The sequence below is a fragment of the Bradyrhizobium sp. USDA 3315 genome (assembly GCF_054056795.1).
Genome location: NZ_JBSRYP010000001.1, coordinates 8,776,970 through 8,834,111, shown reverse-complemented (window position 1 = coordinate 8,834,111; position 57,142 = coordinate 8,776,970). Strand labels below are relative to the sequence as shown.

49 protein-coding genes (2 of these 49 cut by a window edge) are annotated in these 57,142 nt (G+C 65.0%); 24 read left to right on the top strand and 25 right to left on the bottom strand.

Features of this window, described 5'->3' with window-relative positions; all coding sequences use genetic code 11:
• Positions 1-1,096, bottom strand: the 5' portion of a protein-coding gene (locus ACVIYL_RS41275) for an amidohydrolase family protein (RefSeq protein WP_076827077.1). It extends 101 nt beyond the left edge of the window; only the first 1,096 of its 1,197 coding nucleotides appear in the window; it begins with the start codon at positions 1,094-1,096; the stop codon falls past the left edge of the window.
• Positions 1,097-1,242: 146 nt separating this feature from the next.
• Between ACVIYL_RS41275 and ACVIYL_RS41270 the strand changes: the two genes are divergently transcribed.
• Positions 1,243-2,016, top strand: a complete 774-nt coding sequence (locus ACVIYL_RS41270; protein ID WP_456781295.1) for a ferredoxin--NADP reductase — start codon at positions 1,243-1,245, stop codon at positions 2,014-2,016.
• A gap of 123 nt (positions 2,017-2,139) precedes the next feature.
• Here ACVIYL_RS41270 and soxA read toward each other — a convergent pair whose 3' ends face one another.
• The 9 genes from soxA to ACVIYL_RS41225 all read right to left on the bottom strand — a co-directional run bounded on the left by soxA (position 2,140) and on the right by ACVIYL_RS41225 (position 10,401).
• A complete protein-coding gene (gene soxA / locus ACVIYL_RS41265) occupies positions 2,140-2,913 on the bottom strand; it encodes a sulfur oxidation c-type cytochrome SoxA (protein ID WP_456781294.1) in 774 nt (257 codons plus the stop codon).
• Positions 2,910-3,230, bottom strand: coding sequence for a thiosulfate oxidation carrier complex protein SoxZ (gene soxZ / locus ACVIYL_RS41260; protein WP_076827071.1), 321 nt, complete (start codon positions 3,228-3,230; stop codon positions 2,910-2,912). Before soxZ ends, soxA begins: the two co-directional genes overlap by 4 nt.
• Positions 3,230-3,694, bottom strand: a complete 465-nt coding sequence (locus ACVIYL_RS41255; RefSeq protein ID WP_456781293.1) for a SoxY-related AACIE arm protein — start codon at positions 3,692-3,694, stop codon at positions 3,230-3,232. The genes soxZ and ACVIYL_RS41255 overlap by 1 nt, the downstream gene beginning before the upstream one ends.
• 13 nt (positions 3,695-3,707) lie before the next feature.
• Positions 3,708-4,136: a sulfur oxidation c-type cytochrome SoxX gene (gene soxX / locus ACVIYL_RS41250; protein ID WP_253610073.1), complete on the bottom strand. Its 429-nt coding sequence runs from the start codon at positions 4,134-4,136 to the stop codon at positions 3,708-3,710.
• Positions 4,137-4,149: 13 nt separating this feature from the next.
• Positions 4,150-5,421, bottom strand: coding sequence for an FAD-dependent oxidoreductase (locus ACVIYL_RS41245; protein WP_456781292.1), 1,272 nt, complete (start codon positions 5,419-5,421; stop codon positions 4,150-4,152).
• Between the two features lie 57 nt (positions 5,422-5,478).
• On the bottom strand, positions 5,479-7,665 hold the full coding sequence (locus tag ACVIYL_RS41240) for a molybdopterin cofactor-binding domain-containing protein (RefSeq protein WP_456781291.1): 2,187 nt from the start codon (positions 7,663-7,665) through the stop codon (positions 5,479-5,481).
• Between the two features lie 10 nt (positions 7,666-7,675).
• Positions 7,676-8,125 carry a (2Fe-2S)-binding protein gene (locus tag ACVIYL_RS41235; RefSeq protein WP_016846497.1) on the bottom strand — a complete coding sequence of 150 codons (450 nt, stop codon included), beginning with the start codon at positions 8,123-8,125 and terminating at the stop codon, positions 7,676-7,678.
• A 155-nt stretch (positions 8,126-8,280) separates the two neighbouring features.
• A complete protein-coding gene (locus ACVIYL_RS41230; RefSeq protein ID WP_076827063.1) occupies positions 8,281-9,678 on the bottom strand; it encodes an MFS transporter in 1,398 nt (465 codons plus the stop codon).
• A gap of 99 nt (positions 9,679-9,777) precedes the next feature.
• Entirely contained in the window at positions 9,778-10,401 is a 624-nt protein-coding gene (locus tag ACVIYL_RS41225; RefSeq protein WP_456781290.1) for a TetR/AcrR family transcriptional regulator, read from the bottom strand.
• Positions 10,402-10,478: 77 nt separating this feature from the next.
• Between ACVIYL_RS41225 and ACVIYL_RS41220 the strand changes: the two genes are divergently transcribed.
• From ACVIYL_RS41220 to ACVIYL_RS41205, 4 genes are all read left to right on the top strand, one after another.
• A complete protein-coding gene (locus ACVIYL_RS41220; RefSeq protein WP_456781289.1) occupies positions 10,479-10,841 on the top strand; it encodes a darcynin family protein in 363 nt (120 codons plus the stop codon).
• A 614-nt stretch (positions 10,842-11,455) separates the two neighbouring features.
• On the top strand, positions 11,456-13,198 hold the full coding sequence (locus tag ACVIYL_RS41215; protein WP_050385128.1) for an ABC transporter permease: 1,743 nt from the start codon (positions 11,456-11,458) through the stop codon (positions 13,196-13,198).
• Positions 13,199-13,221: 23 nt separating this feature from the next.
• Positions 13,222-14,247 carry an ABC transporter substrate-binding protein gene (locus tag ACVIYL_RS41210; RefSeq protein WP_456781288.1) on the top strand — a complete coding sequence of 342 codons (1,026 nt, stop codon included), beginning with the start codon at positions 13,222-13,224 and terminating at the stop codon, positions 14,245-14,247.
• Positions 14,248-14,262: 15 nt separating this feature from the next.
• On the top strand, positions 14,263-15,366 hold the full coding sequence (locus ACVIYL_RS41205; RefSeq protein ID WP_310882137.1) for an ABC transporter ATP-binding protein: 1,104 nt from the start codon (positions 14,263-14,265) through the stop codon (positions 15,364-15,366).
• A 194-nt stretch (positions 15,367-15,560) separates the two neighbouring features.
• Here the strand turns inward: ACVIYL_RS41205 and ACVIYL_RS41200 are convergent, their stop codons facing one another.
• Both ACVIYL_RS41200 and ACVIYL_RS41195 read right to left on the bottom strand, forming a co-directional pair.
• Positions 15,561-16,724, bottom strand: coding sequence for an IS4 family transposase (locus ACVIYL_RS41200; protein WP_057015126.1), 1,164 nt, complete (start codon positions 16,722-16,724; stop codon positions 15,561-15,563).
• Between the two features lie 142 nt (positions 16,725-16,866).
• On the bottom strand, positions 16,867-17,655 hold the full coding sequence (locus tag ACVIYL_RS41195; protein WP_225163568.1) for an IclR family transcriptional regulator: 789 nt from the start codon (positions 17,653-17,655) through the stop codon (positions 16,867-16,869).
• 122 nt (positions 17,656-17,777) lie between these two features.
• Here ACVIYL_RS41195 and ACVIYL_RS41190 point away from each other — a divergent pair, with 122 nt between their 5' ends.
• Positions 17,778-19,598 (top strand): flavin-containing monooxygenase, encoded by a 1,821-nt coding sequence (locus tag ACVIYL_RS41190; protein ID WP_456781287.1) that lies wholly within the window; start codon positions 17,778-17,780, stop codon positions 19,596-19,598.
• Between the two features lie 49 nt (positions 19,599-19,647).
• The gene (locus ACVIYL_RS41185) at positions 19,648-21,591 is read left to right on the top strand and encodes an alkyl/aryl-sulfatase (RefSeq protein WP_456781286.1); all 1,944 of its coding nucleotides are present in this window, start codon (positions 19,648-19,650) and stop codon (positions 21,589-21,591) included.
• A 145-nt stretch (positions 21,592-21,736) separates the two neighbouring features.
• Here ACVIYL_RS41185 and ACVIYL_RS41180 read toward each other — a convergent pair whose 3' ends face one another.
• The 6 genes from ACVIYL_RS41180 to ACVIYL_RS41155 all read right to left on the bottom strand — a co-directional run bounded on the left by ACVIYL_RS41180 (position 21,737) and on the right by ACVIYL_RS41155 (position 27,691).
• Positions 21,737-22,441, bottom strand: a complete 705-nt coding sequence (locus ACVIYL_RS41180) for an ABC transporter ATP-binding protein (protein WP_210189588.1) — start codon at positions 22,439-22,441, stop codon at positions 21,737-21,739.
• Positions 22,434-23,183, bottom strand: coding sequence for an ABC transporter ATP-binding protein (locus ACVIYL_RS41175; RefSeq protein ID WP_456781285.1), 750 nt, complete (start codon positions 23,181-23,183; stop codon positions 22,434-22,436). Before ACVIYL_RS41175 ends, ACVIYL_RS41180 begins: the two co-directional genes overlap by 8 nt.
• Before the next feature lie 10 nt (positions 23,184-23,193).
• Complete coding sequence (locus ACVIYL_RS41170) at positions 23,194-24,180, bottom strand: branched-chain amino acid ABC transporter permease (RefSeq protein ID WP_456781284.1); 987 nt, start codon at positions 24,178-24,180, stop codon at positions 23,194-23,196.
• Positions 24,180-25,049, bottom strand: coding sequence for a branched-chain amino acid ABC transporter permease (locus ACVIYL_RS41165; RefSeq protein WP_456781283.1), 870 nt, complete (start codon positions 25,047-25,049; stop codon positions 24,180-24,182). The genes ACVIYL_RS41170 and ACVIYL_RS41165 overlap by 1 nt, the downstream gene beginning before the upstream one ends.
• A 16-nt stretch (positions 25,050-25,065) precedes the next feature.
• The gene (locus tag ACVIYL_RS41160; protein ID WP_456781282.1) at positions 25,066-26,217 is read right to left on the bottom strand and encodes an ABC transporter substrate-binding protein; all 1,152 of its coding nucleotides are present in this window, start codon (positions 26,215-26,217) and stop codon (positions 25,066-25,068) included.
• Between the two features lie 406 nt (positions 26,218-26,623).
• The gene (locus ACVIYL_RS41155) at positions 26,624-27,691 is read right to left on the bottom strand and encodes a glycosyltransferase family 4 protein (RefSeq protein WP_092082663.1); all 1,068 of its coding nucleotides are present in this window, start codon (positions 27,689-27,691) and stop codon (positions 26,624-26,626) included.
• Between the two features lie 313 nt (positions 27,692-28,004).
• Between ACVIYL_RS41155 and ACVIYL_RS41150 the strand changes: the two genes are divergently transcribed.
• The 5 genes from ACVIYL_RS41150 (at position 28,005) to ACVIYL_RS41130 (ending at position 35,884) form a co-directional block, all read left to right on the top strand.
• Positions 28,005-29,768: an ABC transporter ATP-binding protein gene (locus tag ACVIYL_RS41150; protein ID WP_076827043.1), complete on the top strand. Its 1,764-nt coding sequence runs from the start codon at positions 28,005-28,007 to the stop codon at positions 29,766-29,768.
• Positions 29,769-29,852: 84 nt separating this feature from the next.
• Positions 29,853-32,054 (top strand): amylo-alpha-1,6-glucosidase, encoded by a 2,202-nt coding sequence (locus tag ACVIYL_RS41145; RefSeq protein WP_092082668.1) that lies wholly within the window; start codon positions 29,853-29,855, stop codon positions 32,052-32,054.
• 60 nt (positions 32,055-32,114) lie between these two features.
• Positions 32,115-32,678: a PRC-barrel domain-containing protein gene (locus ACVIYL_RS41140; RefSeq protein ID WP_456781948.1), complete on the top strand. Its 564-nt coding sequence runs from the start codon at positions 32,115-32,117 to the stop codon at positions 32,676-32,678.
• 88 nt (positions 32,679-32,766) lie between these two features.
• Entirely contained in the window at positions 32,767-34,005 is a 1,239-nt protein-coding gene (locus tag ACVIYL_RS41135) for an MFS transporter (protein WP_456781281.1), read from the top strand.
• Between the two features lie 262 nt (positions 34,006-34,267).
• Complete coding sequence (locus ACVIYL_RS41130; protein ID WP_456781280.1) at positions 34,268-35,884, top strand: L,D-transpeptidase family protein; 1,617 nt, start codon at positions 34,268-34,270, stop codon at positions 35,882-35,884.
• Positions 35,885-35,995: 111 nt separating this feature from the next.
• Here ACVIYL_RS41130 and ACVIYL_RS41125 read toward each other — a convergent pair whose 3' ends face one another.
• Together ACVIYL_RS41125 and glgA are read right to left on the bottom strand one after the other, a co-directional pair.
• Positions 35,996-37,054 carry a class I SAM-dependent methyltransferase gene (locus ACVIYL_RS41125; RefSeq protein WP_456781279.1) on the bottom strand — a complete coding sequence of 353 codons (1,059 nt, stop codon included), beginning with the start codon at positions 37,052-37,054 and terminating at the stop codon, positions 35,996-35,998.
• Between the two features lie 180 nt (positions 37,055-37,234).
• The gene (glgA, locus tag ACVIYL_RS41120) at positions 37,235-38,662 is read right to left on the bottom strand and encodes a glycogen synthase GlgA (protein ID WP_057017576.1); all 1,428 of its coding nucleotides are present in this window, start codon (positions 38,660-38,662) and stop codon (positions 37,235-37,237) included.
• 153 nt (positions 38,663-38,815) lie between these two features.
• Here glgA and ACVIYL_RS41115 point away from each other — a divergent pair, with 153 nt between their 5' ends.
• The 9 genes from ACVIYL_RS41115 to ACVIYL_RS41075 all read left to right on the top strand — a co-directional run bounded on the left by ACVIYL_RS41115 (position 38,816) and on the right by ACVIYL_RS41075 (position 48,653).
• Positions 38,816-40,048 (top strand): CaiB/BaiF CoA transferase family protein, encoded by a 1,233-nt coding sequence (locus tag ACVIYL_RS41115; RefSeq protein WP_456781278.1) that lies wholly within the window; start codon positions 38,816-38,818, stop codon positions 40,046-40,048.
• Between the two features lie 117 nt (positions 40,049-40,165).
• Positions 40,166-41,707, top strand: coding sequence for an ABC transporter substrate-binding protein (locus tag ACVIYL_RS41110; protein ID WP_456781277.1), 1,542 nt, complete (start codon positions 40,166-40,168; stop codon positions 41,705-41,707).
• A gap of 6 nt (positions 41,708-41,713) precedes the next feature.
• Entirely contained in the window at positions 41,714-42,664 is a 951-nt protein-coding gene (locus tag ACVIYL_RS41105) for an ABC transporter permease (RefSeq protein ID WP_456781276.1), read from the top strand.
• Positions 42,651-43,523 carry an ABC transporter permease gene (locus tag ACVIYL_RS41100; RefSeq protein ID WP_092082680.1) on the top strand — a complete coding sequence of 291 codons (873 nt, stop codon included), beginning with the start codon at positions 42,651-42,653 and terminating at the stop codon, positions 43,521-43,523. The genes ACVIYL_RS41105 and ACVIYL_RS41100 overlap by 14 nt, the downstream gene beginning before the upstream one ends.
• The gene (locus tag ACVIYL_RS41095) at positions 43,520-44,506 is read left to right on the top strand and encodes an ABC transporter ATP-binding protein (RefSeq protein WP_057017524.1); all 987 of its coding nucleotides are present in this window, start codon (positions 43,520-43,522) and stop codon (positions 44,504-44,506) included. The genes ACVIYL_RS41100 and ACVIYL_RS41095 overlap by 4 nt, the downstream gene beginning before the upstream one ends.
• Complete coding sequence (locus tag ACVIYL_RS41090) at positions 44,503-45,471, top strand: ABC transporter ATP-binding protein (protein WP_057017523.1); 969 nt, start codon at positions 44,503-44,505, stop codon at positions 45,469-45,471. The genes ACVIYL_RS41095 and ACVIYL_RS41090 overlap by 4 nt, the downstream gene beginning before the upstream one ends.
• 84 nt (positions 45,472-45,555) lie before the next feature.
• Entirely contained in the window at positions 45,556-46,626 is a 1,071-nt protein-coding gene (locus ACVIYL_RS41085) for an alcohol dehydrogenase (RefSeq protein WP_028334327.1), read from the top strand.
• Positions 46,627-46,738: 112 nt separating this feature from the next.
• Entirely contained in the window at positions 46,739-47,821 is a 1,083-nt protein-coding gene (locus ACVIYL_RS41080) for an isocitrate/isopropylmalate dehydrogenase family protein (protein ID WP_456781275.1), read from the top strand.
• Between the two features lie 68 nt (positions 47,822-47,889).
• A protein-coding gene (locus tag ACVIYL_RS41075; RefSeq protein ID WP_092083899.1) for an IS5 family transposase occupies positions 47,890-48,653 on the top strand; the annotation gives its coding sequence in 2 pieces (ribosomal slippage) (positions 47,890-48,225 and positions 48,228-48,653; 762 coding nt in all).
• Positions 48,654-48,709: 56 nt separating this feature from the next.
• Here ACVIYL_RS41075 and ACVIYL_RS41070 read toward each other — a convergent pair.
• Together ACVIYL_RS41070 and ACVIYL_RS41065 are read right to left on the bottom strand one after the other, a co-directional pair.
• Positions 48,710-49,027: a hypothetical protein gene (locus tag ACVIYL_RS41070; RefSeq protein ID WP_076827027.1), complete on the bottom strand. Its 318-nt coding sequence runs from the start codon at positions 49,025-49,027 to the stop codon at positions 48,710-48,712.
• 511 nt (positions 49,028-49,538) lie between these two features.
• On the bottom strand, positions 49,539-49,934 hold the full coding sequence (locus ACVIYL_RS41065) for a helix-turn-helix domain-containing protein (protein ID WP_016844123.1): 396 nt from the start codon (positions 49,932-49,934) through the stop codon (positions 49,539-49,541).
• 621 nt (positions 49,935-50,555) lie between these two features.
• On the opposite strand from ACVIYL_RS41065, the gene ACVIYL_RS41060 reads away from it, so the two are divergent.
• Positions 50,556-50,813 (top strand): hypothetical protein, encoded by a 258-nt coding sequence (locus ACVIYL_RS41060; protein ID WP_456781274.1) that lies wholly within the window; start codon positions 50,556-50,558, stop codon positions 50,811-50,813.
• 51 nt (positions 50,814-50,864) lie between these two features.
• On the opposite strand, the gene ACVIYL_RS41055 is transcribed toward ACVIYL_RS41060, so the two are convergent.
• From ACVIYL_RS41055 to ACVIYL_RS41045, 3 genes are all read right to left on the bottom strand, one after another.
• On the bottom strand, positions 50,865-52,184 hold the full coding sequence (locus ACVIYL_RS41055; RefSeq protein ID WP_456781273.1) for a dicarboxylate/amino acid:cation symporter: 1,320 nt from the start codon (positions 52,182-52,184) through the stop codon (positions 50,865-50,867).
• An 87-nt stretch (positions 52,185-52,271) separates the two neighbouring features.
• Entirely contained in the window at positions 52,272-53,729 is a 1,458-nt protein-coding gene (locus ACVIYL_RS41050; RefSeq protein ID WP_456781947.1) for a sensor histidine kinase, read from the bottom strand.
• 236 nt (positions 53,730-53,965) lie between these two features.
• Positions 53,966-55,240, bottom strand: coding sequence for a serine hydrolase domain-containing protein (locus ACVIYL_RS41045; RefSeq protein ID WP_456781272.1), 1,275 nt, complete (start codon positions 55,238-55,240; stop codon positions 53,966-53,968).
• A gap of 169 nt (positions 55,241-55,409) precedes the next feature.
• On the opposite strand from ACVIYL_RS41045, the gene ACVIYL_RS41040 reads away from it, so the two are divergent.
• A complete protein-coding gene (locus ACVIYL_RS41040; protein WP_253609703.1) occupies positions 55,410-56,324 on the top strand; it encodes an intradiol ring-cleavage dioxygenase in 915 nt (304 codons plus the stop codon).
• A 343-nt stretch (positions 56,325-56,667) separates the two neighbouring features.
• Positions 56,668-57,142 carry the 5' portion of a CmpA/NrtA family ABC transporter substrate-binding protein gene (locus tag ACVIYL_RS41035; RefSeq protein ID WP_456781271.1) on the top strand. It continues 836 nt past the right edge of the window, so only the first 475 of its 1,311 coding nucleotides appear in the window; it begins with the start codon at positions 56,668-56,670; the stop codon falls past the right edge of the window.

The following is a 57,142-nucleotide window of genomic DNA, read 5'->3' as shown; positions in this document are numbered from 1 at the left end:
GATCGCCGAGCTGAACGCTCTCCAGGATGTTCTTGCCCGGTGAATGCTGCGCCTTGTCCATCAGCACGAAATCGGCCGAGCGGCCGACCTCGATCAGGCCGCAATCGAGCTCGCGCATCCGCGCGGTGTTGCCGGTCGCCAGGCAGAACGCCAGCTCGGCCGGGAGCTCGCCGAGCGAGGACAAGAGCGAGACCATCCGCAAGATGCCGAGCGGCTGCACGCCGGAGCCGGCGGGCGCGTCGGTGCCGAGGATGACGCGGTGCAAATCGCCCATCTCGCGCGCGGTGCGCAGCGTGAACAGCGCCGAGCGCTCATTGCCGTTATGCACCAGCTCGAGCCCGCGCTTGCAGCCCTCGCAGATGCAGCGGATCTGGTCGTCGGGCAGGGCGGTGTGGCCGCCATTGATATGACCGACCACGTCGGTGTCGGCCTCCAGCACCACGTCCTTGTCGATCAGGCCGGAGCCCGGGATCGACGGGCCGCCGGTGTGGATCGTGCTCTGAATGCCGTACTTGCGCGCCCAGCCGACCATCTTGCGCGCGGTCGGTCCATCCTTGACGCCGCCGAGCCCGACCTCTCCGAGCAGCTTGACGCCGGCGGCGGCCATTTCCTTGAAGTCGTCCTCCACCATCTCGCATTCGATCACGGGCGCGCCGGCATGCACCTTCACGCCGCCCGGTCGCAGCGTCCAGAACGCGCGCTGTGCGAAGATCGCCATCGCCTTCAACCCGACGACGTCGCGCGGACGCCCGGGCATGTGCACCTCGCCGGCGGAGATCATGGTGGTGACGCCGCCATGCAGGTAGCTGTCGATCCAGTTGATCTGGTTCTGCCGCGGCGTCCAGTCGCCGGCGACCGGGTGGACGTGGCTGTCGATCAGGCCGGGCGCGACCGTCGTGCCATTGGCATCGACGATGGTGGTGGCGCCTTCGGTGTCGACATCCTTGAGGCGGCCGATCGCAGTGATCTTGCCGTTCTCGGCGACGATGGTATCGGCATCCAGGATCGGCTTCTCCAGGGCCCCCGACAGCAACAGCCCGATATTGCGGATCACCAGCTTGCTCGGACCGGTCGCCTGGGGTGCATCGTGCGCCATGGTTTTTCCTTTTGGTTCAACGCCTTCGCCGGCCATTGTGCCCGTGGCTTGACGGCCGGATCAAGCTGGATTATTCATTTGTATACGAACGATCGTGTACAAATGATTTTGCCGCCAATCCGGCCCGCGCGTCAAGGAAACTGACGATGAGCAATTTCAACCAGGAAAGCGTCCTCAGCGTTCACCACTGGACCGATACGCTGTTCTCCTTCAAGACCACGCGCAATCCGTCGTTCCGCTTCCGCAACGGCGAGTTCACCATGATCGGGCTCAAGGTCGGCGAGAAGCCGCTGCTGCGGGCCTACAGCGTCGCCAGCGCGAATTACGAGGACACGCTGGAGTTCTTCTCGATCAAGGTTCCGGACGGCCCGCTGACCTCGCGCCTCCAGCACCTCAAGGAAGGCGACGAGATCATCGTCAGCCGCAAGGTCACCGGCACGCTGGTCATCGACAATCTCGAGGACGGCCGCAACCTCTATCTGGTCGGCACCGGCACCGGCCTCGCGCCGTTCCTCAGCGTGATCAAGGATCCCGAGACCTATGACCGGTTCGAGAAGGTCGTGCTGCTGCACGGCTGCCGCCGCGTCAAGGAGCTCGCCTATGGCGAGATGATCACCGAGAAGCTGCCGCAGGACGAACTGATCGGCGAATTGGTGCGCGACCAGCTGATCTACTACCCGACCGTGACGCGCGATCCGTTCCGCAACCGCGGCCGCATCACCGACCTCATCACCTCGGGCAAGCTGTTCACCGACATCGGCCTGCCGGCGCTCGATGCCGCCCATGACCGCGTCATGATCTGCGGCTCGCCGGCGCTGGTCGCCGACACCCGCACGCTGCTGAATGGCCGCGGCTTCGTCGAGGGTAATCACGGCGAGCCCGCGCAGTTTGTGGTGGAGAAGGCGTTCGCCGAGCGCTGAAGCTCGGCACGCATCTCGCCGTCATTGCGAGCGAAGCGAAGCAATCCATTGCTACCCAGCGCGCGGAGGGATGGATTGCTTCGTCGCTCCGCTCCTCGCAATGACGCGGATGGAGCTGTGTGGTCAAGGCCTGACCGCCGGCGTCTCGACCGGCATGCCGCGCGCCCGCGACATCAGATAGAGCTCGAGCTCGACCAGCTCGGGCGAGCCGTAATCATAAGCCTGCGCGCGGATGCCGGTGATGCAGGCGCGCAGCCGTCGCTGCAGCGATCCGAGCGCCTGCCATTCCAGCCGGTACAGCGGATAGCCGGTCGGCTGCCCTTGCGTGATCGCGCTGCCCGCGAGCTTCTTGTCCCAATTATCATCGTGGCAATTGGTGCAGCCGAGATTGAGCTGACCCTGCCGCTGCATGAACAGCGCGTGGCCCTGTTCGACGAACGGCGCGAGCTCCGGATCGTCGCCGGCCGTAATCGGCATGCCGCGCGATTGCCGTGCGACATAGGCGGTCAGCGCCAGCAGCTCGCGGCTTTCATAGGCGAAAGGTGAGGCCTGCTGGTGGTTGGTCCGGCAGAGGTTGATCCGTTCCTCGAGGTCGACCGGCTTTTGCAGCGCCTTGTCGAAGGCCGGATAGTGCGCCGCGACGCCCTTCATGCTGACGCGGGCGTCGTTGTGGCAGTCGGCGCAGGCCTTGTTGGCGGTGCCGGCCTTGCGCGTCCACAAGGCCTCGCCGTCGAGCACGGACAGCATGCCGGGATTGGCGGTGTCCTCGTCCTGCATCGCCTTGCTGTCGGCGCTCATGAAGCTGTAGCCGGAGCGGCGTTCGGATCGCGGAATCTCGGTCGCGAGCGCGGCGCCCGCCATCGCCGTCAGCAGCGCGATGCAGACCGCAATCCTCATTCGACCGTGATCGAAGCCTGCGCGGTCTCCGAAAACCCTTTGTCGCCGATCCATTCGAATTCGAACTTGCCGCTCTCGGTCACCGTGGTGAAGAAGGTGATGAACGGATTGGCCGCGATCGCAGGATAAAGATCGGCGCGGAACACTTCCTTGCCGTTGAAGCGGCAAGTGAAGCTCGTGATGATGTCGCGCGGCACCACGCTGCCCGAGGCCGTGTGGCGGTAGCCGGTCTCCATGATGTGCGACATCAGCGTCTTGATCTCGATGACGCTGCCGCGCTTGGCCTTGGCCGGGACATTGATCAGGGCCGACGGCATCAGATCGCCTCCTCGGTGCAGGCAGCGAGCGTCACCACGACGTCGGCGGTTGCTGACCAGAACGTGTCGTCGGACAGCCGCGCGATGGCGATGACCTTCTGGCTGTCGGCGAGGCGGATGCGGGTCGATACCTGGGCGCGCCCGGCGCGCGGCCCGAGATGGAAATTGCCGATGTTCGGCTGCGGGTTCTTCTCGTCGAAGACGTGGATGCTCTTCACATACTCGTCCGCCGTCATCGGGCTGGTGACGCTGACCGTCATCGGCACCGTGTTGCCGTTCTCGACCAGCGGCGGAATGTCGAGCTTGACCTTGCCGGTGTGCACATCGGCCTCGCCGACGACATTGCGGATCGCGGCCGACAGCATCGCCGGCGTCGCGTCCACGGGGCGCACGATCACCAGCGCGGCGGCGCCGCCAGTCAGGCTCAGAAACGTCCGGCGTGTGGTGTGGTCCGAATTCGCCATCGATTGATTGGTCCTAGTTCCGCAGTGTCGTCAAGTAAGCCACGAGATCCTCGATCTGCTCCGCCGACAGGATCGGCTTGCCGCGCCACGAGGTGCCGACCCGCACGAGCCCTTCGACCCGATAGTAGGACGGCATGATCGTCGCCGCGTTGAGATGCGACGCATCGACCAGGCGGAGCCGCAACTGTCCTTCCGACCAGCGGCTGCCGCTTCCGGCAAGGTTCGGCGCGAGGTCGCCCTGGAACGCCTGCTGGGGAAATGGGCCGCTGTGACAGAGGATGCAAGTGGAGGAACGCTCGACGATCAGCGCGCGGCCGCGCGCCACATCGCCCCTGGTTCCCGTCAGCGAGGCCGGAATCGCATCGCCCACGACGGTGTAGGATCGCAGCTCCTCGGCGCCGACGGGCCAGCAGGCCGCGAACAGTCCCGCGGCGAGAAGCATTGTGAGGGCGAGCCTAGCCAAAGGCATCTCCCGTGATCCTCTTGAACCAGTCGAGCGCCTGATTTGCCTCGCGCTGGCGCACCTCGTGCGGCGCATCGACCGGGCTCGTGGTGATCTCCGCCTCGGCGTACTGATCTTCCTTCGGCTGATAGATGCCCTTCAGCGAGAAGGCGTAGCCCGGCGCGACCGTGTTGTAGCAGGCACCATCCAGCCGCGGCGTCTCCGGCGCCTTGCCGGCAAGCGCGCTCACGATCGCGGCCGCGCAGGCGCGGCCTTGCGCTGCCGCCGCGGAGGCGGATTTCGGGATGCCGCCGGCGATCGCGGCATCACCGATGACGTGGATGTTGGGCACGAGCCTTGAAGCAAAGGTGACGGGATCGATCGGGCACCAGCCGGTGTGGTCGGCTGCTCCGGCGATGTCAGCGATGCGGCCGGCCCTTTGCGGCGGGATCACATTGGCGACCGCGGCGGTGTAATTGCCGAAGTCGGTGACGATCTCGTTGGTCGCCGGATCGACCGACGTCACCCGTCCGCCCTGCGACAGCGCGATCCGTTCGATCATGCCGGGATAGAGCTCCGTCCAGGCCTTCTCGAACAGCTTCTGCTGCGAGTAATTGTCCTTGGCGTCGAGCACCAGGATCTTCGACTTCGGCTTGTTCGTCTTCAGATAATGCGCGATCAGGCTGGCGCGCTCGTAAGGGGCGGGCGGACAGCGCAGCGGCGCAGCCGGCACCGCGATCACGACGAGGCCGCCATCGTCCATGGCTTCAAGCTGCTTGCGCAGCAGCATGGTTTGCTCGCCGGCCTTCCAGGCGTGCGGCATCTTCTCGGCCGCTGCCTCGTCATAGCCGGAGAGGGCGTCGAAGCGCATGTCGATGCCGGGGGCCAGCACCAGCCGGTCATAGGACAGCGTTGTCCCATCAGCGAGCGCGATGCTGCGCGCCTGCGCGTCGACCTTCGTCGCCGCCTGTGCGGCAATCGTGATGCCGTCGGCCGCAACCTTGTCATAGGTGAATTGCTGCGCGGCAAGCTCGCGCAGCCCTGCGATCACCTCGTTGCTGAACGGGCAGGCGGTGAAAGTTTTGTTCGGCTCGATCAACGTGACCTGAAGCTTGGTGTCGAGCCGCCGCAGCGCCCGCGCGCAGGCCGCGCCGCCGAAGCCGCCGCCGATCACCGCGATGCGCGGCGCCGCCTGCGCCAACGCCGGACGCGCCAAGGCGGCCGCTGCGACGGCAGCGGCGCCACGGATCACATCCCTGCGCGTCTGATGACGCGTGACGGCCATGCACGAGAATCCGAAAAAAGGAGGCGGCGGCCGGTCGGGCCGCCCCTTCCGGTTTGATCAGGCGAAGCTGATGTTCTGGTTGCGCAGCGGGAAGCTGCGGATGCGCTTTCCCGTCGCGGCGAAATAGGCGTTCAGCACCGCCGGCGCCGCAACGCCGATGGTCGGCTCGCCGACGCCGCCCCAGAATCCGCCGCTCGGCACCATCACCGATTCCACCTTCGGCATCTCGTTGATGCGCATCGAGTTGTAGGTGTCGAAATTGGTCTGCTCGATGCGGCCGTCCTTCACGGTGCAGCCGCCGTAGAACAGCGCGCTGAGGCCGTAGACGAAGGAGCCCGCGATCTGCCGCTCGACCTGCGCCGGGTTGACGACATAGCCGGGATCGGTGGAGGCGACGATGCGATGCACCTTGACCTTGCTGCCGTCGGTCACCGAGATCTCGGCGGCGCCGGCAACATAGCTGCCATAGCCCATTACCTGCGCGATGCCGCGATAGACGCCCTGCGGCGCCGGCGTGCCCCAGCCGATCTTCTCGGCCACGGCGTTGAGCACGGCGAGATGCTTGGGGTGCTTGCCCATCAGCTTGCGGCGGAATTCGAGCGGGTCCTGCCCGACCGCCAGCGCCAGCTCGTCCATGAAGCATTCCATGTAGATCGCGTTGTGATTGACGTTGACGCCGCGCCAGAAGCCCGGTGGAACGTGCGGGTTGCGCATCGAATGCTCGACCAGCAGGTTAGGCACCGAATAGCCGATCGCGGCCTCGCCGGCTTGCGCGACGCCCTGGAACGCGGCGGGGTCCATGCCGTTCTGCAGCGCTTCCGGGCGCACCGAGAACAGGATGGATTGACCCGACAGCCGGTAGTGCAGCGCGACCAGGTTGTTGTCGGCATCGAACGCACCGGTCAGCTTGCACTGCGTGATCGGGTGATACTTGCCGTGCTGCATGTCCTCTTCGCGCGACCACAGCAGCTTGATCGGCGTGCCCGGCATCTGCTTGGCGATCGCCACCGCCTGCCGCACATAGTCGGTCATGCCGCGCCGGCCGAAGCCGCCGCCGAGCATCAGCTTGTGCACGTCGACCTTCTCCGCCGGCAGGCCGGAGGCCTCGAGCGCCGCGGCGAAGGCCGCCTCGCCATTCTGCGTGCCGCACCACACCTCGCATTTGTCAGGCGTATAGAGCACGGTGGCGTTCATCGGCTCCATCGTGGCGTGGTTCTGGTAGGGATAGCTGTAGACCGCCTCGACCTTCTTGGCAGCGCTGGCGATCGCCGCCTTGGCGTCGCCGTTCTGGTTGCCGACATAGGCCGGCTGCGCATTGTCGAGGCCTTCGGCGAGCCATGTCGCGATCGTCTCGCTGGAGACCTTGGCGTTGGGGCCTTCGTCCCAGACGATCGGCAGCGCATCCAGCGCGGTCTTGGCGTGCCACCAGGTGTCGGCGACGACGGCAACCGCGCTGTCGCCGACCTGCACCACCTTCTTGACGCCTTTCATGCCGGCGACCTTGGCCTCGTCAAAGCTCTTCACCTTGCCGCCGAACACCGGGCAATCCTTGATCGCGGCGTTCAGCATGCCCGGCAGCTTGACGTCGATGCCGTAGACCATCTTGCCGGTGGTCTTGTCGACGGTGTCGAGCCGCTTCAGGCCCTTGCCGGCGATAGTCCAGTCCTTCGGGTCCTTCAGCTTGACGTCGGCCGGCGGCTCGAGCTTGGCGGCGGCTTCCGCGACCTTGCCGTAGGTCGTGGTCTTGCCCGTGGGCGTGTGGGTGATGACGCTGTTGACGGCCTTGCATTCCGAGGCCGGCACCTTCCACTCGTTGGCTGCCGCCTGGATCAGCATCACGCGCGCGGTGGCGCCGCCCTTGCGGACATAGTCCTGCGAGGTGCGGATGCCGCGGCTGCCACCGGTCGAGAAGTCGCCCCAGGCGCGCTTGCGGGCGACGCTCTGGCCGGGCGTCGGATATTCTGTCGTGACCTTCGACCAGTCGCATTCCAGTTCTTCGGCGACGAGCTGGGCGAGGCCGGTGAGCGTGCCCTGGCCCATTTCGGAGCGGGCGATGCGGATCACCACGGTGTCGTCGGGCCGGATCACGACCCAGGCGTTGACTTCAGGCGCGCCGTCGGCCGCGCGCACCACGGCGGGGCCGCCGAACGGCAGGTCGAGGCCGAGCGCGAGGCCGGCGCCGGCGGTTGCGGTGCCGATCACAAAGGCGCGGCGATTCAGTTTTGGCATGACGTGCTGGTTCATCGCTGCGTCCCTATGCGTTCGCGGCAGCATGGATCGCCTCGCGCACCTGCTGGAAGGTGCCGCAGCGGCAGATATTGGTGATGGCGTCGTTGATGTCGTCGTCGGTCGGCTTCGGATTGTCCTTCAAGAGCGCCGCGACGGCCATGATCATGCCGCTCTGGCAATAGCCGCATTGCGGCACGTCGCTGGCGATCCAGGCGAGCTGCACCTTGTGCATCACGCCGCCCGCCGCGAGACCCTCGATCGTGGTGATTTCCTTGCCGGCCGCTTCGCTCACCGTGACGCCGCAGGAGCGCATCGCGACGCCGTCGATATGCACGGTGCAGGCGCCGCATTGGGCGATGCCGCAGCCGTATTTGGTCCCTGTGAGTCCGACGTTCTCTCTGATTGCCCACAACAGTGGCGTATCGTCCTCGACGTCTACAGTGATTGTCTTGCCGTTAATTTTGAGGTTTGCCATCGCGATCCCCTGAATGGTCCGATCCTCCGACCGGACTGCAGTGCGATGTTGGCCTTGAAACTGGAACGGTTCAAATCAAGAAAATGCGCTCGCAGCGCGAAAGAAAGTTGATGCTGTGGTGTGTTTGGCCGCGGACTGTGCGCGCCGCATACCTGTCATGACTTTTGCGGTGAAGCGACCGCCAAACGCAGGAAGCTCATGACGCTGCCGAGCGCGGCAAATCCGGCACCCAGCGCCAGCGCCACGGTGGCGCCCTCGCGGTCGGCCAGCGCGAAGCAGAGCGCGGCGAGGGCGGCGCCGGTGGTCTGCCCGGTCAGCCGCGCGGTCGCGACGATGCCGCTGGCGCTGCCGCTGCGATGCGACGGCGCGCTCGACATGATCGCCTTCATGTTGGGAGTCTGGAAGAAGCCGAAGCCGATGCCGCAGATCATCGTGCGCCAGACGATGTTGGCGACGCTGGGCTCGGCCGGCAGGGTCGCGAGCAGCACCATGCCAAGTCCGAGCAGCAGCATGCCGATGCCGCCGAGGATGCCGGCCGGATAGCGGTCCGACAGCCGGCCGCCGATCGGCGCCATGAAGGCGACCACCAGCGGCCAGGGCGTCATGAAGAAGCCGGTCTCGACCTGCGAGCGGTGCAATATGTCCTCGAAGTAGAACGGCAGCGACACGAAGGCGAGGCCCTGCACAGCGAACGAGCAGACGGCGGTCGCGGCGGACAGCGCGAAGATCGGCCGCCGGAACAGGTCGATCGGCAGCATCGGCGCCGGATGGTCGGCATGCCGCCGGGTCAGGATCCATCCGAACAGGACGGCGCCGACAAGCTCGGCGATGACAAGCGCCGGCGCGGCCTTGTGCGCGGCGCTGCCGATGCCGATGATGAAGAGGCCGAGACAGGCGCAGGCCAGCGCCGCGCCTGCGAAATCGAAGGCGTGGGTGGCGCGCGGCGTCGTCGGCAGCGTCTTCATGCCGATCAGCAACGCGACGACGCCGAACGGAATATTGACGGCGAACAGCCAGGGCCATGGGCCGAGCGCGAGGATTCCGGAGGCGATGGTCGGCCCCAGCGTGAAGGCGGTCGCGACCACGAGCGCATTGTGGCCGAAGCCGCGGCCGTGCATCCGGCTCGGATAGACGAAGCGCACCAGCGCTGTGTTGACGCTCATCAGGCCGCTGGCGCCGAGCCCCTGCAAGGTGCGCGCAACCAGCAGACTCGGCAGCGACCACGCCAGGGCACAGCCGAGTGACGCCAATGTGAACAGCAGAAGGCCGCCGAGATAGATTCGCTGGTGGCCGACGATCTCGCCGAGCGCGCCGAGCGGCAGCAGCGTCGCGACCAGCGCGATCTGATAGACGTTGACGACCCAGACCACTTCCGCAGGGCTGACATGCAGATCGCTCGCGATCGCCGGCAGCGCGATATTGGCGATCGCGGTATCGAGCGAGGCCATCGCCAGCGCCGTGAAGATCGCGGCCACCGCCCAGCGGCGGCGTTCCCAAGGCAACCCATCGGTGATCGGCGCCGTTGCCGCGGTGGTCGGGGTCTTCTCGAGCATGCCTGAAATGTCTCCGCGACCGCCATGTACTACGCCGGCATCCCGTTCCCCAGCCGCGCCATTGCATGATGCGTATGCGAAGCGGCCTTGCCGGAAGCGTCAAAAGTCCGGCCGCGGACCGAACAGATATCCCTCGATGGCGCGCAGTACCCGCCGGGTGGCCGCAGCCTGCGAGAGGTCGTTTTGAAGCGCGTGGTCGACCATGGCGCGGCTGATCACGATCAGATCCTCGATGGCGTCATCGTCGACTGGCCTTGCGATCTCACGACGATGCCGCGCCAGCAGGGCGGCGACCAGCTCCTTCAATTCGCCGGCCGCTGACGTGCCCGATGACGCCGCGCGCAGGCGATCCTCCTCGGCCTCCAGAATGCGATTGAGCCCGGCCCGCTCGGCATGCGCCTCGAACTGGGCCCGAACGATCAGGTTGAGCGATGCCGTCAGGCTCTTGCCCTCGGATGCCGCGACCGCATCCCGTACTTTCGCCAGCAGCGCGTCCTCGAATCTGGCGATCAATGCCAGCGTCAGCGCGTCCTTGTTCGGGAAGTACTGGTACACCGAGCCGACGCTGATCCCGCCGCGCTCGGCGACCGCATTGGTGTTGTAGCCCTCGAGCCCGCCCGCTTCCAAAACGCGAGCCGCCGCTTCCAGAATCACCGCCACGGTTTCCCGCGAACGCTGCTGAAGCGGCTGTTTCCGGGCCTTGATGCGCCGCTTCGCCGGCATGAGGGGCATCTCCCAAAACGCGAGTTGTGAAATATGAGCAATTACTCACATTATGGCCGTGAAAGGAGAACCGATCAATGGTGACACTGCAAACGACCTCGTCTCCCGTGCTTCCCGAGCACGAGGACGATCCGCACAGGTTTCATATCTTCGTCATGGCCAAGACCACGCGGCACTGGCTCGATCTGAAGACCGAGCAACGCCTCGCCTTCCTGCACGAGGAGGTCATTCCCTTGCTCCGGCGTCGCCCGGAGCTGAAGGTGCGCTGGTTCGAGCCGGAGGCCTTCTCGACCAGGGCGACCGACGTCATGATCTGCGAGACCGATGACCTCTCGGCCTGGGCGTGGTTCTGCGACCACCTGCGCGAGACGAGGTTCTGGGATCACTATTTCGAAGTGCTCGACATCATGCCGGCGCTCGAAGGCAATTACCTTACCTAGAATGCCGACGCCGGCCCGGATCGTTCCGGGCCGGCGTCCCGGCAGCCTGTGGCGACGCAACTGCGTCCCCATCTGTCATCGCCCGGCTCGCCGCCTCCGCTAAAGCTTCGGCGCGCCATGGATGCATGGCCTCGTCGAAGCCTTGGCGAAAACGGGACCGGGCGATCCAGTACGCCGCGGCCCATCGGCTCAAGCACTGGCGTCTCTGGAATACTGGATCACCCGCTTTCGCTTGCGCGGGTGATGACACGGAGTGGCTGTTTTGACATCTCGAATTGCGCCCCACCCGCATCGTCGTCCCGGCGCAGGCCGGGACCCATAACCACCGATGCTGCTTATCGGGCGTGTTGGAACGCCGAGTCCCGTTCAAGACATCCGCCGCGGAGTATGGGTCCCGGCCTGCGCCGGGACGACGGCGGTGGATGCAACGTGCGAACGCGATCAATCGATTTCGTGTTCCCATGGTGCGTCACAGAAACGCGCCGAAGCGACTTTCGGATAGCTTGCGTCACAGTCGCGATCGACTACCTTGGTATACAAGCGGGCCCGGCGTCAGATCGGGCCGCAAGAGGGAACGCGCATTGCACGGACAGGCCGACCGGCGCAGCGAAGCCATGCGAAGCGCCAGCGAGGGAACTCGCCGCCGCGCGTTCACCGGCCTCTGGGTCGCGGCATTGTTGGCGATCCTGACCTTCCTGGTCATCTATCCCGTCTTCATGCTGCTGCTCGGCGCGCTCACCGACACCAATCCGGTGGTCGACGGCATCCGTCTCAGCCTGAGCCATTTGTCGATCGCCAATTTCCTCGCCGTGCTGGCCAATCCGAACGTCGCCGAAGCGCTGCTCAACACGCTGATTGCCTGCGGCGGCGGCACGGTGATCGCGGTCGCGATCGGGCTCCTGTTCTCCTGGATCGTGGTGCGCACCAACACGCCGTTCAAGGGCTTCATCGCCGCGGCGAGCATCCTGCCGCTGTTCGCGCCGCCGCTGGTCGCGGGGGTGGCCTGGGCCATTCTCGGTTCGCCGAAGACCGGCTTGATCAACACGATGTTCAAGTGGATGGGCTCCGACCTGCGCGTCGATCTCTATTCGATGTGGGGCCTGGTGTTCGTGTTCGGCATCTACTACGCGCCCTATGTCTACATGTTCACCTCGTCGGCGCTGCGCAACATGGACCCGAGCCTGGAGGAGGCCGCGGAAATCTCCGGCGCGAGCCCGGTCGCGACCCTGTTCACGGTGACGTTCCCGCTGATCATGCCGGCGATCGTCTCGGGCATGCTGCTGTCGTTCATCGTGATGCTCGGCATCTACGGCATCCCCGCCGTGCTCGGCGCGCCGACCAACCTGAACGTGCTCACCACTTACATCTTCAAGCTCACCAACTGGTCGCCGCCGCTCTACAACACCGCGGCTGCGGTCGCGATCATCCTGATGGTGGTCACGGGGCTCCTGGTCTATCTGCAGCAGAAATTGCTGAGCGGACGCAGCTATACCACCGTCGCGGGCAAGGCGTTCCGGCCGCGCAGCCTCGATCTCGGCCCATGGCGCTGGCTCACCTTCGCGATCGGGATCGTCTACCTCCTCATCGTCGTGGTGCTGCCGTCGCTGGCGCTGATCGTCGCGGCGTTCCGCAAGTTCATGTTCATCCGCGACGTCGCGAGCCTGTTCGACATGCGGCAATATTCGCTGACGCATTTCGAGAGCATCTTCGACAATCCGTTGACGATGCGCTCGATCTACAATGCGGTCGAGGTCGGCGTCATCACGGCCGTTGTCGGCGGCGCGCTCGCCTTTGCGATCGGCTACACCATCCATCGCACCCGCGTCAGCGGACGCGGCGCCATCGACCTGATCTCGACCCTGCCGGTCGCGATCCCCGGGCTGGTGGTCGGCGTCGCCTATCTCTGGGCCTGGATCGGCGTGCCGGGCGGGCTCTACGGCACGATCTGGATTCTCGCGCTGGCCTTCATTGCGCGCTTCATGCCGGACACCGTGAAAGCGCTGTCGACCTCGTTCCTGCAAATCCACCGCGAGCTCGAGGAGGCCGCCTGGGTCTGCGGCAAGGGCATGCTCGGCACCATCAGGACGATCGTGTTGCCGCTGGCGCGGCCGGGCGTGCTGGCGTCGATGACGCTGCTGTTCGTGCTGGCGATCCGCGAGCTCGGCTCGTCGCTGTTCCTCTACACCAGCAACACCATGGTGATGTCGGTGCTGCTGCTCGACTACTATGAGGGCGGCAATATCGGCAAGACCGCGGCCTTCAGCCTGGTGCAGACCGTGCTGCTCGGTGTTCTGATCGGCGGCGCAAACTGGCTGTCGCGCGGATCGGCGCAGGGCAACGTGGCGCGGACCGGATAACAACGAATAAGGGGAGGATTGCGATGGATAGACGAACCTTCACCACACTGGCCTTGGCAAGCGTGGCGACGCTTGCATTGGCGCCTGCGGCACAGGCGCAGGAGTTCGGCTCGGCGGAGTTGATCGCGGCGGCCAAGTCCGAAGGCAAGCTCGTCTACTACACCGCGAACTTCGCCGAGATCGAGCAGCAGGTCATCAAGGCCTTCAATAAGCGCTTTCCCGAGATCAAGGTCGAGATGGTCCGCGCGCCCGGCGGCCAGCTGATCACCCGCGTCAAGACGGAGGCCGCGGCCGGCAAGCTGATCGCCGACGTCGTCGACCATTCCGACCGCGCGCTGATGCAGCCGCTGGAAGACCTGTTCCAGGATTACGCGCCGCCGAACGCGGCCGATTACGATCCGCACGCGCTGATCTCGCCGAAATACTGGCCGCGCGCGACGATCGCCTGGTCGATCGCCTACAACACCGAGCTGGTGAAGGACCCGCCGAAATCCTGGATGGACCTGACCAAGCCGCAGTATGACAAATTGATCGGGCAGGTGTTCGCGCAGTCCGGCGGCACCACCTGGACGCGGATCATGTTCGAGCGCCAGGTGCTCGGCGAAGACTATTGGGCCAAGCAGGCGGCGACCCATCCGGTGCTGTATCCCTCCGGCGCGCCGACGGCCGATGCGCTGGTGCGCGGCGAGATCGCGATCGCGCCGCTGCTCTACAACGTGATCTACCAAAAGAAGAAGGATGGCGCGCCGATCGAGATCTTCTTTCCGCCTGAAGGTGCTCCGGTCAATCCCTACGCGACCGGCATTCCGAAGACGGCGGCTCATCCCAATGCAGCAAAGCTGTTCCTGAACTGGTGTCTGTCCAACGAAGGACAGACCTTCATGATCAAGGAGCTCGGCAATCTCACATCCCTGAAGGCGCCGCCGGCATATCCGGAGGGGTTCGATCCAAAGGTGGTCAAGCTCTGGTATCCGAAGTTCGACGAGTATGTGAAGCTGCATGCGGCGTGGGTCGCGGACTGGGACAAGACGTTTGGCTACCGGCAATAGGCTGATGGTGCAGCGATGACGGCGACGCTCGAAGTCACCGATCTCAGGAAGCAGTTCTCGATCGGCCGCCCGGCCATCGACGGCGTCAGCTTTGGCGTGCCGGCCGGCGAGATTGTGGTGCTGCTGGGGCCGTCCGGCTGCGGCAAGACCACGACGCTGCGCTGCGTCGCCGGGCTCGAGCATCCGACCGGCGGCGAGATCAGCATTTCCGGGCGGGTGGTCTCCTCGCCGGCAAGCGGCATCCTCGTGCCGCCGCGTTCGCGCGATCTCGGCATGGTGTTCCAGTCCTATGCGGTGTGGCCTCATATGACGGTGCGGCAGAACGTGATCTATCCGCTGAAGCACCGCAAGATCGGGCGCACCGATGCTGCTCGCATGGTCGAGGAGGCGCTGGCGCTGGTCGGACTGTCCGACTATGCCGACCGGCCGGTGGTGGCGCTGTCGGGCGGCCAGATGCAGCGCGTCGCGCTGGCGCGCAGCATGGTGTACCGGCCGCAACTGTTGCTGCTCGACGAGCCGCTGTCGAACCTCGATGCCAAACTGCGCCTGCGGCTGCGCGACGACCTTCGCGTCATCCTCAAGCAGACCGGGATGACCGCGCTCTACGTCACCCATGACCAGGCCGAGGCGGTCGTGCTCGGCGACCGGATCGGCGTGATGCGCGACGGCAAGCTATTGCAGATGGACACGCCCGACGTGATCTACAACCGTCCGGCCGATCTGTTCGTCGCCAATTTCACCGGCGCAACCAACGAGCTCGCGGGCACGCTCGTCACATGCAATGGCCGCTATGGGGTGGTCGATTTCGGTGACGGCCGGCGAGGCGAGGTCGCGCTGTGCCAGACGCTCAAGCCCGACGAGAAAGTGCGGATCGCGCTGCGGCCCGAGAACATCGCGATCGGCCGGCCCGACGGCGCCAACACGTTCTCGGCAAAGGTGCTCGACCGCAGATATCAGGGCACCCAGACCGCCTACGGCATCGAGCTGTTCGGCAAGCGGCTGGAAGCGATCGAGCTCGGCACCGCCGCGCGCCATCAGGTCGGCGTCGAGGCACAGGTCGCGTTGCCGCGCGAATGCCTGTGGGCCTATCGCGACAGCGGGCCGGCATCGCATGAGTAGAGCGTGGTATTGTCGCGTCGAGTGGCGAAGGGGCTGGGCTCCCTCGCCCCGCTCTTCGCGGGGCGAGGGTGGGGTGAGGGGCTGCTTCCGCGAATACAGTGATAGTTGCGTTTGCGGAGGCTCCCCCTCACCCGGAACCCATCTAACGATGCGTTCCGACCTCTCCCCGCACGCGCAGGGGTGTCCGGGGAAATTCAGGCATAGCGGAGCTCCATCTGGTCAGGTGAGATGGTTGATTTCCGACGGCTGGGGTTGATGGGCGGAGGTTTGTCGATGGCAGCGAGGGATCGACGCGTGAGCAGGAGCTGGCCGACGAGTTCGGCGAACCTGAGCGGGAGCATTTTGATGCAGTTGGTGTGAGCGGCGATGCGCAGCAGCAGGTAGGCAATCATCGCAGCGAGCACCTGAAGGCGGATCGCGTTGTCGTTGGCGCCGAGGAACTTGCGAATATCGAGATGCTGCTTGATCCAGCGGAACAGCAGCTCGATTTGCCATCGGCTCTTGTAGAGGGCGGCGATCTCGACGGCGCTACGGGCAAGGTCGTTGGTCAGGAGTGTGATCTTGCCGCCTTTCTCGCGTCTGATCTTGATGCGGCGGAGCGGGATTGGAAGGCGCGAATCGCCCTTGCTGGTGAGCTTCACCTCGTCATCGGCAAGGATTTCGAAGCCATCCCCGTTACGCTTGCGGATGGCGCGATGCCTGAGCGAGCGAAGACGGATGCTCGTCTTCGCCCGGGTAACGAAGAAAGCCTTGCTATCATTGATCTTCTGCCACCAGTCGAAACGGCAATAGCCCTTGTCAAACACATAGGTGGTGGCGGGCTGGATTGGGGTCTGTCGGCCGATCTCGATGTCATTGACGTTCGCGGCCGTCATCTCGACGCAGGTCGGGACATCGCTCCTTGGGTCGTAGACGACATGCAGCTTCATGCCGCGGATGCGGCCGTTCCACGTCGCCCAACTGCAGACCTTGCCGAGCGGGATCGGACTGGCGTCGATCAGACGCACCATCTCCATGCCTTCACTCCGCAGCTGGCGACGCGCCATCGCCGACAGCGCCGCAAAGGTTTGCGCGAAAATGCCGATCGGACGGCGGGCATTGGCATCGGACAACGTCGAGCGCGACAGCTTGCCGGTTCCCAAGTGATAGTGATGCTGCGAATTGGCGTTGAAGCCAGTCACCACCCCGCGCAGACTGCTGTTGCCGCTAAGCTGGGCATAGATCAGCGCCACCAGATGATCCCAGCTCCTGAACGACTTGTCGTAGGCATCCCCGTCCAGACGATCCACAACCGTCTGAAACTGCCGTCGATTGATCGGTTCAAGCAGCCTTCCAAAAATGCTACCGCGATATCGCATGCTCGGCCCTCTGTGTCTCGACAACCAGAAAAGACCGATTTGCCTCGGTCCTGCCGAGCATGCACCGCGACACAGTGAATCATTCCCCGGACACCCCTGCCGCACGCGGGGCGAGGTGAAGCGGCGGCCGCCGGTTCTCGGGCTAGCCTTCCTCCACCAGAGCGCGGATGCTGCGGGCGAGTCCGAGGATGCGCGGGCCGCATTCGCGCTCGATCTGCTCGGCGCTGAAGCGGAAGGAGGGGACGCCGCAATTGACCGACAGGCATTCGCCGGTCGGCGTGCGATAGAGCGGGGCGGCGACGCCGAAGATCTCGCGCCGCCATTCGCCGAGCGAGACGGCAAAGCCGCGCTCGCGGCACAATTCGATGTCGGGCAACGTGCGCTTCTGCACGTAGTCGAACTCGTCGGGGCGCTCGGCCTTGACGCGCGCGACATAGGCGCCGAGCTCTTGCTCGGTGAACAGCGACAGCAGGGCGCGCCCCACCGCGGTCGGCGCCAGCGTGCTGACAAAGCCGACGTCGGGCACGTGCGGCGCCGTATCCGTCGTGCGCAACGTCTCGACATAGATGAAGTCGATGCCGAACGGCATCGCGATCGACACCGTGCCGCCGGCATAGGTCGCGAAGTCGCGCATCAGCGGACGTGCCAGTTGACGCACCTTCAGCGCGGACAACACAGGATAGGCGGCGGCGAGCGCGCCCAGTCCGAGCACGAAGCGGCCCTTGGTGTCGCGCCTGAGATAGCCGAGCTGCTCGAGCGTGTAGGTCAGCCGCGACACCGTCGGCCGCGACAGCCCGGTATGCAACGCGAGTTCGGCGTTCGACAGCGAGCCGGGATGACGGCGAAACGCCGCCAGCACGTCGAGCCCATGCGCCAGGGTGGTTGCAAAGGACGGATCCGCCTGAACCTCGGCAGGGGAAGATGCTGTCATACGGAATATTGGTCTCAGATGGTCGGATTTGTCAATATATCGGAATGAATTTGCAAATCGTATCGATATCGGTTTATCTGCCGGGAATAAGGATAAGGACCGCTGGAGCGAGGCGCCCTCCGATGACGATGACCGAGCAAGTCCGAGACGCAAAGCGCGCCGCGATCGACAAGGCGCGGCTGCGCCTGAAGTATCAGGAGGAGCGCAACAAGCGGCTGCGTCCCGACGGCAATGACCAATATCTCCAGATCAGGGGCCAGCTCGCGCATTATCTCGACGATCCCTACACGCCGGTCGTTGAGCGCGCGCCGAAGACCGATCACGTCACCTTCGCCTTTATCGGCGGCGGCTTCGCCGGGCTCGCCACCGCGGCGCGGCTGACCGAGGCCGGCATCAAGGACGTCCGCATTGTCGAGAAGGGCGGCGATTTCGGCGGCACCTGGTACTGGAACCGGTATCCCGGCGCGCAATGCGACACGGCGTCGATGGTCTACATGCCGCTGCTCGAAGAGACCGGCCACATGCCGTCCGAGAAATACGCGCATGCGCCGGAGATCCTCGCGCACTGCCAGCGGATCGGCCGGCAATTCAATCTCTACGACAACGCGCTGTTCCACACCGAGGTGACGAGCCTCGATTGGGACGCCGCGCAATCGCGCTGGATCATCCGCACCACGCGGGGCGACGCGTTCACCGCGCAATATGTCGGCATCGGCACCGGCCCGCTGCACGTGCCGAAGCTGCCCGGCATTCCCGGCATCGAGCGCTTCAAGGGCCACTCGTTCCACACCAGCCGCTGGGATTACGACTACACCGGCGGTAACCCTGCGGGCGCGCTGATGGAGAGGCTTGCCGACAAGCGCGTCGGCATCATCGGCACCGGCGCGACCTCGGTGCAATGCATTCCCCACCTCGCGCGCGCCTGCAAGGAGCTCTACGTATTCCAGCGCACGCCATCGTCGGTCGACGTGCGCGGCAATGGGCCGATCGATCCCGACTGGTTTGCCGAGATCGCGACGCCGGGCTGGCAACAGCGCTGGCTGGAGAATTTCACCGCCAACCAGGCCGGCGGATCGGCCGAGGAGGATCTGGTGCAGGACGGCTGGACCGACCTGTCGAAGCGGATCCGCGCCAAGATCATGCTGCTGCCGCGCGAGCAGCGAAGCGTGGAGAACATGCGGGCCGCGTTCGAGGATTCTGACTTCGAGAAGATGGAGGAAATCCGCAACCGGGTCGACACCATCGTCCGCGATGCCGACACTGCCAGGAATCTCAAGGCCTGGTACGGCCAGCTCTGCAAGCGGCCATGCTTCCACGACGCCTATCTGCAGGCGTTCAATACGCCGGGCACCCATCTGGTCGATACCGACGGCAAGGGCGTCGAGGAGATCACCGACAACGGAATCGTCGTTGCGGGCAAGGAGTATCAGCTCGACTGCATCATCTATGCGTCCGGCTTTGAGGTCGGTACCGAGTACAAGCGGCGCGCGGGCTTCGATCTGACCGGCCGCGACGGCATCAAGCTATCGGAGCACTGGGCCGAGGGCATGCGTACCAAGCACGGCATCCACGTGCACGGCTTCCCCAACGTGTTCTTCGTGCAGCCGACCCAGGGCGCCAATCTGATCTCCAACGTGCCGCACAACCTGACGGAAGCGGCGCGGACCATCGCGCTGATGGTCGGCCACGCGCAGGACAACGGCTTCAAGGAAATCGAGGTCAGCAAGGAAGCCGAGGATCGCTGGGTCGAGCTGCTGCTGACTGGCGTCGGGCGGATGATCGGCGGGCCGGATTGCACGCCCGGTTACTACAACAATGAGGGGCGCGAGCCGGGTCCCGCTGCCAAGCTCAATGTCGGCCATCCGTCGGGCGCGCTGGCCTACTTCAAATATATCGACGGCTGGCGCCGCAGCGGCCAGTTCGAGGGCGTGCAATTCCGCTGAGGGGAGCGCGATCGAAACTGATGTTCGCCAAACGAGGAGTGCTTAAGTAATGACCCAGCCAACCGCAGGTGAAGCGTCGCATGAAGGTCCGAAGGCAGCATCCGCGCCGGTCATCGCGCAGCACGCGGCGACGCTGAAGGCGCTGCCGTTTGCCGACACCAGGGATTTCGACGACGCCGCGCGGGGCTTTCTCGGCACCATCGAGAACGCACGCGTCACCTCGGCCCAGGGCAGGGTGGTCTGGAGTCTCGAGCCTTACGGATTCCTGTCAGAGGAGAAAGCGCCCGCGACCGTCGATCCGAGCCTGTGGCGGCAGTCGCGGCTCAACATGCATCACGGCCTGTTCGAGGTGGTGCCGGGTGTCTACCAGGTGCGCGGCCTCGACATCGCCAACATGACGCTCATCGAGGGTGACACGGGCGTCATCGTGGTCGACACGCTGACCTCGATCGAGGGCGCGCGCGCCGCGATGGAATTGTACTTCCGGCACCGCGGCAAGCGGCCGGTCGCCGCCGTCATCTTCACCCACACCCACACCGACCATTGGGGCGGCGCGCGCGGCGTGCTCGACGACGCCATGCTGGCGGCGGGCGTGCCGATCATCGCGCCGAACTTCTTCATGGAGCACGCGGTCTCCGAGAACATCATCGCGGGGCCGGCGATGCTGCGCCGTGCGCAATACCAGTTCGGGCCGTTCCTCGCCAAGGGCGTGCGCGGCCATGTCGACTGCGGCCTCGGCAAGACCATGGCGGCGGGCGGTGTGGCGCTGCTGCGGCCGACCGATCTGATCATCGCCACCGGCGACAAGCGCGTGATCGACGGCGTCGAGTTCGAATTCCAGATGGCGCCGAACAGCGAGGCGCCGGCGGAGATGCATGTCTTCATCCCGCGCTACAAGCTCCTGAATCTTGCGGAGAATTGCACGCACAATTTCCACAATCTGCTGCCGTTCCGCGGCGCCGATGTGCGCGATGCGCTGGCCTGGTCGAAATATCTCGGCGAGGCGCTGCAGATGTGGGGCGGCAAGGCGGAAGCGATGTGCGGCCAGCACCACTGGCCGGTGTGGGGGCGGGAGCGGATCGACACCATGATCCGCGAGCAGCGCGACCTCTACAAATACGCCCATGACCAGACCATCCGTCTGATGAACCATGGGCTCAATGCAGCCGAGATCGCCGAGACGATCCGCCTGCCGCAGAGCCTGGAGGGCGCCTGGCACGGCCGCGGCTATTACGGCCACATCAGGCACAATGTGAAGGCGATCTACCAGAAATATCTCGGCTGGTACGACGCCAATCCGGTCAACCTCGATCCGCTGCCGCCGGTCGAGGCCGGCAGGAAATATGTCGAGTATATGGGCGGCGCCGACGCGATCCTGAAACGCGCCGCGGCCGATTTTGCCAAGGGCGAATTCCGCTTCGTGGCGCAGGCCGTCAGCCATCTCGTGTTCGCCGAGCCTGATAATCAGGCCGCGCGTTCGCTCCTCGCCGACACGTTCGAGCAGCTCGGCTATGCCGCGGAAAGCTCGACCTGGCGCAACGCCTATCTGTTCGGCGCGCAGGAACTGCGGCAGGGCATGCCGAAGACGCCGCCGCGCTCGCCGATGCCGCGCGAGACGCTGGCCGCGCTGCGCACCGAGCAGCTTTGGGACGTGCTCGGCATCCGCCTCAACGGCCCCAAGGCCGAGGGCAAGCGCATCGTGCTGAACTGGAGCTTCACCGATACCGGCGAGACCTTCGTGCTCAATCTCGAGAATTCAGCCCTGACCTACGTTGGGGATGCGCAGGCGGCCGATGCGCATGCGAGCTTCACGCTGGCGCGCAGCGTGCTCGACGAGGTCATCGCCAAGCTGACCACGTTCCTGGACGCCGTCGATGCCGGCAGGATCAAGGCATCAGGCGAGCCGCAGCGGCTCGATGAATTGATGGCGCTGATGGACGAATTCCCGCGGATGTTCGAGATTGTCGAGCCGAAGCGGACGGCGGTGACGTAGAGCCACGCACGCGGAATTTACAAACCGTCACCCTGAGGAGCGCGGAACGCGCGTCTCGAAGGGGCGACGGCCCGGCTGGTGGCCGATTCATCCTTCGAGACGCCGCTACGCGGCTCCTCAGGATGACGGGTTGGCAGACGATGCCTCAAATCCCGAGATACGCCGCCTGCACCTGCTTGTTGCCCGCGAGCTCGGCGCTGGTGCCCTGCATGATCACGTTGCCGCTTTCCAGCACATAGGCGCGCTGCACCAGTGACAGCGCGCGGCTGACATTCTGCTCGACCAAGAGGATCGCGGTGCCCATCTTGTGGATATCGCCGATCTTCTCGAAGGTCACGTCGGTCATGACAGGCGCGAGGCCGAGCGAGGGCTCGTCCAGCATTAGCAGGCGGGGCTTCAGCATCAGCCCGCGGCCGACCGCGACCATCTGCTGCTCGCCGCCGCTCATGGTGCCGGCGAGCTGTTTCCTGCGGTCGGCGAGCCGCGGGAAGATGCTGTAGACGAGCTCCATCGTGCGCGCGCGATCCGCCTTGGCCTTCGGCGTGTAGGCGCCGATCTCGAGATTCTCCTGCACCGTCATTTCCGGGAACACCTGGCGGCCTTCCGGGACATGCGCGATGCCGAGCTCGGGAATCCGGTAGGGTGGCAGCGTGGCGAGATCGACGCCGTCGAACGTGACCTTGCCACCGAACAGCTTGACGAGGCCGGAGACGGCGCGCAGCGTCGTGCTCTTGCCGGCGCCGTTGGCGCCTAACAGGCCGACGGCTTCGCCTTCGCCAATGGAGATGCTGACATCGGTGATCGCAGGGACCGAGCCGTAGCTGGCGCTGACCCGGGAGAGCTCAAGCATGGGCGTCTCCCTGCGCCGGCGGATGCACATAGGAGCCGAGATAGGCGCGGATCACTTCCGGATTCTCCACGATCTCCTTCGGCGCGCCCTCGGCGATCTTCTGGCCGTGGTCGAGCACCACGATGTGGCGAGCCACCGCCATGATCGCGCGCATCACATGCTCGACGATCACGATGGTCAGGCCGCTGGCGGAGAGCTTCTTCACCAGCGCCACCGCCTGGTCGATCTCGGCCGGGTTGAGTCCGGCCATCACCTCGTCGAGCAGCAGGATCTTTGGCCGCGTTGCCAGCGCGCGGGCCATTTCCAGCCGGCGCTGGTCGATGGTGGTGAGGTCCTTGGCCGGGGTCTGCTCTTTGGCGGAGAGGCCGACGAACTCGATCGCCTCGAGCGCCTTGTTGCGCGCGGCCGCAATATGCCGGTCGCGCAGGAACGCGCCGGTCATCACATTGGCGAGCACGGTCATCGCGCCGAACGGCTTTGCCACCTGGAAGGTGCGGGCAAGGCCCAGCGCGCAGACATCATGCGGCTTGAGCCCCACGATCTCGTGACCGAAGGCGAGCACCGAGCCGGAATCCGGCCGATGAAATCCCGTGATCAAATGAAAGCTCGTGGTCTTGCCGGCGCCGTTCGGCCCGATCAGCGCGACCGTCTCGTTCTCCTGCACCGTGAAGCTGACGTCCTGCACGGCGCGCAGGCCGCCAAAGCGCTTGCTGAGACCCTTGATGACGAGTGCTTCTGCCATCGCGACGACCTCAGGCGCGCGCCGGCTTGCGCCGGGCGGTGCGGTGATAGATGTCGGTCGCGAACCCGATCAGTCCGGTCGGCCGCCACAGGATGACAGCCATCAGGATCAGGCTGTAGACCGTGAGCTGGATGCCGCCGACCGAGCTGCCGAGCCAGCTTTGCAGCAGCGCCGACGTGGTCTCCAGCAGCACGGTGCCGATCACCGGTCCCCACAGCGTGCCGATGCCGCCGACGATCGTCACCAGCGCCGCCTCGATCGAGACGTTGAAGCTGAACGCGGTCGCGGGATCGATGAAGTAGATGTATTGCGTGTAGAAGGTGCCGGCGAGCGCGGTCAGGAACGCGCTGATCATGTAGATGTCGCGCTTGACCTTCGGCGCGTTGACACCGACCGCCTCGGCGGCGTCCTCATCCTCGCCGATCGCGACGAGATAGTAGCCGATCCAGGATTTCTCGATTCTGTGGGTGATCCACAGCCCGACCACGAGCAGGCCGAGCACGACGTAATAGTACGACGACTTTTCCTCGAACTGCATCATCAACGGCGCACTGCCGAGGTTCGGGATCGTGGTGCCTTCGGCGCCCCAGGCGAAGTCGCGGAACTTGAGGAAGATCAGCATCAGCACCTGGGCGGTCGCGATGGTGGCGATGGTGAAATAGGGGCCGCGCAGGCGGAAGCAGAGCCAGCCGATCGGCAGGCTTGCGAGCATCGCGACCACGCCGCCCGCGATCATCCCGATCCAGGGCGAGATGCCGTAGTTCACCTGCATGATGGTGGAGGTGTAGGCGCCGAGCCCGAAATAGGCGGCGTGGCCGAGCGACAGCTGCTTGGCGTAGCCGCCCATCAGGTTCCAGGCGACGCCGATGAAGGAGAACAGCAGGATGCGGATGAAGATGTCGATCGCGAACGATGAGGTGACGAGCTGGGGCAAGGCGAGCATGACGACCGCCCCGATCGCGAGCCACAGCCATTTGAAGTTGCTGGACGTCTGCATCACCGGCCCCTCCTGGCGCCGAGCCCGCTCGGCCTGAACGCGAGCGTCAGCAGCAGCAGCGCGAACACCACGATCAAGCCGGAATCGGCGCCGACGAACTGGATGCCGAGCGATTCCGCGACGCCCATCATCAGGCTTGCGATCAGCGCGCCCATCACATTGCCGAGCGTGCCCATCACGACCGCGACGAACGCCATCAGCACGAACACCTGGCCGACGAATGGATAGGCTGAATAGAACGGCATCAGCAGCGAGCCGGCGGCGCCCGCGAGCGCCAGCGCGGTGCCGAACGCGACCGCGAACACGCGGTTCGGATTGATCCCCATCAGCATCGCGACGTCGCGGTTCTGCGATGCGGCGCGCATCGCGCGGCCGAGATCGGTGGTGTGCAGGAATACCCACAGCAGCCCGCTCAGCGCCATCGCGACCGCGAAGGCGATCAGTTTCGCCACCGGGATGTACAGCCCGCCGATATGCCACGCCGCATCCGAATAGGACGTGTGGACTGTGCGGTAATTGGCGCTGAACAACATCAGCGAGAGATTGAGCAGCAACAGCGACAGCGCGAAGGTCAGGAAGATCTGCGGCATGTCGTTCGGCCCCAGCACCCTGCGGATCAGGAAATGCTGGATCAGGACGCCGGCGACGAACAGCACCGGCATCGAGACCACGAGCGAGACCAGCGGATCGATGCCGAACTGGGTGGCGAGGAAGAACGAGATATACATCCCGATCATCACGAACTCGCCCTGGGCGAAGTTGACGATCTTGACCACGCCGAAGATCAGCGTGACGCCGATGCTGACAAGCGCGTAGATGCCGCCGATGAGCAGGCCGTTGATCACGGCCTGGGCCAGTGTCTCCCACATGCGATGCGACCGCGGCTCAGGTCTTCATCAGCGGGGCGCGGGCGTCTTCCTTCGGGAAGACGCTGACGAGATCGGTGTTTTGCCACTGCACGCCGACCGGGCGGCCGTAGACGTTCTTGCCGTCCGGCCCGAACTTCACCTTGCCGCCCGGCGCCATCGCAGCAAAGCCCGAGGAGACATCGAGCGTCGAAAGCGCCTCGCGTACCTTCTTGGGATCAGCGGAGGCGGCGCGCTCCAGCGCGTCGGCCAGCATGAAGGTCTGCGCGACCAGGCCGCCGGCATATTCGAACGCGAACTCGCCGGTGCGCTTCTTGAATTCGACATTCACCTTCTGCGCGTCGTCGCTGACGTCGTGGTTCCAGTGCGCAACGCCCTGCAGCCCCTCGGCGGCATTGCCGACATTCTTGTAGAAGTCCGGCATCACGAAGCCGCCGGAGCCGCCGTTGATCGCGATGTTGAGCCCGACCTGCTTTACGGTGCGCACGATCAGGATGAGGTCGTTGAGATAGGACAGCGAGAACAGCGTGTTGGCGCCGGAGGCCTTGACCTTGTTGATCAGCGGGCTCGCGTCGGTGAAGCCAGCCGAATAGGGCTCGAACATCACGATCTCGACGCCTTCGCCCGGCGCCAGCTCCTTCAGCCCGTTCGAGGTCGAGGTGCCGAACGCGGTGTTCTCGAAGATTACGGCGACCTTGGCCTGCTCGCTGACCAGCTTGGCCATCTGCAGCTGCGCCTTGGCAAACTGCGAGGCGCGCGCGAACGGCGTGAAGGTGTAGGTGCGTCCCTTGTTGAGCTGGTCGGAGCTCGATCCGGTGATGATCGGGACCTTCGCCCGTTCGCAGACTTCGCTCGCGATCAAGGTCAGCGCGCTGGCATAGCAGCCGTGGATCGCCGACAGCTTGTTGCCCGTGATCAGGCGGTCGGTCTCGGTGCGCGTCACCGTGGTGTCGCTCTGCACGTCCGAGACGATGAGGTTGAGCTTGGCGCCGCCGAGCGACTTGATGCCGCCGGCCTCGTTGACCATGTCGACCGCGAGCTTGGCCGCAGCCACGCAGCCGACGCCAATCTGCGCCATGCTGCCGGTGGTCGGATAGAGTGCGCCGATGTTGATCGGGTCGGCCGCCCAGCCGCGCAGCGGAACGGCGCCGAACGCGCCTGCCGCCAGCACGCCGCCGGTCTTGGCGAGGAATTTGCGGCGGGTTCAGCTTGTTTTGTGAGGCTCTGGTCGGTGCGGCATTATTAATGGCCGACGGCTTGCGGTCCCCTGTCATGGCGTTCCCCCCTGCGCGATCACGGCACGGTTGCTCCGTCCGCTCGCTTATTATTTTTTGCTCAAGCGCGGCGCATAAGAGCACGTAATTCGGCATTCGCAAAGGCGATATCAGCCGAACTCATGGGGAAACCTGTCATCGCTGGTGCGTCGCAGCAATCGCGCGACGCGCGCATGCGGAGTGTTTTGCTGCGTGAGAGTTGCCGCCGCGCACGACGGTATTATTGACAATCGAACGACCCGACGAACCGGCACGGATGGTGCCGGCCGGCCCGCCGGATCATTCGATCGGCCGCTGCAACTGCTACTCCGCGCTGGCCACCAGTTTGAAGCGCGGCTCGGCTTCCATCAGGCCGCGGAAGGCGGCGAGATAGTCGAGCGCCATGCGCCGCGCGGTGAAGCGGGTCTCGAACTGCTTGCGGATCGCGTCGCGATTGAGCGTTCCTAGGCGGCCGACGGAGGAGATCGCACTGATCTCGTCCTCGACGATGAAGCCGGTCAGGCCATCCTCGATGATCTCCGGCACCGAGCCGCGGTTATAGGCGATGACGGGCGTGCCGCAGGCCATCGCTTCGATCATCACGAGGCCGAACGGCTCCGGCCAGTCGATCGGAACCAGGAGCCCGATCGCGCCGCTGAGAAAATCCGGCTTCTCGCGGTCGCTGATTTCGCCGATGAACTCAACCAACGGGTTGCTGGTGATCAGCGGCTTGATCAACTCATCGTAATATTCCTGGTCGGCACGATCGACCTTGGCCGCGATCTTCAGCGGAATGCCGCAGCGGGTTGCGATCTTGATCGCGCGATCGACGCCTTTCTCCGGCGCGATGCGCCCGAGTACCGCGAGATAAGACGGCTTCGCCGGTTGCGGCGTCAGCAGATTCTCCGGCAGGCCGTGATGGATGGTGCGCACCCAATGCGCCTGCGGCACCGGCCGCCGCTGCGCGTTGGAGATCGAGATCACCGGAATCTTCGGGAAGGTGTTGAAGACCGGCTGATGCTCCGGCAGGTCGAGCCGTCCGTGCAATGTGGTGACGAACGGCGTCGGCTGCCGCGCGAACAGCGACCACGGATAATAGTCGAGATGGCAGTGCAGGAAGTCGAACTCCTCGTCGTCGGCCTTCTGCCGCACGCGTTCCAGCATCACCATGTGGAGCGCATTGGGATCGCGGACCGAGCCGTCGAGCCGCAGTGCCTTCGGCCAGGTCGCATCGAGCTTCGCGGAGGTTTGAGAATCGCCACTGGCGAACAACGTCACGTCATGTCCAAGTGTTACAAGTTCTTCGGTCAGCCAGTGCACGACCCGTTCGGTGCCGCCGTAGAGCTTGGGGGGAACAGCCTCCGTCAGCGGGGCAACCTGCGCGATGCGCATCTCTCCGTCTCCTGTTTGTAATGTGGAATGAACTACCCTCAGCCCTCAGATGGCACCGACATGCCAAAGACGGGAACGTTCTCGCACGTGCGAGGTTCCTTAGATGTGGGAGATCTGCCGCTTCTTTCTTCCATCACACTGTGGTCTTGCTGATGCCATCACGCTCCAACACGGTTTTGCCTATGCCAGCGTTGCAAAATTGTTGCGCAGTGATGGCTGCATCAAGGAATCCCACCGCCGCCCTTCACGTCATCGTGCGCGAGAGCTTCGACTAGAATTTTCTCGTTCACCTTCAACAGCTTTGCAGGACGTCATGGACCATCTGTCAGGATACGCGCATCGTCCGTTTCCCTTTGTGTTGCGCTATCTGCGCCGGCGTCTGCCGTCGCATGTTGTGATTTTGTCAGCCGTTGTTGCGGCGGTTGCCTGCTCGGTAGGCACGCAATACGGCGTGAAGAATCTGGTCGATGCGCTGTCGGCAGGGCCGTCGGCCGCGAACGGCGTATGGCTGGCATTCGCTCTGCTCATGTCACTGATTGCAGCCGACAACTTCCTGTGGCGGATCGCGAGCTGGACCGCGAGCTACACCTTTGTCAGCGTCACCGGCGATCTTCGCCGCGACATGTTCCGCCATCTCACCGGCCACGCGCCGAGCTATTTCACGGACCGGCTGCCGGGCATGCTGACCAGCCGGATCACGGCGACCTCGAACGCGGTGTTCACCGTCGAGAATATGTTCGTATGGAACGTGTTGCCGCCCTGCATCGCGACCTTCGCGGCGATCGCCCTGGTTGGAACAGTCAGCGTGACAATGTCAGCAGTGCTGATCTTGATCGCGGGAACCATGGTGGTGGCCATGTTCCGCATCGCCGCCGCCGGCCGGCCGCTGCATGACGATTTCGCCAACAGGGCTGCTGCCGTGGACGGCGAAATGGTCGACGTCATCAACAACCTGCCGCTGGTACGCGCGTTCTGCGGCCTCGGCTATGAGCACGAACGCTTCGATGCGACCGTCAATCGGGAACTCGTCGCGCGTGGCCGTTCCCTGCGCTACCTCGAGAAGCTTCGTCTCATTCACGCCGGCGTGACCGTCATCCTGACGATCGCGATGCTGGCCTGGGCGCTCAGTCTCTGGCAGCAGGGCGCGGCGACCACCGGCGACGTGGTGCTGGTCTGCACGCTCGGCATCTCGATCCTCAGCGCCACCCGCGATCTCGCGGTCGCGCTGGTCGACGTCACCCAGCATGTCGCGCGCCTGACCGAGGCTCTGGCGACGCTGTTGCAGCCGCACGAGCTGAAGGACCATCCGGAGGCCGAGGCGCTGGTGAAGAGCGGCGCCGCGATCGCCTTCAACAATGTCTCGTTCCGCTATCCCGGCGGCCTGCAGGTGTTCGAGCGCTTCAGCCTGCGCATCCAGCCCGGCCAGCGGGTCGGCCTGGTCGGCCACTCCGGTGGCGGCAAGTCAACACTGTTTACCCTTCTGCAGCGCTTCTACGACGTTGAGCAGGGCAACATCACCGTCGACGGCCAGGACATCTCGCGCGTCACCCAGCAGAGCCTGCGCGCGGCAATCTCGGTGGTGCCGCAGGATATCTCGCTGTTCCACCGTTCGATCCTGGAGAACATCCGCTACGGCCGGCCGGACGCCACCGACGACGAGGTGCTGCGGGCGGCGATCGCGGCGCGCTGCGACTTCATCGAAACTTTGCCCGAGGGCATGAACACCATCGTCGGCGATCGCGGCGTCAAGGTCTCCGGCGGCCAGCGCCAGCGCATCGCGATCGCGCGCGCCTTCCTGAAGGATGCGCCGATCCTGCTGCTCGACGAGGCCACCGCGGCGCTCGATGCCGACTCCGAGGAGGCGATCCGCGAGGCGTTGTCGCGGCTGATGCGCGGGCGTACCGTGGTCGCGATCGCGCACCGCCTCGCGACGTTGCGCAGCTTCGACCGCGTGCTTGTGCTGCAGGGCGGCCGGATCGTCGAGGACGGTCCGCCCGATATCCTCGTGAAGGGAAGGGGCCCCTACCGCGACCTGGTCGCGCGCGAGATGGGCCGCCTTTCCACCAGCGCGGCCTGACCCCGCGTCGTCAAGTGCGTTTGTGCGTTCCGGTGCGTTCGTTCGAACCAGGATACGGGCCAAGCAAAGTCGCCAGAGGTTCAGATGGCAGCTGACGTCGTTACGCAGATCATCACCGCTCGCATCACGGAGCACGTCGCCGAATCGCCGTTCTACATTCCGATGACCGGGCCCGCGGCGCGGCCGCGGCGCTCGCTCAAGCATGACGACACCTTCATCGTGCTCGACAGCCATGGCGACATCGGCGCCTCGGCCGGCGGGCCGGACGGCCTGTTCAACGCCGACACCCGCTACCTGGCGCGGCTGGAAATGGTGCTGGAGGACGTGCAGCCGCTCCTGCTCGGCTCCAACATGCGCGACGACAATTCGGCGCTGACGGTCGACCTTACCAATTCCGACGTCTATCGCGACGACCGCCTCACGCTGCCGAAGGACACGCTGCACATCGTGCGCTCGATCTTCCTGTGGCGCGGCACGGCCTATCAGCGCATCGGCCTGCAGAATCACGGCGACCATGCCGCGAGCTTCGATCTCACGCTGCTGTTCGACAACGACTTTGCCGATCTGTTCGAGGTGCGCGGCGAGCGCCGGCCGCGGCGGGGCATCGGTTCGAGCAAGCTGCTCGGCCCGACCGACGTGGTGCTGGAATATTGCGGCCTCGACGAGCAGACGCGGATCACCGCGCTGCATTTCGATCCGCGGCCGACGCGGCTGTCGGTCAACGCGGCGACCTATCATTTCGATCTCGAGCCCGGGCAGGTCACGTCGCTGTTCGTCGCGGTCTCCTGCAACAAGCCGATCATGCAGAAGCCGGTGCCGTTCTTCCGCGGGCTGCTGGCGCACCGCCGCGAGATGCGGACCTCGTCGGCCGGCGCAGCCAGCATCGAAACCTCGAACAACATCTTCAACGAGGTGCTGTGCCAGGCGATGGCCGACCTCAACATGCTGATGACGGAGACGCCGCAGGGCCGTTACCCCTATGCCGGCATTCCCTGGTATTCGACGACGTTCGGCCGAGACGGACTGATCACCGCGTTGCAGATGCTGTGGGTCGATCCGCGGATCGCCAAGGGCGTGCTGAAGCGGCTCGCGCTGTTCCAGGCCAAGGCGGTCGATCCGCTGGCCGATGCCGCGCCTGGCAAGATCCTGCACGAGATGCGCGGTGGCGAGATGGCCGCGCTTCGTGAGGTGCCGTTCGCGCATTATTACGGCAGCGTCGATTCGACTCCGCTGTTCGTGCTGCTCGCCGGGCTCTATCTGGAGCGCACCGGCGATTTGGACACGCTGCGCGAGCTGTGGCCCGCGGTCGAGGCCGGCTTGCAATGGATCGACGGCCCGGGCGATCCCGATCGTGACGGCTTCGTCGAATATCAGCGCGCCACCGAGGAGGGGCTGCGCAATCAAGGCTGGAAGGATTCGTTCGACGCCATCTTCCACGCCGACGGAACGCTTGCCGAGGGCAATATCGCGCTGGCGGAAGTGCAGGGCTACGTGTTTGCCGGCAAGCAGCTTGCCGCGCGCGCGGCGCGCAAGCTCGGCTTTGCCGACAAGGCTGCGAAGCTGGAAGCCGAGGCCGAGCGGCTGCGCGAGCGGTTCGAGGAAGCATTTTGGTGCGAGGAGCTCGGCACCTATGCGGTCGCGCTCGACGGCGCCAAGCAGCCGTGCAAGGTGCGCACCTCGAATGCCGGCCAGACATTGTTTTCCGGCATGGTGCGGGAAGACCGCGCGCGACGGGTCGCCGCCGACCTGATGAGCCAGAAGTTCTTTTCGGGCTGGGGCATCCGCACCGTCGCCGCGGGCGAAGTGCGCTACAACCCGATGTCCTATCACGACGGCTCGATCTGGCCGCATGACAATGCGCTGATCGCGCTCGGATTTGCCCGCTACGGCCTCAAGCATTCGGTCGCGCATCTGTTCAAGGGCCTGTTCGACGCCGCGAGCTATATGGAACTGCGGCGGCTGCCGGAATTGTTCTGCGGCTTCCGCCGCGAGCGCCGGCGCGGCCCGGTGCTCTATCCCGTGGCCTGTGCACCGCAGGCTTGGGCGAGCGCGACGCCGTTCACGCTGCTGGAGGCTGCGCTCGGCCTCGAGTTCGACACCGCGCGCGGCGAGATTCGCTTGCGCGATCCGCGGCTGCCGGAGTTCCTCAACGACGTGGTGCTGCGCGACCTCAGGCTCGGCGCTTCCAGTGTCGATCTGAGGCTGCGCCGCCATGACGACGAGGTGTCGCTCGAAGTGTTGCGAACGCGCGGCCAGATCCAGGTGTCTATCGTGCTGACGCATTGAGCGTCGTCGCGCGGCATGCGTGCGCCGGGAAATCGCGGGGAGAGTAACATGCGTCCGAGGATGATGATGATGCTGGTCGCAGCGGCGCTGCTGGCATGCGCGGGTGTCCGGGCCGCCGACGACGAAGCGCCGGCGCCTGCACCATCGCCGCCGGCCGTGCAGGCGCCGCCAGCAACGCCAGCAACTCCTGCGCCGCCGGCAGCCCAGGCGCCGCCAGCAGCCTCTGCGACGCCGAAGGAGCCCTCAAAGGAATCGTCCAAGGAACCGTCGCCGCCGCCGTCGGTGACCGTGATCGGTGCTCGCGATGCGCACGGCATTCTCGGGCGCGACGTTCGCAGTTCCGCCAATGAGAACATGGGCCGTATCGTCGACGTCATTGTCGACCGCGACGGCAAGGTCCGCGCCGCAGTGATCGATTTCGGCGGCTTCCTCGGCGTCGGCAGCCGCAAGATCGTGGTCGATTGGAACGCGCTGCGTTTCGCCGGTGTTTCCAGCAAGAGCGACAGCATCACGCTGGACCTCAACAAGCAGCAGGTGAGCGCTGCGCCGGAGTACAAGGAAGATACGCCGCTGATCGTGCTGGGGGCGGCGGGAAGCCTGCATCCATGGGATTACGAACATTAGGGGGGTAGAGCTGGTCGCGCGTCCGAACTCTTCTTTAGAGACGGTTGGCGACGATCGTGGCGAGCGATCAGCCGGCAGCACCAACGTTGTGTCAATTGTCCCCGATCAGCCCACTCCGGAGGAACCGCGCGGGCCGTCGCGGCAAAGCCAGCGCGGCCTCGACTGGTTCATCTTCTTCCTGGCCGACGTGCAGACCGGCTTCGGCCCGTTCGTCGCGGTCTATCTGACGACGCAGAAATGGACCCAGGTCGAGATCGGCTTCGTGCTCTCGATCGGCGGCATCATCGGCCTCTTGGGCCAGATGCCCGGCGGAGCGATCGTCGATGCGGCGCGCTCGGAGCGGGTCGTTGCGGGCTGCGCGGTGGCCGCGATCGGCGCCAGCGCGCTGGCCTATGCGCTCTGGCCGATCTTTCCCGTGGTGACGCTCGCCGCGACGCTGCACGCGCTAGCAAGCTGCGTGCTCGGTCCAGCGATCGCCGCGATCAGCCTTGGTCTGGTCGGGCCGCTTGCGATCGGCGAGCGACTCGGCCGCAATGCGCGCTTCGCCTCGCTCGGCAGCGGCTCGGCCGCGGCACTGATGGGCGCCTGCGGTTATCTGCTGTCGAGCCGCTCGGTGTTCCTCGTCACCTTCATCCTGGCGATCCCGACGCTGTTGTCGCTGGCCCGGATCCGCGAGCGCGAGATCGACATCGCGCAGGCCCATGGCGAGGTGAAACGGGAAGTCCCCGACAAGCGCGCCACCAGCGTGTTCGCGCTGGTGCGGCAGCGGCCGCTCCTGATCTTTGCCGGCGCGATGATGCTGTTCCAACTCGCCAATGCCGCGATGCTGCCCTTGATGGCGGGCGTGGTGACGACACGGTCGAGCCAATGGGCGCCGGTCCTGATCGCGGCCTGCATCATTGTGCCGCAGGCGATCGTCGCTTTGTCCTCGCCCTCGGTCGGCCGCATAGCCCAGATCCGGGGCCGGCGGCCGCTGCTCCTGATCGCATTCGTCGCGCTGGCGGTCCGCGGCCTTTTGTTTGCAACCGTGCGTGATCCCTATCTGCTGGTCATCGTGCAGATTTTCGACGGCATCACCGCGGCGATCTTCAGCGTGATGGTGCCGCTGATCGTGGCCGACATCGCCTTCGGCAGCGGCCATTTCAATCTCGCGCAGGGCATTGTCGGCACCGCGGTCGGCATTGGCGCGTCGCTCAGCACGGTGCTGGCCGGCTATGTCAGCGACAAGCTCGGCAGCAGCACGGCCTTCATGGGGCTGGCCGGGATCGCCGCATTCGGGCTGTTCGTGGTCTGGCTGGTGATGCCGGAAACGCGGCGGACGGCATGATGGCAGGGCGCAACCGCGGCACAATTGGGCCGCCGACCAGACCCGGGATGCGGCTACCGGCCGGTTTTGCTGCGCGGCACCCTTTCTCCTGCATGTGCCGTCATATATGAGTGAATACATAAGTGATTTGCTGCTGGAACGAGTCCGATGGTCCCCAGGAGCGAGTTCGCGCGTTGGACCGTGGCGGCGATTAATCAATCCAAAATCGCGGTCTGGTACGGGATTGACGGAGCGCGGGCAGGCATTTCGACCGAGGAGCGGCATGGTACATCGAACGACGACGGCGCAAACCACCGGAGCGATGCGGCGTTGGGGCCAACCCGCCTTTGTGACTTTCGCAGCGATGGTCACACTTGCGTCACTGACCGGCGGCGTCGCGGCGAAAGAGCAGCGTCCCGCGGCAGCCGTCGAGGCGACCGCGCCGCGCACCGCTGGCGAGCCGATCATGGCGATCGTGTCGATCAAGGCCCAGAAGGTGACGCTCTACGACGCCGAGGGCTGGATCTACCGGGCGCCGGTGTCGAGCGGTGTCAAGGGACGCGAGACGCCGGCCGGCGTCTTTGCGCTGATCGAGAAGGACAAGGACCACCACTCGACCCTCTATGACGATGCCTGGATGCCCAACATGCAGCGCATCACCTGGAACGGCATCGCGCTGCATGGCGGACCGCTGCCGGGATATGCGGCCTCCCACGGCTGCGTGCGGATGCCCTACGATTTTGCCGAGAAGCTGTTCGACAAGACCAGGATCGGCATGCGGGTGATCATCGCGCCGAACGATCCGGCCCCGGTCGATTTCACCCATCCGGCGCTGTTCGTGCCGAACGCGCAAGCCATTGCGGCGGCGCCAGCGCGCGCCGAGAAGCTCGGCCGCGAGGCCGCGGATGCCGCCAAGGCGGCCGACGAGGCGAAGAAGGTTTCGATAGCCGCGACCAAGGAGGCCGCACTGTTCACGCCTGCGTCGCTGCGCAAATTGCAGCAGATCAAGACCCGTGCCGACGCTGCGGTTGCGTTGGCCGACAAGACGCTCGCTGCGGCCAAGACCGACCAGGCCAAGGCGCGCGCCGAGGATCTGAAGCAGAAGGCGGTGGCCAAGGCCGCCGAAGCGACCACGCAGTTCGAGGCCGCCCAGGGCGACGCCAAGCCGAAGCTCGACGCCGCAGCCGCCGCCAAGGACGCCGCCAAGGCGGCCGAGACCAAGAAGGCGGATACCCAGAAGGCGGCGACCGAGGCGAAGCTCGCGCTGGAGCCGGTGTCCGTCTACATCAGCCGCGCGACGCAGAAGCTTTACGTTCGGCGCAACACCCACAAGCCATGGGCTGATGGCGGCGAGGTGTTCGACTCGAGCATCGAGGTTCCCGTAACCATCCGCGATCCGGACAAACCGATCGGCACGCACATCTACACGGCGATGGCGCGCAACGACGCCGGCGGCCTGCGCTGGACCGAGGTGTCGATCGACGATGGCGACAACGCCAGGAATGCGCTCGATCGTGTCACCATCCCGCAGGATGTGCTGGATCGCATCGCGACGACCGCCGTTGCGCGCTCTTCGATCATCATCTCGGACGAGCCATTGAGCGCCGAGACCAACTATCGCACCGAGTTCGTCGCGGTTCTGAGCAACCAGCCCCAGGGCGGTTTCATCACACGCAAGCCGACCCGGCCCATGATGACCGACGACATGGTTGCGAGCAGGGACGACGACGGTTTCGGCTTCTTCTCTCAGCGCAGCTGGAATCCCCAATCGGGCACCCAATACGGCACCCCGTATGGCAGTCCCCAATACAGCAATCCCCAGATTTACGGCAATCCGCAAGCGGCCAATCCGCGCCGGCGCGGCGGCCAGTACTTCTGGCAATCGCAACAGGACTGGTAACGGAGCGTCGAGGACGCAGGCCGCAACGAGCGGCCGCGGCGTCAGATCGGCATTGCAGCGTTGGGCGGCGGCGTGATGCCGCCGCCCAATCGCATTGTGCGGTTGCCCATCTTACGGGCGAGCTTCCAGGATCAGGTTGAACGGCGTCTCCGCGGCGCGGCGGAACCGCGAGAAGCCGCCTTGGCGCGCCACCTCGCGCAGTCTTGCCTCTCCGGCCTGCGCGCCGAGCGCGAGCCCGACCTCCTGGTCCAGCGACGCCGGCGTGCAGATCATCGTCGAGGCGGCGTAGTAGACGCGCCCGATCGGATTGAGGTTGTCCTCGAGCCGGTCGTTGGCGAACGGCTCGATCAGCATGCAGGTGCCGTCGTCGGCGAGGGTGGAGCGGGTATGCTTGAGGGCGCCGACCGGATCGCCCATGTCGTGCAGGCAGTCGAAGAAGCACACGAGGTCATAGCCCTTGGCCGGGAATGTCTTGGCGGAATGCGTTTCGAAATGAACGCGGTCCGACAATCCCGCCTCCCGCGCGGACTTCCGCGCCGCCTCGATCGAGCCCTCGTGATAATCAAAGCCGTAGAAGGTTGATTTTGGAAACGCCTCCGCCATCAATCGCGTCGAGACGCCGTGCCCGCAGCCGACGTCGGCGACGACGGCGCCTTTCTTCAGCTTGTCGACGACGCCCTCGAGCGCCGGCAGCCATTCCTGCACCAGATAGTGCTTGTAGCTGGTGCGGAAGAAGCGGGCGGTGCCGCAGAACAGGCACTCGCTGCGCCTGTTCCAGCCGACGCCTTTGCCGGTCTTGAAGGCGTCGGTAATTTTTGGCTCGTCGAGAAAGGTCGCGCCGACCAGGCTTCCGACGGCGCCGAGGAAGACCAGGCTGTCCTCGTCGGCCAGCGCGAGCGCCTGCTCGGGCAGCATCGAGAATTTTCCGGATGCCTTGTCGTACTCGATGTAGCCGGAGGCCGCCTGCGCCGACAGCCACTCCTGGATGTAGCGCTCGGCCGTTCCCGTTGCCTTGGCCAGGGCCGCGGCATTCATCGGCCCGCCCTGCGCGAGGGCCCTGTACAGCCCGAGCTTGTCGCCCAGCAGCATCAACGAGGCATTCATCGCCGCGCCGACATCGCCGATCATCTTTCCCATGAATGAATTGAGGCGCTCTTCGTTGACGTCCATGATGTTCCTCCATCGCAATCGCGTTTGGCCAAAAGTCATCATTCGCAATTTCACGCATGCGTCGTCGTCCAGCCGTGTGGCGACGTGATTGCCTGAAAGGTTCGGTGCAATGACCCGATTGTTACCGGGCCGGTGGGATCCCACAACCGCCGGGCTTCACAAGCCCGCGAGGCGAGCCGCCTACGCCATCACGCGCGGCATGATCAGCCTTTTGTACAGCGCACCATAGCAGGCGGCCGACAGGTCCCAGCTGTAGGACTTGGCCATCGCGCTGGAGCGCATGGCGTTGAGCCGGTCCTTGGCGCGGTAGGCGTCGAAGGCGCGCCTGACGCCGCCGAGGAAGGATTCCGCCGACGGCTGCGCGAACAGGAAGCCGGTCTCGCCGTCGGCGATGGTTTCCGCAAGCCCGCCGGTCTGGTGGCCGATCGGCAGCGAGCCGAAGCGCTGCGCATACATCTGGCTGAGGCCGCAGGGCTCGAAGCGCGACGGCATCAGGGTGAAATCGCTGCCGGCGAAGATTCGGCGCGCCTGCCCATCGTTGAAGCCGATGATCACGCCGATCGCATCGGGCCGGCGGCGATGCGCGGCCACCAGCGCATCCTCGATGGCCGGCTCGCCGCTGCCGGTGACGACGATCTGTCCGCCGTCCCTGACGATCTCGTCGGCGGCGGATAGCACGAGGTCGACGCCCTTCTGATGCACGAGGCGTGCGACGAGGCCAAAGATCGGCCCGCGCGAGACCGCAAGCCCGAACTGGCGGCGGACATAGTCGGCGTTGGCCTGCTTGCCCTTCCAGTCGCCGGAGCCGAACGGCTGTGCGAGCTGCGCGCAATGGCGCGGATCCCAACTCTCGTCGATGCCGTTCAGGATGCCGGTCAGCTGGTCGGCGTCGGAGCGCACGCGGAGCAGGCCTTCCAGACCGCAGCCGAGCTCCGCGGTTGTGATCTCCCTGGCGTAGGTCGCGCTGACCGTAGTCAGATGCGAGGCGTAGACGAGGCCGCCCTTGAGGAAGGAGAGCTTGTCGTAGAACTCCAGCCCGTCGATGTGGAATGAGCTTTCCGGTGCGCCGATCCGCCGCAGCGAGTCCTTCGGAAACAGGCCCTGATAGGCGAGATTGTGGATGGTGAGGATCGACGGAATCCGCGCGTTGCGCCAGGCGAGGTAGGCCGGTGTGAGCGCCGCCTGCCAATCGTTGGCGTGTACGAGGTCCGCTGCCCAATTCTTGTCCAGCATCCCGGCTGCAAGTTCGGCAGCGGCGGAGGCAAAGCGGCCGAAGCGGATGTCGTTGTCGGGCCAGTCGCGGCCGGACTCATCGCCATAGGGATTGCCCGGCCTCTCGTAGAGTTGCGGGCACAGCAGCACATAGACCGGAAGTCCGTCCCTGGTCGACGCAAGCCCGAGCGTGCAGGCCGGCATCTCGGCGAGCGCTCGGCATTGCCCAACGATTTCAATATGCGTGAACTGTTCGACCACATCCCGGTAGCCGGGAAGCATGATCCTGACGTCGCTCCACGGGCGGAGCGCCCGTGGAAGGGCGGCGGAAACGGCGGCGAGCCCGCCCACGCGGACGAAATCGTCCATCTCCGTCGTGACGAATAAGACCTTCAACAAGCGCCCTCGTTCCAGCCCGTGACATGGCTATGCAAGATCGGGTCCAATCTGCCTTTGAGTAAAATGCAAGACGGCCCGCGCTCCCGGTCTGGACGAGACGCTTTCCTGCCAGGGCGGCTCACTTTAGGGTCACGCGACGCCGAACAACCAATGACGAAGGTGGAGGAAGCCTTGCCGACGACCATAGCCGCTGACGATGAGGGGAATTTGACACGGAGCTTCGACGGCCTTCGCGTGCTCGATTTTTCGACCACGATCGCCGGACCTCATTGCACGCGGATGCTCGCCGACATGGGCGCGGAGGTGATCAAGATCGAGCCCGCCGAGGGCGAGACGATGCGGACGCGGCCGCCGGTGCGCAACAATTGCTCGACGGCGTTCGGCCAGCTCAATATCGGCAAGAACAGCCTCGTGCTCGACCTGAAGTCGCCGGCCGGCGTCGAAGTCGTGCGCCGGCTGATCGCCACCGCCGACGTGCTGGTGGAGAATTTCCGTCCCGGCGTGATGCGGCGGCTGAAGCTCGACTATGCCTCTATCCGCGACATCAATCCAAAACTGATCTTTTGCTCGATCTCCGGCTACGGTCAGACCGGCCCGTCGGCGGAATTGCCGGCCTATGCGCCGGTGATCCATGCCGCCTCGGGCTACGAGATGGCGCATCTCGCCTACCAACCGGGCCGCAGCCGGCCGGATTATTGCGGCATCTACCACGCCGATGTGCTGACCGGCGTTTACGCCTTCGGTGCGATCTCGGCGGCGCTCTACCAGCGCGCCGCCAGCGGCAAGGGCCAGCACATCGACGTCTCGATGCTGGAATCGATGCTGAGCCTGACCCTGAACGAGTTGCAATGGTCGCAATTCGAGGTGAAGCAAACCCAGCGCCCGATGTTCGGCCCGATCGAGACCACCGACGGCTACGTGATGGTGGCGATCGCCAGCGAGAAGACGTTCCAGAACCTGATGCAGGTGATCGGTCGTCCCGATTGGGTGTCCGATCCGCGCTTCGCCAAATATTCCGATCGGCGGGAGAACTGGGCGGGCCTGATGGAGGGCGTGGAGGCGTGGTCGAGCTCGGTCAGCACGCAGGCCTGCCTTGCCGCACTCAATGAATATGGCGTGCCGTCATCGGCCTATCGCACCGTGCGCGAGGCGCTCGCCGATCCGCAAATCGCCCATCGCGGCGCGCTGGCCGAGGTTGCGGACGGCGGCGGCAGCTTCAAGGTGCTCAATCTGCCGTTCCGCATGTCCGGCGCTGCGGTCGGTGCGCGCAAGCGGATGTCGACGCTCGGCGAGCACACGCTGTCCTATCTGAAGGAGATCGGGCTCTCCGAGGATCAGATCGCAGGCTTCGCGGCGCAACCGGCAAAGACGGCGCGTCATTAAGCCTGCGGCTTTTCATCCGCATTACGGTCTTGTCGCGCGCGGCGATTCCGGACAATCTGCCGCCCAACAGACGACGATCCGGAACACCGGACGTCGCCCACCTGGGAGGGAGCATTGATGAAGCTGGTCGGGCGCGCGCACGCCGTTGCGCGCATATTTCTTGTGGCGGGATTCAGTGCCGCGGCATTCGCTGCATCGGCCAATGCGCAGAAGCTGGGCGGCACGCTCAACGTTGGCCAGGAACTCGACATTCCCGGCTTCGACCCGCTCAAGGTCGGCGTCTACGACACCTCAGCCAATACCGCGGCGGCCGCAATCTTCGACACGCTGACCACACTCGACGACAAGGGCGAGGTGAAGCCGAAGCTCGCGCTGTCATGGGAGCATTCGGAAGACTTCAAGACCTGGACCATCAAGCTGCGGCCAGGCGTCAAATTCCATGACGGCACGCCATTCAACGCGAAGGCTGTGAAGGAGAATTTCGACCGCCAGAAGGATCCCGCCAACAAATGCCGTTGCGCCTTCTACATCACGAACATCATCAGCGTGAACCCGGTCGACGACCTGACGGTGGTCTATAATTTCAGCGACCCGGCCGTGAACTTCCCGGCGACGCAGACCATTCAAAGCTCCAACAACGTCATGCAGTCGCCGACCGCATGGAAGACCAAGGGCGACGACTACAACCGCAACCCGGTCGGCACCGGTCCCTACATCCTGAAGTCCTGGACCGCCGGCGACCGCATGGTGCTCGAGAAGAACCCGGACTACTGGAACAAGGGCAAGCCGTATCTCGACCGCATCGTCCTGAAGCCCTTGCCGGATGCACAGTCGCGCTTTGCCTCGCTGCAATCGGGCGAGGCCGACATCATCTGGGACGACGAAGCCGATGCCGACAACATCATCAGGGCGCGCAAGGACACGAGCCTGACCGTGCATACCTATGAAGGCTCGGGGGCTGCAGTCGCTGCCTTCAACACCAAGGTCCCGCCGTTCGACGACGTGCGCGTGCGTCAGGCGCTGGTGATGGCGCTCGACCGCACGAAGATGTCGCAGGCGATTACCAATGGCCTGGCGCGACCGGCCAGCAATCCCTACGGCGACGGGTCCTGGGTGAAGTGCAAGGATGACGGCGCGCTGCCCTACGATGTCGAAAAGGCCAAGGCGTTGATCAAGGATTACGGCAAGCCGGTCGAATTCAAGATGCTGGTCACGGCGACGCCGCGCGGCCGCACCGGCGGCCAGGTGCTGCAGCAATTCTGGAAGCGCATCGGCGCCAACATGGAGATCGAGCAGGTCGATCAGGCAACCATTCCGCCGCGCGCCTTCATGCGCCAGTTCCAGCTCACGCCGTGGCGCATCGTCGATCTCGCCGATCCCGATCCGCAGATGTACGCCAATTTCCACACCGGCAGCCCGGTGGCGCTCGCGAACTACTCCAATCCAGAGCTGGACCGGTTGCTGGAGCATGCGCGGACCACGGCCGACGTCGCCCAGCGCACCGAGGACTATTGCGCGATCAGCCGCCTGATCAACAAGGAAGCAATCTGGTTCTGGACTTTCCAGAACACCTACTACGCAATCTCGAGCGCGAAGGTGAAGGGCGTGCCGAAGATGTTCAACGGGGTGCTCGACGTCTCCGACGCCTGGAAGGAATAGCCTTTCATGCTGTTCTTCGTCGCGCGCAGGCTCCTGTACCTGGTACCGGTGCTGATCGCGGTCTCGGTCCTGACTTTCGTGATCGCCTCGCTGTTGCCCGGCGATCTGGCCTATGTGATCCTCGGCGACCAGGCGACGCCGGAGAACGTCGCGGCCCTGCGTCACGACATGGGGCTCGATCAGCCGATCTGGCTGCGCTACCTCGGCTGGCTGTGGCACATCCTGCAGGGTGATTTCGGACGATCCTTCCGCACCGGGCAGACGGTGCTGCAGGCTGTCAGCGACCGCGTCCCGGTCTCGTTCGAGCTGATGATCCTGGCCGAGCTGATCGGGCTCGTGATCGGCGTGCCGCTGGCGATCGCCTGCGCGGCCAAGGCCGGCAGCGCGTTCGACCGCTTCATGACTGGCTCGGCCTTCGGCATGCTGTCGGTGCCGACCTTCCTGTCCGCGATCCTGCTGATCTATCTGTTTGCGGTCGAGCTGCGCCTGCTGCCGGCGACCGGCTACGTGCCGTTCACCGAGGACCCGGTCGCCAATCTGCGCTTCATGGTGCTGCCGGCGTTGACGCTCGGGCTTGCGGAATGGCCGGGCATCATGCGCGTGCTGCGCTCCGACATGATCGCGGCGCTGCAGGAGGACTACATCGCGCTCGCCAAGGCGAAGGGCCTCAAGCCGTCGCGCATCCTGTTCGTGCACGCACTGAAGCCGTCGTCGCTGACGCTCGTCACCATCACCGGCATCAATATCGGCCGCCTGATCGGTGGCGCCGTCATCGTCGAGTCGATCTTCGCCTTGCCGGGGATCGGCCGCCTCCTGGTCGGCGCGATCTATACCCGCGATCTGATCATCCTGCAGGGCGTGGTGCTGCTGGTTGCCGCGGGCTTCGTGATCATGAATTTCATCGTCGACATGCTCTACGCCCTTCTCGATCCGAGGATTCGCCATGGCCACGCTTGAGCTCAGCCTCGAGGAAGAGGCCGGTGCGACGCCGGCTCGGCGCCGCCGCGGGCTCGGCATGCTGTTCTGGATCGCGATCGGCTGGATGGCGCTGGTGTTCACGGTCGCGATCTTTGCCGACCTGCTGCCGCTGCCGAGCCCGACCGACATGGACATGCTGGAGCGGCGGGCGCCGATCTCCGCCGAGCATTGGCTCGGCACCGACGGTCTCGGCCGTGACGAGCTGTCGCGGTTGATCTATGGCGCGCGCATCTCGCTGATCGTCGGCCTCTGCGCACCGATGATCGGTGTCACCATCGGCGGCGCGCTCGGCATGCTCGCGGGCTATTTCCGCGGCCGTTTCGAATCCTTCGTGGTCGGCAGCATGGACGTGCTGCTGGCGTTCCCGCCGCTGATCCTGGCGCTTGCGGTCACCGCCTATCTCGGCCAGTCGATCTTCAATCTGACCTGCATCCTCGGCGTGCTCGGCATTCCAGCCTTCATGCGGGTGGCGCGGGCGGCGACCTTGTCGCTGGCGCGGCGCGAATTCGTCATCGCGGCGCAGGCGCTCGGCGCCACGCATGCGCGCATCCTGCTGCGCGAGCTGCTGCCCAATGTGATGCTGCCGCTGCTCGCCTTCTTTCTGCTCGGCGTCGCCGTCACCATCGTGGTCGAGGGCTCGCTGTCGTTCCTCGGCCTCGGCGTGCCGCCGCCGATCTCGAGCTGGGGCAGCATGATCGGGGAGGGGCGTGAGAGCCTCGAGGTGGCGCCGCGGCTCGCCTTCATTCCGGCGATCGCGATGTTCCTGACCGTGCTCTCGTTCAACCTGATCGGCGATACGATGCGTGCGCTGACCGATCCCAGGCAGGGGGCGCTATGAGCCGGACGCTGCTCTCGGTCGAGAATGCGGTGGTCGACCTGCCGACGCCGCGCGGCAATCTGCGGGCGGTGGATCATGTCGATCTCGCCGTCGGCGCCGGCAGGACGCTCGGCATCGTCGGCGAGTCCGGGTGCGGCAAGACCATGCTGTCGCGCGCGATCCTGCAGCTGTTGCCCAAGAAGGCGAAACTGTCCGGCCGCGTGATGTTCGACGGGCAGGACCTGACGAAACTCCCGGCCGAGAAATTGCGCAAGCTGCGCGGCCGCTCGCTGGCGGTCGTGTTCCAGGACCCGATGACCTCGCTCAATCCGGTGCTGACCATCGGCACCCAGCTGATCGAGACCATTGTGGAACATCTCGAGCTCGATCTTGCCGAGGCCCGGCAGCGCAGCATCGAACTGTTGGCGGCGGTCGGCATTCCCGCGCCCGAGCAGCGCCTCGCGCAATATCCGCACCAGCTCTCCGGTGGCATGCGCCAGCGCGTCGCGATTGCGGTGGCACTGTCCTGCGAGCCACAGCTCCTGATCGCGGACGAGCCGACCACCGCGCTCGACGTCACGATCCAGGCGCAGATCCTCGATCTCTTGGCGCGCGAGCAGCAGCGCCGTCACATGGCGATGATCATCATCACGCATGACCTCGGCGTGGTCGCCGGCCGCACCGACGAGGTCGCGGTGATGTATGCCGGACGCGTCGTCGAACGCGCGCCGACGCCTGCCTTGTTCAAGCAGATGCGGATGCCCTACACCGAGGCGCTGCTCGCCGCGCTGCCGAAGCTCGACGTCGCGCCGCATACGCCGCTGCCGGCGATTTCGGGGCGGCCGCCCGATCCGACCCGGCCGCTCAAGGGCTGCTCGTTCTCGCCGCGCTGCCGCTATTCCGCGGAGCGCTGCGGCGCGGAGAAGCCGCAGCTCAGCCGGGCCGAAACGCCGGAGCATCTCTACGCCTGCTTCCATCCGATCACCGCGGGGGTCCGCGCATGATGCTGCAGGCAGCACCCGATCCGCTGATGAAGGTGGAAAACCTCGTCGTCGAATATTCGGTGGGAGGCAAGACCATCCATGCCGTCTCCGATGTCAGTCTCGAGATCGCGCGCGGCGAGACGCTGGGGCTGGTCGGCGAATCCGGCTGCGGCAAGTCCACCCTTGGCCGCGCGGTGCTGCAATTGCGCCAGGCCGTCTCCGGCAAGGTGCTGTTCGATGGGCACGATCTCACCACGCTGAAGGGCGAGCCGCTGCGCAAGATGCGCCGGCGCGTGCAGCTGATCTTCCAGGACCCGATTGCCTCGCTCAATCCGCGGCGGCGGATCGGCGACATCGTCGCCGAGCCGCTGGTGATCGCGGGCGTCAAGGATCCCGAGGAACGCCGGCGGCGCGTCAGTGACGTGCTGTCGGCGGTCGGCCTCGATCCGGCGCTGGTGAGCGGACGCCTGCCGCATGAATTCTCCGGCGGACAATGCCAGCGCATCTGCATCGCCCGCTCGCTGGTGCTCAATCCGGAATTCGTGATCTGCGACGAGCCGGTGTCCGCGCTCGATGTCTCGATCCGCGCCCAGATCCTCAATCTGCTGGAGGAGATGAAGGCGCGCTACGGCCTGACCCTGCTGTTCATCGCCCATGACCTTGCCGTGGTGAAGGCGGTCTCGGATCGTGTCGCGGTGATGTATCTCGGCCGGCTCTGCGAGGTCGGCCCGTCGGAGCAGTTGTTTGCACGGCCGGCGCATCCCTATACCGCGCTGCTGATCGAGGCGATCCCGGTGCCGGATCCGGATGTCCGTCCGACCCAAAGCGTGCCGGTCGGCGAGCCGCCGTCGCCGATTGCGCCGCCCTCCGGCTGCCGCTTCCGCACCCGTTGCCCGCGGGCCGACGCGCGCTGCGCCAGCGAAGTGCCGGAACTGCGCGTGGTTGCGCCCGGCCAGTTCGCGGCTTGCCATCATCCCCTGATCTAAATATCCGGAGGCCGACACCGCGTTTGTCCCGGACGGGCAGGCGTGGCAAGGTCCGCCGCAAGAACAAGCTACGGGAGAACAGCGATGAAGAGTTTCCAGGTCGTCGATTTCAACGCCCCCTTGAAGGAGGTCGATCAGCCGACGCCACAGCCGTCGGGCACGCAGGTGCTGATCAAGGTCAAGGCCGCCGGCGTCTGCCACAGCGACCTGCATATCTGGGAGGGCGGCTATGATCTCGGCCACGGCCGCAAGCCGCTGTCGCTGAAGGATCGCGGCGTCTCGCTGCCGCGCACAATGGGCCATGAGACGGTCGGCGAGATCGTGGCCTTCGGGCCCGACGTCAAGGACGCCGACAAGGGCGGCCTCAAGGTCGGCGATGTCGCGCTGGCCTATCCCTGGCTCGGCTGCGGCAAGTGCCCGACCTGCCTCGGCGGCGACGAGAACATGTGCGCAATCAAGCCGAATGCGCTCGGTGTCTATTGCGACGGCGGCTACGCCGACCACATGACGGTGCCGCATCCGAAGTATCTGCTCAACCTCAAGGGGCTCGATCCCGTCACGGCCGCGCCCTATGCCTGCTCCGGTGTCACGACCTACAGCGCGCTGAAGAAGGTCGAGAAGGATCTCGACACACCGATCGTGATCTTCGGCGCCGGCGGTCTCGGGCTGATGGCGCTCTCGCTGTTGAAGGCGATGGGCGGCAAGGGCGCGATCGTGGTCGATATCGACGCCAGGAAGCGCGAGGCGGCCGAAGCCGCAGGCGCGCTCGCGACCGTCGACGGCAAGGCGCCCGACGCGCTGGAACAGCTTGTCAAGAAGGCCGGCCAGCCGATCCGTGCCGCGATCGATCTGGTCGGCAACGCCCAGACCTCGCAGCTCGGCTTCGACTGCCTGACCAAGGGCGGCAAGCTCGTGATCGTCGGCCTGTTCGGCGGCGGCGCGCCCTGGGCGCTGCCGCTGATCCCGATCAAGGCGGTCACCATCCAGGGCAGCTATGTCGGCAATCTGCGCGAGACCCAAGAGCTGCTCGACCTGGTGCGGACCAAGAAGATTCCGGCGATCCCGGTCACGCCGATGCCGCTGGCAAAGGCGAACGAGGCGCTGACCAATCTGCAGAAGGGCCAGCTGGTCGGCCGCGCGGTGCTGACGCCGTAGATCAACTCACCGTCATTCCGGGATGGTGCGCAGCACCAGACCCGGAATCTCGAGATTCCGGGTTCGATGCTTCGCATCGCCCCGGAATGACTGTTGAGCTCCGGAGATTCTCATGTCCGCCAACAACGCACTTCACATCGCCGTCCTCGGTGGCGACGGCATCGGCCCCGAAGTGATGGCGCCGGCACTCGACGTGCTGCGCAAGATCGAGGCGTCGGCCGGTCTCAAATTCCGCTTCACCGAGGCGCCGGCCGGCGCGGGCCATTACAAGGAAACCGGCAAGTCGATGCCGGAGAGCACGATCCGGCTGTGCGAGGAGGCCGATGCGATCCTGCTCGGCGCCTGCGGCCTGCCGTCGGTGCGCTATCCCGACAACACCGAGATCGCGCCGCAGATCGAGTTGCGCATGATCTTCGATCTCTATGCCGGCGTGCGGCCCGCGCGGTTGATCCCCGGCGTATCGAGCACGATCGTCGGCGCCGACCAGCGGGGTATCGACCTCGTCGTGATCAGGGAATCGACCGAGGGCCTGTTCGCCTCGATGGGCAAGGGCGTCGTCACCGACAGCGAGGCGCGCGAGACGATGGTGATCACGCGCCACACCTCCGAGCGGCTGTTCGAGTTCTCGTTCCGGCTCGCCGAACGCCGCAAGGCGCGCGGCAAGGTCAATGGCGGGCTGACCTGCGTCGACAAGGCGAACGTGTTCAAGGCGTTCGCATTCTTCCGGAACATCTTCGATGAGACTGCGAAGCGTCATCCCGACGTCAGGGCCGACCACCTCTACATCGATGCGGCCGCGGCTGCGCTGGTGAAGCGTCCGTGGGACTTCGACGTCATGGTGACCGAGAACATGTTCGGCGACATCCTGTCCGATCTCACCGCCGGTCTGATCGGCGGCATGGGCATGGCGCCGTCAGCCGACATCGGCGACCGCTACGCGGTGTTTCAGCCGTGTCATGGCACGGCGCCCGACATCATGGGGCAGGGCATGGCCAATCCGACCGCGATGATCCTGTCGGCCGCGATGATGCTGGACTGGCTCGCCGACAAGCATGGACTCGAAAGCGCCGCCGAGGCCGGCGAGCGGATCGAGCGCGCGGTCGACAAGGTCTACGCCGACGGCATCAAGCCGTTTGAGTTCGGCGGCAGCAACGGCACGACCGATGTCGCGAAGGCGGTATTGGCAGCGCTCTAGGCGGTGTGGACTCTAAGGATTCCCTTTTAGGAGCAAATCAGATTCAAGGCTGCTTTTGGGAGGCAGTCTTGGGTGTGATGGATCGTCTGGTGTTGAGCGATGCGGCTTGGGAGCGGATGGCGCCGCTGATCATAGGCCGGCCTGACCAGAAGGGCTCGACCGGGCGCGACAATCGGATGTTCGTGGAAGGTGTGCTGTGGATCGTTCGCACGGGCTCTCCCTGGCGTGATCTTCCGGAAGCGTTCGGGGATTGGAACAGCGCGTTCCGGCGCTTCAGCCGATGGAGTGCCAAAGGCGTCTGGTGGCGGATCTTCGAGGCAATGTCCGACGATCCGGACTTCGAATATCTGATTGTCGATTCCACCATTGTTCGAGCCCATCAGCATGCTGCCGGGGCCAAAAAAGGGGGTCTGAAGATCAGGCGCTTGGCCGTTCGCGCGGCGGCCTGAGCACCAAGATACATATGGCCGTTCGCGGCTTGGGATGTCCGGTACGGTTCACGATCACCGCAGGCCAGAAGGGCGATGCACCGCAAGCCGCCACATTGATCGAGGGATTGCCTGCCGAGGTTTTCATGGCCGATACGGCTTATGACGCCGATCACCTGCGCCAGGACATTGCAGCCAAGGGCGCGCTCGCCGTCATCCCCAACAACCCGTCACGCGCGCTCAAGTATCCGCTCGACAAGCATCTCTATGCCCAGCGCCATCTCGTCGAATGCTGCTTCTCAAAGCTCAAGCAATTCCGCCGCGTCGCAACCCGCTTCGAAAAGACCGCCCGAAATTACCTTGCCGTCATCACTCTCGCAGCCATCGTCCTATGGCTGCGATAACTGTCCACACCGCCTAGCGCGGAAGGGTGAGGGGGCCGAAGCCCCCTCGCTGATGATTAGCGATGGTGTCCGCCGTGATGGCCACCATGATGTCCGCCGTGATGAGGGCGGTGCCCGTAATGATGCGGGCGATGGTGGAATTGCGGACGATGATGCCATCCGTGATGGCGCGGTCCGTAGTAGCCGTATGCGCCCGGTCGCCAATAGCAGCGGCCCCAGCGATCGCAGACCTGGCGCACCTTGTCGACATTGGACGTTTCGCCCGCGATGTGACCGGCTTGCGGAAGCCCGTTGGGCATCGCGGATGCCGCGCCGGACATCAACGCTGCGCTTCCAAGCGCGGCGAGTCCAATAACGGCAAGCTTGATATTCATCGAGATCTCCTTGGTTGAAGCCTGAGAACGTCCATGCGGGCCACTTCGTTGCTGCGACAAAAAAGACAGGCTCGTGCACTTGGTTCTGGCGACGCCGGTTCAACTGAGGAAATGCGGGAGTTATGAGGTCGCCTGATGCGCGGGCGACAATTGGCCGCGCGACAGAATAGCGACGCATTGCGCGCGCATGCGCTCCGCGAGATGAGCAGTCGAAGCGCGAGTTGGAAAAGCGCGGCGCGCATGCGCGAAGATCATGCTCACGTGGAGCGGCGAGATCATGACGCGATGCTCGTCGCCGCTTCATGACCGCGCATCCGGCGGGGACTGAAGCTATCCGCCTGGATCACAAAATCTTGAAAGACAGCCGCGCCTCAAGAAAAAGCGCCGCCATCGGCGATGGCAGCGCTTCGACGTCTTCCTGGCCCGACCGGCGTGTGCAGCCGCAGCGGCCGGTGACCGGCCGTTGCGGTGTGGTGGGATCGCGTTCGCGGTGACGCGACCCGATCCGCGCTCAGTCTTCGTTGGCGGCGATCGATTCCATCAGCGACACCAGCTGACGTTGCACCGTCTGATCCTTGATCTTGCTGTAGGCGCGCAGCAACCGGAGGCTGAACGCGCTGTCGAGGAACAGCAGGCTCTCGACTTCGCGGGCCTTATTGTCGCCGTCGTAGAAGAAGGTGACCGGCACATCCAGCGCGGTCGCGATCTGTTGAAGGCGGGCAGCGCCGACACGGTTGACGCCCTTCTCGTACTTTTGAACCTGCTGGAAGCTGACACCAAGCTTGTCGCCGAGTTCGGCCTGCGAGATCTTTTGCTCGACACGGCGCAGGCGAATCCGCTTGCCCAACTCAATGTCCGGCTTGCCGGCACTGCGCTGCTTCATCTTCTTTGCTGCTGATCTGTTCATTCTTGTGACCCGTCCTTCAAATCGAGAATCCCTGGCCCGGCTGGGTCAGGGACACGTTCATGATGTACCGCGTTAAGCTCGAGTGGATCGCCAGTTCGTCTGAACTACGAAATCCAGGAAGATCGCGGGATGGTATCCAAACGCAAACGCGCAAGGAAACACCCTAGTACCGACTCGGTCGACTACCTGAAGTCGACCGCGCCAAGGTGTCTGTCGACACCCCGCCCTCTACATTTGGCAAAATATTGACCAAACCACAACTAGCGCGAGTTTGATCGACACAGATTTTGCGCACATGCATAATAGGCGTCAATGCACAGCGCCCGTAGTTCTACGGGCCACTATATTGTACGGGCGTCGTTGCACGGATGCAACCCCAGCTAGTGCAGCCTGAGGTCGAGAAGGGGCCGGCGGGTGCTTGACTAAATCATCCGATTTGCAAGAGTTTGACGTAAGTCCAAGTCAGGCTTTCGGAATGTTGCTGGACAATTGCCCAAAAGTTCTCAATCATCTGGAGCAAATGTGTGCCTACGACAAGCCGGCGAACTCTGGCGGGAGGGGCCAATGAAGCGAAAGAGGGGAACGCCTCGACTCTACCTCGCGGCTTCGGGAGTTGAAGATATGCCGGTCGCAAACACGGAAGAACGGTTGCTGGCGCTGCTTGCAACGCTGGAGGAATGTCAGGCGTTCCTGACCGACCGGGCGAACACGGAGACGGCACGGCTGTTGTCCCTCGCCATCCTCGAGCTTCGGATGGAGCTCCACAAGGTCACGGATTCCGAGCTGAAGGCCCTCTGTGACATGATCGCTTCGGATGAGCCCATGCTGGAACAATCGACGGCCCGGCAACTGCCGCCGTATTTGAGGCTGATCAAGTAAGTCAGCGCCCCGCGCCACGCGCGGGACGCCGCTCGGCTTGGGACGCGCGGCTCAGCCCGCAGTCACGTCAACCGCCTCGACGCCTTCGAGCACGCGACGGGCCTTGTCGCGGTCGAGGTCACCTTCCCATGCCGCGACCACGACGGTGGCGACGCAGTTGCCGATCAAATTGCCGACTGCGCGCGCCATGCCGATGAACCAGTCGACCGAGAGCACCAGCACGAGGCCAATCGCCGGGATGCTCGGCACGGCGTTGAGCGTCGCCGCCAGGATGACGATCGCCGAGCCGGGCACGCCATGCGCACCCTTCGAGGTGATCAGCGACACGCCGAGCACCAGCATCAGGTCGCCGAACGACAGCGGCGTGTTGGTCGCCTGCGCGATGAACACGACCGCGAGCGTCAGGTAGATCGAGAAGGCATCGAGGTTGAAGGAATAGCCGGTCGGGATCACGAGGCCGACCACCGAATCCTTGACGCCGAAACGCTCCAGCTTGCGCATCACCTGCGGCAGCACCGCGTCGGACGATGCCGTGGCGACCACGATCATCAGCTCCTCGCGCAGGTAGCCGAGGAACTTGAGAATGTTGATGCCGGCGAGCGCCATCACGGCGCCGAGCACGCCGAGCACGAAGATCGCGACCGACACGTAGAACAGCGCGACCAGCGATAGCAGCTGCTTCAGCGAACCGACGCCGTATTTGCCGACCGTATAGGCGACGGCGCCGAGCACGCCGATCGGAGCGAAGCGCACGATCAGGCCCATGGCGCGGAACAGCACGGTCGAGACCGCGTCGATGAAGGAGGAGATCTTCTCGCCCTTCTCGCCGCCGACCAGTGCCAGGCTGACGCCGAAGATGATGGCGAAGAACAAGACCTGCAGCACGTCGTTGCGCGACAGCGCGTCGAACGAGGTGGTCGGGATGATGTTGAGCAGGAAGCTGCCGATGCCTTCGCCCTTCAGCTTCTGCGCGTTGCTGGCATAGTTGCCGAGCGCCTTGGCATCCAACGTCGCGGTGTCGATGTTCATGCCGTGGCCGGGGCCGAACAGATAGGCGAGCAGCAGGCCGACCACGAGCGCAACCGTCGTCATCGCCTCGAAATAGACCAGCGCCTTGACGCCGACCCGGCCGACCTTCTTGAGGTCGCCGGCACCCGCAATGCCGTGCACGACGACGCAGAACACGATCGGCGCCACGATCATCGAGATCAGCTTCAGGAAGGCATCGCTGAATATCTTCAACCCGATCGCGAAATCGGGCGCGGCCATGCCGATGACGATGCCGAGCAGCAGCGCGACAAGCACCTGCACGAACAGTGATGTGTAAAGCGGCTTGCGCGCAACTGTCGCTTCCGCTGCGATGGTCGACATGACTTCTCCCTGTTTCTGGCCGGCCGAACCCGCCAATCATAGCAACTTGCGTGCCAAGATGTCGCAGGATCGGGCACTCCTGCCGGGTCAGCCGTCGATTTCGAGGGTGCTGGTCACGGTGTAGACGACGCCGTGGGGCAGGAAATCCACGGTGGCCTCGCCGCCGAGCTGGTCGCGGGCACTGCGCTCGATCAGCCGTGAGCCGAAGCCGCGCTGGACCGGCGCGGTGACCGGTGGGCCGCCGGTTTCGGTCCAGATCATCCGCAGCTTCGGTCCGGAGCTCTCGTTGAGGATTTCCCAGTCCAGCGTCACCGTGCCGGTGTCGTTGGACAGTGCGCCATATTTGGCGGCGTTGGTCGCCATCTCGTGCAGGATCATCGACAGCACCAAAGCAAGCCGGGGCGACAGCGGCACGCGGGGGCCGAACATCCTGACCCGCGCGGACGTGTTCAAGAGGTAGGGCCGCAGCACGCGGCTGACGACGTCCTGGAAGTCGGAGCCCTGCCATTTGTCGGTGGAGAGCAGATTGTGCGCCTCGGCCAGCGCGCCGAGCCGCCCCTCGAACTTGTCGCGCTCGGTGCGGCTTGCACTGCGGAAGGTCTGCGTGGCGATCGATTGCAGGATCGCCAGTGTGTTCTTGACGCGGTGGTTGAGCTCTTCGATCAGCAGGTCGTGCAGCATCTCGCCGCGCGCGATCGTGGTTGCCATCCGCACCGCAAAGCCGAGCCCGACCAGCAGCAGGACGCCGCCGATCACGCTGGTGATCGCCAGCGAGCGCCACAGCGGCGCCACCAGCGAGTTCTCCGCGATCCCCGCGGCGACGGTCCAGCCGGTGACGCGCGACCGGGTGAAACCGGTGATCAGCGCCACGCCCTCCAGCGAGACGGTCGGCAGCGTCGCCTCGCCGCGGCGGAACATCTCGGCAAACAACGATGGCGAGGCGCGCTGCCCGATGGTCGCCTGCGGATTTGGCACCCGCGCGAGGTTGACGCCGTCGCTATCGAAGATCGAGATGGTCCAGTCCTGGCTGAGGCGCTGCTTCTCGATGATGGCCTGGAACACCTCGATCGGCGGGCTGAAGGAGATGTCGTAGAGCACCTCGCCGTCGCGCATCACCGGTACCTCGACGGTGATGATCAGCCGCTGCTTCACCGCGCCGAAGAACAGGTTGGAGTATTGCGGCTGCCGCGTCGCGAACACCTTCTCGAGGATCTCGAGATTGTTGCGCGGCGGCAGGCTCGCGGTGTCCGGCGTCAGCGAGGAGAACACCTGGCGTCCGGCGCGGTCCGCCACCAGCACCACGCCGTCCTTGCCGTACTGGTCGATGAAGCCGACCGCGACGCGGCGGAAGTTGTCGAAGTCGCTGTTGCGCAGCGAGTTGGTCAGGGCCAGCACCTGCAGCCCGCCGGTCATGCGCTGCATTTCCGCATCGAGCAGCAGGCGGATGCTGCGCGCCGTCTCCAGTACGCGCTGCGTGGCGGCCTGGCGATCCCGCTGATAATTGTGGAAGGCGATCCCGACCGCGAAAATGATCAGCGGCAACATCGTTCCCGCGACCAGAAGCGCGAGACGGACTGGCAATGTCAGTTTCGGCACGAAGTCCCCGGGTCGGTGCCCATTCGCTGCGAGCTTAGGGGAGGCGGGAAAAATTCGCCAAAGGAAACAGTTTTATATCAGAAAGGTTCCGCGGCGCTTTGAGCATGATCCCTCGCGGCAAACGCGGAACGCGTTCGCGCGGAGATCATGCTCAAACGAGGTGTGCGCCGCGGAATGACGTCATGTCAGAGATTGCTCTCGGTGATCGCGGCGTAGACCATGGTGCGCAGCTCGCGCCGCAGCGGATAGGCGCTCGACGGCAGCACCTGGGTCATGAAAATCGTGATCAGCTCCTCGGCCGGGTCGATGAAGAACGACGTCGTCGCGGCGCCGCCCCAGTTGAATTCGCCCGGGCTGCCGGCGATCAGCGTCTGCGACGGGTGCATGGTGACGGCGAAGCCGAGGCCGAAGCCGATGCCGTTATAGGCGGCTTCGGCGAACATCGAGCGTGACATCGCCGGCAGGTCGACCCCGCCGGGCAGATGGTTCGAGGTCATCAGCTTCAACGTCTTCGGGCCGAGCAGCCTGACGCCGCCGAGCTCGCCGCCATTGAGCAGCGCCCGGCAGAAGGTCAGGTAGTCGGCCGCGGTCGAGCACAGTCCGCCGCCGCCCGAGATCAGCGAAGGCGGCGCCAGGAACGAGCTGGTGGTCGGATCGTCCTGCAGCGTCAGTGTGCCCTTGCGCTCGGCGGCGAGCGGGTTGAAGCCGCCCTGCGGATCGGCGGAATAGCAGGCGGCAAACCGATGCGCCTTGTCGGCGGGTACGAAGAAATCCGTGTCGTTCATGCCGAGCGGCTTGAAGATGCGCTCCTTCAGGAATTGCTCGAACGGTTGGCCGGAGATCTTGCCGACGAGATAGCCGAGCACGTCGGTCGAGACCGAGTAGTTCCAGGCTTCGCCCGGCGAGAACTCCAGCGGGATCTTCGCCAGGTCCTCAATCATGCCGTCGAGCGTGCCGGCCTTGATGACCTCGCCGATCTTCTTCTCGCGATAGGCCGCGTCGACATTGGAGCGCTGCTGGAAGCCGTAAGTGAGGCCCGAGGTGTGGCGCAAGAGGTCGACGATCTGCATCGGCCGCGTCGGTGGGCGGGTCAGGAAGGCGGGCGCGGTGCCGGCGACGAATACGCCGAGGTTCTTCCATTCCGGAATATATTTCGCGACCGGCTCGTCGAGCGCGACCTTGCCTTCCTCGACCAGCATCATGAAGGCGACCGATGTGATCGGCTTGGTCATCGAATAGATGCGGAAGATGGTGTCGTCCTTGACCGGCACCTTGCGCTCGAGATCGGCAAAGCCCTGGACCGTGGAATGCACGATCTTGCCGCGGCGATAGATCAGGACCTGCGTGCCAGGAAAACGGCCGGCATCGATGTAGCGGCTCTTCAGATGCGCTTCGAGGCGGTTGAGGGCAGTGGTCGACATTCCCGCGGATTCGGGCGAGGCAGGCGTGGGGGCTAGCATCAGGCGTTTCTCCGGCTTGCAAGGCAGCCTTGATAGCCGAAAAGTGTCTGCTGCACCAATCCGCTGCCGCTTACCGGCATTGAGCTGGTGGTGTACCGTCGCCCCTGCAATCGCGCCCCCGAAGGGGCCCAAAGTATCTGCCAAGGTATCCGTCAAGGGAAACGCCGAGATGACCCAGTTCAACGAAACCGAGCTCACCGCCGCCGTCATCCGCAGCTTCGACCAGACACCCGATCCGCGGGCCAAGTTCCTGCTGCAGGAATTGGTGAAGTCGCTGCACGATTATGTGCGCAGGACCGATCTCACCTTCGAGGAATGGGACCAGGCGATCGGCTTCCTGACCCGCACCGGGCAGAAGTGCACCGACATCCGCCAGGAGTTCATCCTGCTGTCCGACGTGCTCGGCGTGTCGATGCTGGTCGATGCGGTCAACCATCGCGATCGCGACGGCGCGACCGAGACTACCGTGCTCGGCCCGTTCTATGTCGGCGAGCACAAGGTGACGCCGCACGGCACCGACATCTCGGCGAGCCTGCCGGGCGAGCGCATGTTCGTGCAGAGCCGCGTCACCGACCTCGACGGCAAGCCGCTGGCCAATGTGCCGGTCGATATCTGGCACGCGGACGATGACGGATTCTATGACTCGCAGAAGCCGAGCTATGCCACCGAAGGTCCGTCGTCGCGGGCGCGCTTCATCACCGATGCCGACGGCCGCTTCTTCTTCCGCACCATCGTGCCGTGCAGCTATCCGATCCCGACCGACGGCCCGGTCGGGCAGATGATCACGCAGACCAACCGTCACCCGATGCGGCCGGCGCATGTGCACTTCCTGGTCAACGCCAAGGGCTACGAGCCTCTGATCACGCATGTCTTCGTCGAGGGCGACAAGTACATCGATTCCGACGTCGTGTTCGGCGTGAAGGATGAATTGATCGCCAAGGTCGAGCGCCGCACCGATCCTGTCATGCCCGATGGCCAGCGATCGGATGGGCCGTGGAGCCTGATGACCTACGAATTCCGTGTGAAGCCCGGCGGCGGAATGGCGCCCGCGCCGCTCGGCACCAAGGTCACCGAGGACGCCTGATCGGTTTCTGAACGTTTCTGCTCAATTCTTGTGCGCCGCACAAAGATTGGGCGAATCGCAAGTTTTGGCAGCGCGCGGAAAACTCGCCCGCGCTGCGACATGTTGCGCAAGGCTTTGCAGCGAAATCCATTTTCGCGCTGCGGTAGGTTGGCACAAGGCTTGAATAATCATTAGCCGACGCCATTGAAGCCGTCCCTCGAGGCTACCCCATCGGATTTCTGACGCCGCCAGACCGGGGCCTTCCCGGTGCACGCCTTTTTGCGCCCTGCGCGCGTCGCCATCCGGAGGGCGGCGCTCGACGCACTGACGCAACACCGCAACGCAACGACGCAAAGGACGACCGATGACCAAGCCCACCGACAAGCCGCCAAGCCGCGGCCTCAGCCGCCGTCAGCTACTCAAGGCAAGCAGCGGCGCCGCCGCGCTGCTCGCCGCGGCCAAGCTCAACTTTCCCGCAGGTGCATTCGCGCAGGGCGCCGGTCCGGAAGTGAAGGCTGCCAAGCTCGGCTTCATTGCGCTGACCGATGCCTCGCCGCTGTTCGTCGCCAAGGAGAAGGGCATCTTCGCCAAATACGGCATGCCCGATGTCGAGGTGCAGAAACAGGCCTCGTGGGGCACCACGCGCGACAACCTCGTGCTCGGCTCCGAGGGCAACGGCATCGACGGCGCGCATATCCTGACCCCGATGCCGTATCTGATCTCGGCCGGCAAGGTAACGCAGAACAATCAGCCGACGCCGATGTACATCATGGCGCGGCTCAATTTGAACGGCCAGTGCATCTCGGTCGCCAAGGAATATGCCGATCTCAAGGTCGGCA

Bases quoted from the DNA above. Each gene is read 5' to 3' on its own strand.
- ACVIYL_RS41040 (WP_253609703.1), top strand. From the start codon at position 55,410: ATGACCCAGTTCAACGAAACCGAGCTCACCGCCGCCGTCATCCGCAGC.
- ACVIYL_RS41185 (WP_456781286.1), top strand. From the start codon at position 19,648: ATGACCCAGCCAACCGCAGGTGAAGCGTCGCATGAAGGTCCGAAGGCA.
- ACVIYL_RS41065 (WP_016844123.1), bottom strand. From the start codon at position 49,934: ATGAACAGATCAGCAGCAAAGAAGATGAAGCAGCGCAGTGCCGGCAAG.
- ACVIYL_RS41110 (WP_456781277.1), top strand. From the start codon at position 40,166: ATGAAGCTGGTCGGGCGCGCGCACGCCGTTGCGCGCATATTTCTTGTG.
- ACVIYL_RS41200 (WP_057015126.1), bottom strand. From the start codon at position 16,724: ATGCGATATCGCGGTAGCATTTTTGGAAGGCTGCTTGAACCGATCAAT.
- ACVIYL_RS41190 (WP_456781287.1), top strand. From the start codon at position 17,778: ATGACGATGACCGAGCAAGTCCGAGACGCAAAGCGCGCCGCGATCGAC.
- ACVIYL_RS41155 (WP_092082663.1), bottom strand. From the start codon at position 27,691: ATGCGCATCGCGCAGGTTGCCCCGCTGACGGAGGCTGTTCCCCCCAAG.
- soxX (WP_253610073.1), bottom strand. From the start codon at position 4,136: ATGCTTCTCGCCGCGGGACTGTTCGCGGCCTGCTGGCCCGTCGGCGCC.
- ACVIYL_RS41125 (WP_456781279.1), bottom strand. From the start codon at position 37,054: ATGGACGTCAACGAAGAGCGCCTCAATTCATTCATGGGAAAGATGATC.
- ACVIYL_RS41235 (WP_016846497.1), bottom strand. From the start codon at position 8,125: ATGGCAAACCTCAAAATTAACGGCAAGACAATCACTGTAGACGTCGAG.
- ACVIYL_RS41100 (WP_092082680.1), top strand. From the start codon at position 42,651: ATGGCCACGCTTGAGCTCAGCCTCGAGGAAGAGGCCGGTGCGACGCCG.
- ACVIYL_RS41175 (WP_456781285.1), bottom strand. From the start codon at position 23,183: ATGGCAGAAGCACTCGTCATCAAGGGTCTCAGCAAGCGCTTTGGCGGC.
- ACVIYL_RS41045 (WP_456781272.1), bottom strand. From the start codon at position 55,240: ATGCTAGCCCCCACGCCTGCCTCGCCCGAATCCGCGGGAATGTCGACC.
- ACVIYL_RS41270 (WP_456781295.1), top strand. From the start codon at position 1,243: ATGAGCAATTTCAACCAGGAAAGCGTCCTCAGCGTTCACCACTGGACC.
- ACVIYL_RS41130 (WP_456781280.1), top strand. From the start codon at position 34,268: ATGGTACATCGAACGACGACGGCGCAAACCACCGGAGCGATGCGGCGT.
- ACVIYL_RS41245 (WP_456781292.1), bottom strand. From the start codon at position 5,421: ATGGCCGTCACGCGTCATCAGACGCGCAGGGATGTGATCCGTGGCGCC.
- ACVIYL_RS41220 (WP_456781289.1), top strand. From the start codon at position 10,479: ATGGTGACACTGCAAACGACCTCGTCTCCCGTGCTTCCCGAGCACGAG.
- ACVIYL_RS41240 (WP_456781291.1), bottom strand. From the start codon at position 7,665: ATGAACCAGCACGTCATGCCAAAACTGAATCGCCGCGCCTTTGTGATC.
- ACVIYL_RS41230 (WP_076827063.1), bottom strand. From the start codon at position 9,678: ATGCTCGAGAAGACCCCGACCACCGCGGCAACGGCGCCGATCACCGAT.
- ACVIYL_RS41140 (WP_456781948.1), top strand. From the start codon at position 32,115: ATGATGATGATGCTGGTCGCAGCGGCGCTGCTGGCATGCGCGGGTGTC.
- soxA (WP_456781294.1), bottom strand. From the start codon at position 2,913: ATGAGGATTGCGGTCTGCATCGCGCTGCTGACGGCGATGGCGGGCGCC.
- ACVIYL_RS41095 (WP_057017524.1), top strand. From the start codon at position 43,520: ATGAGCCGGACGCTGCTCTCGGTCGAGAATGCGGTGGTCGACCTGCCG.
- ACVIYL_RS41055 (WP_456781273.1), bottom strand. From the start codon at position 52,184: ATGTCGACCATCGCAGCGGAAGCGACAGTTGCGCGCAAGCCGCTTTAC.
- ACVIYL_RS41205 (WP_310882137.1), top strand. From the start codon at position 14,263: ATGACGGCGACGCTCGAAGTCACCGATCTCAGGAAGCAGTTCTCGATC.
- ACVIYL_RS41105 (WP_456781276.1), top strand. From the start codon at position 41,714: ATGCTGTTCTTCGTCGCGCGCAGGCTCCTGTACCTGGTACCGGTGCTG.
- ACVIYL_RS41070 (WP_076827027.1), bottom strand. From the start codon at position 49,027: ATGAATATCAAGCTTGCCGTTATTGGACTCGCCGCGCTTGGAAGCGCA.
- ACVIYL_RS41210 (WP_456781288.1), top strand. From the start codon at position 13,222: ATGGATAGACGAACCTTCACCACACTGGCCTTGGCAAGCGTGGCGACG.
- soxZ (WP_076827071.1), bottom strand. From the start codon at position 3,230: ATGCCGTCGGCCCTGATCAATGTCCCGGCCAAGGCCAAGCGCGGCAGC.
- ACVIYL_RS41195 (WP_225163568.1), bottom strand. From the start codon at position 17,655: ATGACAGCATCTTCCCCTGCCGAGGTTCAGGCGGATCCGTCCTTTGCA.
- ACVIYL_RS41145 (WP_092082668.1), top strand. From the start codon at position 29,853: ATGGCAGCTGACGTCGTTACGCAGATCATCACCGCTCGCATCACGGAG.
- ACVIYL_RS41255 (WP_456781293.1), bottom strand. From the start codon at position 3,694: ATGGCGAATTCGGACCACACCACACGCCGGACGTTTCTGAGCCTGACT.
- ACVIYL_RS41180 (WP_210189588.1), bottom strand. From the start codon at position 22,441: ATGCTTGAGCTCTCCCGGGTCAGCGCCAGCTACGGCTCGGTCCCTGCG.
- ACVIYL_RS41150 (WP_076827043.1), top strand. From the start codon at position 28,005: ATGGACCATCTGTCAGGATACGCGCATCGTCCGTTTCCCTTTGTGTTG.
- ACVIYL_RS41115 (WP_456781278.1), top strand. From the start codon at position 38,816: ATGACGAAGGTGGAGGAAGCCTTGCCGACGACCATAGCCGCTGACGAT.
- ACVIYL_RS41165 (WP_456781283.1), bottom strand. From the start codon at position 25,049: ATGTGGGAGACACTGGCCCAGGCCGTGATCAACGGCCTGCTCATCGGC.
- ACVIYL_RS41170 (WP_456781284.1), bottom strand. From the start codon at position 24,180: ATGCAGACGTCCAGCAACTTCAAATGGCTGTGGCTCGCGATCGGGGCG.
- ACVIYL_RS41090 (WP_057017523.1), top strand. From the start codon at position 44,503: ATGATGCTGCAGGCAGCACCCGATCCGCTGATGAAGGTGGAAAACCTC.
- ACVIYL_RS41080 (WP_456781275.1), top strand. From the start codon at position 46,739: ATGTCCGCCAACAACGCACTTCACATCGCCGTCCTCGGTGGCGACGGC.
- ACVIYL_RS41215 (WP_050385128.1), top strand. From the start codon at position 11,456: ATGCGAAGCGCCAGCGAGGGAACTCGCCGCCGCGCGTTCACCGGCCTC.
- ACVIYL_RS41225 (WP_456781290.1), bottom strand. From the start codon at position 10,401: ATGCCGGCGAAGCGGCGCATCAAGGCCCGGAAACAGCCGCTTCAGCAG.
- ACVIYL_RS41050 (WP_456781947.1), bottom strand. From the start codon at position 53,729: ATGTTGCCGCTGATCATTTTCGCGGTCGGGATCGCCTTCCACAATTAT.
- ACVIYL_RS41060 (WP_456781274.1), top strand. From the start codon at position 50,556: ATGCCGGTCGCAAACACGGAAGAACGGTTGCTGGCGCTGCTTGCAACG.
- ACVIYL_RS41085 (WP_028334327.1), top strand. From the start codon at position 45,556: ATGAAGAGTTTCCAGGTCGTCGATTTCAACGCCCCCTTGAAGGAGGTC.